The following is a 57,271-nucleotide window of genomic DNA, read 5'->3' as shown; positions in this document are numbered from 1 at the left end:
ACGGGCCAGGCGGGTCGCGTTGTGGGTGATCGTCTCGGCGTCACCGCCGTCGGTGCCACCGACCAGCAGCACCACGTCCGGTCGGGCCGCCCGCAACGCCGCCAGGTCCGCCGCGCCCAACCGACCGGCGGCCACGTGCACCACGTGCGCACCGGCGGACAACCCGACCCGCCGGCCCGCCTGCGCGGTGACCAGCGGCTCGTAGCCGATCACGGCCAGCCGCAACCCACCACCGGCCGACGAGCAGACGTACCACGGCACGTCGCGCACCCCGAGCCCGTCGGTGGCCGCCGCGACCGCGGCGTCCAGGCCGTGCAACACGTCGGTGCCCACGGTGGTCGGCGCCGCCGCCGCTCCCACCAGCACACCGGCGGCCAGGTCCACCACCGCCACCTTGGTGTACGTGGACCCGACGTCCGCGCAGACCGCCAGGGTCACGAGCCGGCGGGAACGACCACGGTGCCGGTCGCGGTGACCGCCACGATCGGCGGGTCGAGGACCTCGGCGGCGGACTCGGAGCGCTCCGGGCGGCCCCGGCACACCACCGCGCAGGACAGCTCCAGGGTGCGGCTGCGGGTGCCCACCCGCGACACCTGGGCGGTCACCTCGATCACGTCACCGGCGCGGATGGGAGCGGTGAACCGCACGTCGGTGTACCCGGCGAACAGACCCTCGTCGCCGTCGGTGCGGATGCACACCTCCGTGGCGACGTCACCGAACAACGCGAGGGCGTACGCCCCGTCGACGAGGTTGCCGGCGTAGTGGGCGTGCGAGTACGGCACGTACCGCCGGTGCGTCACGGTCAACCCGAGCCTTGCGTCGGTCATGCCATCGCCTTCCGTTGCGTGATCAGGGCGTGCACGAGGTAGCTGGCCACCTCGCCGGGAGTGGTGCCGCGACCGAAGATGCGGTCCACGCCCAACTCGTCGGTCATCGTCTCGTCGAAGCGGGGGCCGCCGACGATCAGCAGCGGCCGCCGCCCGGCGGGCATCGCCTCCCGGAACGCGGCGGACATCTCCCGGGTGTTGTGCAGGTGCGCGTCGCGTTGGGTGACCACCTGCGACACGAGCACCGCGTCGGCCTTCTCCGCCCGGGCGGTCTCCACCAGCTCCGGCACGCTGACCTGCGCGCCCATGTTGGTGACCTTCAACTCCCGGTAGTACTCCAGGCCCTTCTCCCCCGCGATGCCCTTGACGTTGAGGATCGCGTCGATGCCCACGGTGTGCGCGTCGGTGCCGATGCACGCCCCGACCACGGACAGCTTGCGCCGCAACCGTTGCTTGATCACCGTGTTGACGTCCTTCGCCGACAGCAGCGCGAAGTCGCGTTCCACGACCTGCACCGCGTTGAGGTCGACCAGGTGGTTGACCCGCCCGTAGACCACGAAGAACGTGAACTCGTCGCCCATCGGTTTGGCGTGCACGACCATCGCCGGGTCGATGCCCATCCGGTTGGCCAACTGCACCGCCGCGCCCTCGGCCCGCTTGTCGTGGCTCACCGGCAGCGTGAACGACACCTGCACCATCCCGTCGCCGGTGGTGTCCCCGTACGGCCGCACGATCTTCTTCGCGGCGTCGGCGGCGCTCATGCCGCGTCCCCTTCCAGGATGTCGGTGGCCGGGTTGCAGTAGTCCGCCTCGTGCGCGGCGACCCCGGCGAGGCCCTTGCCCCGGTCCGCGGGCCGCTTCATGATCCCGAAGGTGCCCTCGGCGATGGCCGTGAGCAGCGTCTGCTCCCCGATGCGCTCCAGCAGGTCCAGGGCCTCACCGAGGACCTGGTTGGCGCGGCGGCGGATGAACCCGCCGGGCGCCGGCACGAAGTCCTCGTGCAGCCCACCGGCCGCGCCCAACACGTACCGCACGTTCTGCAACGCGATGTCCCGGTCGGACAACCACGGCGTCACCACCGCCTCGGTCATCATCCCCACCAGCAGGATGCCCTGACCGGTCAGTGCGCCCGCCAGGTTGAAGAACCCGTCGAGCAGGTTGCCCCGGAACACGTCACCGGTCATGTGCTTCGTCGGCGGCATCCACTTCAGCGGCGCCTCGGGGAACAACTCCCGGGCCAGCAGGGCGTGCGCCAACTCCAGGCGGAACGACTCCGGAACCTCCGGGTTGATCTCGAACGCGTGCCCCAGCCCCAACTGCCAGTCCGCCAACCCCGCCTCGTGCGCGAAGAACTCGTTGAGCAGCTGCGACACCGTCACCGTGTGCGCCTCGTCCACGGCGTCCGCGGTGGTCAGGTAGTTGTCCTCACCGGTGTTGATGATGATCCCGGCGCGGGCGTGCACCTGCCGGGAGAACCGCTGGTCGACGAACGTGCGCACCGGGTTGATGTCGCGGAACAGGATCCCGTACATCGAGTCGTTGAGCATCATGTCGAGCCGTTCCAGGCCCGCCAGGGTCGCCATCTCCGGCATGCACAACCCGGACGCGTAGTTGGTCAACCGCACGTAGCGGCCCAACTCCTTCGACGACTCGTCCAACGCCGCGCGCATCAGCCGGAAGTTCTCCTGCGTGGCGTACGTGCCGGCGAAACCCTCCCGGGTCGCGCCCTCGGGCACGTAGTCCAGCAGCGACTGCCCGGTGGAGCGGATCACCGCGATCACGTCCGCGCCCGCCCGGGCGGCAGCCTGGGCCTGCGGGATGTCCTCGTAGATGTCGCCGGTCGCCACGATCAGGTAGATCCACGGCCGCTGCTTCGGGTCCCCGTGCCGCTTGATGAGGCGGTCCCGCTCGGCGCGCCGCCGGTCGATGCGCCGGATACCCGCCCCGACGGACCTGCGCGCCGCCGACCGTGCAGTCGTCGCGGCCCGCCCGGTGGGCAGCGCGAAGCGCACCGACCCGGCCGCGGCCTTCTGCGCCAGCAACGTCACATCGGTGATGCCCTCGCGGGCCAGGGCGTCGAACACCGGCACCGCCACCCCGTGACCCAACCCGACGTCCGCGACGACGGCGTCGACGAGCCGGTTCACCCACGGAATGCCGTCCGGGTCGGCGCCGCTCACCCCGGCCAGCCGCAGCACCGCCCGCTCCACCGACACCGTGGTGTGGCTGCGGGCAAGGTCCACCACCGGCTGCCCGGCCCGGCGCGCCAACTCGCGCGCCCGCGCCACCAGCACCGGATCAAGATCAAGCTTCCCGGTCATGATGACCCTTCCTCATAGATGACCTCACCGCGCAGCACCAGCCGCCGGCACACCGGCAACGGCGTCGGGTCGTCCGGACCCCGCTCCTCCGGGTCCTCGGCGAGCAGCACCGGCAGGCCCCGCTCCACCCCCGCGGGCGTCGACCACACCGTGAACGTCGCCGGCGCACCCAACGCGAGGACCCCCTCGACGTCCAGGTGCACCGCCCGCCACCCACCCCGGGTGTGCGCGGCGAACGCCGACCGCACACTCATCCGCTGCGCCGGGTTGTGGTGTGACACCGCCGCCCGCACCGAACCCCACGGGTCCAGCGGCGTCACCGGCGAGTCCGACCCGAACGCCATCGCCACACCCACCGAGTGCATCGCACCCATCGGGTTGGACTCCAACGACCGGTCCAACCCCAGCCGCGCCTCGTACATCCGGCCCGCGCCACCCCACAGCCGGTCGAACGCCGGCTGCATGCTCGCCACGACCCCGTACTCCACGAACCGCGCGATCAACCGCTTGTTCATGATCTCCGCGTGCTCGATGCGGTGCCGGGCCGCCCGCAGGCGCTCCACACCCAGCGACTCCGCTGCCGCCGCGAAACCGTCCAGGACGGTGCCGATCGCCGCGTCACCGATCGCGTGGAAACCGCCCTGCATGCCGTGCGCCGCGCAGTCCAGCAAGTGATCACGCACCTGCTCGGCCGTCAGGTACCCGTGCCCGCAGTCGTCACCGTCGCCGTACGGCTGCGACACGTGCGCCGTACGCGAACCCAACGCCCCGTCGGCGAACAGGTCACCTCCGGCGCCCACCGCACCCAACTCCCGGGCACGGGCGGCGCCACCCAGCTCACCCCAGTACCCGTACACCTCCGGCAACCCCGCACCGGAGATGCCCAGCAGCCCGGTGAAGTCCTCCTCGTCGGAGATGTCCGGACCGCCGCACTCGTGCACCGCCGCGATCCCCAACGACGCCGCGTGCGCGAGGGCGGCCCGTTGTGCGGCGACCCGCTGCGCCCGGCTCACCGACGCCTGCGCCGCCGCCCGCACCACGTGGTGCGCGTCGCGCCGCAACCACCCCGACGCGTCGTACCCCGCCGCGTCGGCCGCTTCGGGGCACGCCGCCAGCAACGCCGACGACACCAACGCCGAGTGGATCGACGCCTGCGACAGGTACACCCGCCGACCCCCGGCCGCCCGATCCAACGCCGCCGCGTCCGGCAACGTCGCATCCGACCAACCCGACTCGTCCCAGCCGTGGCCCAGCAGCACCGCGTCCGCCGGCAGGCCCGCCGCGAACCCGGCCACCGCGTCGAGCAACTGCGCCGCCGAGCGCACCCCGGACAACTCCAGCCCCGACAACGCCAACCCCGTGTCGGTGGCGTGCACGTGCGCGTCGACGAACGCCGGCGTCACCAACGCCCCATCCAGGTCCACCACCCGGTCGGCCGGCGGCGCGTCACCGTCGGTCCCCAACCAGGCAATCCGCCCACCGGACACCAGCAGCGCGGTGGCGCTCGGGTCGGCGGGGCAGTGCAGCACGCCGCCGCGGTACAACGTCGAGGGGTTCGTCATGACCTCAGTCTGCCGCGACCCGCGCCGTGAACAGCTGACGCACCCCCGGCTCGGCCCGCAACAGCCCCAACGCCAGCTCCGCGTGCCCCGGCACGTACCCGTTGCCCACCAGCATCGTCACGTCCGCCGCCAGCCCCTCCGCGCCCAACGCCGCCGCGGAGAAACTCGTCGCCATCGAGAAGAAGATCACCGTGCCGCCGTCCGCGGTGGCCAGCACCGCGCCGTGCTCACACCCCGGCACGTCCACGCACACCACTGTGACGTCCGCCGGAGCCCCCAGGGCGGTGGTCACCGCCGTGGACAACCCCACCGGGTCCCGCGCGTCGGCCAACGCCACCACCGAGGCCAGGCCGGCGGCCGTCAGCGCGTCGCGCTCGGCCGCCACCGGCACCACCCCGACGGTACGCGCAGCGCCCGCCCGCCGCGCCGCGGCGAGGGACAGCGACCCGCTCTTGCCCGCCCCGCCGATCACCGCGACCCGCACCGGCGTCGGATCACCGACGCGACGACGGTCCTCCACGTAGCGCGACACCACCCGCGCGGTCAGCGCGGGCGCCCCGCACACGTCCAGCACCGCCAGGGACAACTGCGGGTCCTCGTCGTCGGGCAGCACCGCGGCGATGGAACGGGCGAACAGGATCGCCCACCCGTCACAGGGCACCTGCTCGCTGCGCCCGTCCCACCGCGCCAGCCCGTCGGTCACCACCAGCGGGGTCAGCGTCAACGACACCAGGGTCGCGACCCGCTCCCCCACCTTGAGCCCGAGCGGGGAACGCCGACCGGCCTCCTCGACCGTGCCGATCAACATCCCGCCGGAACCGGTCACCGGGTTCTGCATCTTCCCCCGGGTGGAGATGATCTCCAGCACCTCGGCGCGCACCGCGTCGCCGTTGCCGCCGTGCTTCTCCGACAACTGCCGGAAGCTCGCCGCGTCCAGGTTCAGCCGTTGCACCCGGATCCGCACCTCGTTCGGCGCGATCGCCGCCGACGCGTCCAGGCGCCACGCCGCCTGCGGCAGCACCCCCGCCGGTTGCACGACGCGGTGCAGTCCCACCGGTGACGTCACGCCGACCTCCCCTGTCCAGCCGCTCGAAGCCCCGGTCAAGGCTCGCGTAACGGGAAAACTTACGGCAGACTAGTTTCTGTACCGAATATTTTCCAGTAGCCTTCGGGCTTCGATGATCAGCCGCAACACCGAGGAGGGGCCGTGACCCAGACCCAACCGGTTGAGACCATCCCTCAACCCCGTCACGCCCCGGTCGCCGTACCGACCGCCGGGCAGCCCTACGAATACCACCGCCGCCCCCTGGTCGAACCCGACTGGACCCGGTTCCCCGGCTGGCGCCACGTCACCCGCGACCAGTGGGAATCCGCCCAGTGGCAGCGCGTCAACTGCGTCAAGAACATCAAGCAGCTCCGCGCCGTCTTCGGCGACCTCATCGACGACACCTTCTACACCGACCTCGAGGCCGACCAGTTGGCCCTGGCCACCATGTCGATGCTGGTGCCACCACAAATGATCAACACGATGGTGCCGTTCGCGCCCCTCACCACCGAGGCGCTGCTCGCCGACCCCATCCGCCGCTACATGATCCCGGTCGCCTCCGACCGCCGCACCGACTGGCCGTCACACCCCTACGCCAGCCGCGACAGCCTGCACGAGCACGACATGTGGGTCGCCGAAGGCCTCACCCACCGCTACCCCACCAAGGTCCTCGCCGAGCTGCTCTCCACCTGCCCCCAGTACTGCGGGCACTGCACCCGGATGGACCTCGTCGGCAACTCCACCCCCGCCGTCGACAAACTCAAGCTCACCCTCAAGCCCGTCGACCGCTACGACGCCCACATCGCATACCTCAAGGCCCACCCCGGCGTCCGCGACGTCGTCGTCTCCGGCGGAGACGTCGCCAACGTCCCCTGGCGCAACCTCGAGTCGTACCTCATGCGACTGCTGGAACTGGAGACGGTCCGCGACATCCGGCTCGCCACCAAGGCCCTCATGGGCCTCCCCCAGCACTGGCTCCAGCCCGACGTCGTCCAGGGCCTCGAACGCGTCGCCCGCACCGCCGCCCGCCGAGGCGTCAACCTCGCCATCCACACCCACGTCAACCACGCCCAGTCGCTCACCCCACTGGTCGCCAAAGCCGCCCAGACCGCCCTCGACGTCGGCGTCCGCGACGTCCGCAACCAGGGCGTGCTCATGCGCGGCGTCAACGCCACCACCCCCGAGCTGCTCGACCTCTGCTTCGCGCTCCAGGGCGAAGCCGGGATCCTGCCGTACTACTTCTACATGTGCGACATGATCCCCAACGCCGAACACTGGCGGGTCCCCGTCTGGCACGCCCAGCAGCTCCAGCACGACATCATGGGCTACCTCCCCGGCTACGCCACCCCCCGGATCGTCTGCGACGTCCCCTTCGTCGGCAAGCGCTGGGTGCACATGCTCACCGACTACGACCGCGAACGCGGCATCTCCTACTGGACGAAGAACTACCGCACCTCCATCGAGTCCGCCGACCTGGAGGCGCTCAACAAGCGCTACGCCTACTACGACCCGATCGACACCCTGCCCGCCGACGGCCAGCAGTGGTGGAACGACCACCGCGACGACTGACCCACCGACGACGACACCCCCGGGGAAACCACCCCGGGGGTGTCGCGCACTCCGTGGTCAGGCGCAGCCCAGACCCTGCGAATAGCTGGCCCGCAACGTCCCGGCCGCGATCTCGTCGGCGTACTCCCAGAACACCTCCGGCCAGTCGCCGGCCTTGTCCATGTCCCGCAGCACCCGCCACCCGTGACTGCTCCGCAACGCGTCGGCGGCCCGCCGCACCCCGGCCTCGTCCCCGCTCGACCTCGCCCGCTGCCACTCAGCGATCCACCCGCAACCCACCCGGGACGTCACCCCCACGTTGAAATGGTACGGGTCGCTCACCCCGATCTCCTCCAGCGCAGCCATATCGAACCCCGGCGGCAGCGGCACGTCGGCGAGCACCTTCGCCGCCCGCTCCCGCACCGGCATGACCATCTCCGCCGGAAGAACGGCCAACCAGGTCCGCGCGTCCACCCGAACGATGTCCGCGAGAACCCGGTCCAGTTCCTTACGCGACCAGTTCCCGGTGGTCTTCATCTCCACGACCACGTTGTCGCGGGGACGCAACAACACAGTGAAGTCACCATCGAGGCCCTGGAACACATCAGCCGGCCAACCGTCCACCCGCACCGACTTCCCCGGCCCCGCATCGCGCTGACCGGCATACCGGTCCGTGTACACGTACGCCGGATACCAGTTCATCTCAAGTTCCCGCCCACCCCGGCGAAACCTGACCACGCCATAGTTCTCGGAGAACTCGGACAGGGCCACGACCGTCCAACCGGCCTGATCGATCAGCAACCGCGGGCTCCTCTCCGCCGCCTCCATCGCCAACGGCGAAAAGACGGCCCCGGCTCCCGCACCCGCGCTGACGATCGGAGAGACCCCGTCGTCCTCGCCCTGCCCCCGCAACGCCATGGACGCCGGCACGATGCTCAGGAGCACGGCCGCCGCCGTCATGACGCCCGCGAAGCGACGCACCCACAACCGCCGCGACGGCATCCCGACGCTTCGCCGGACCAACGACTCGGACATGATGTCCTCCAGGAGGGTGTCCTTCACCCCGCCGAGGTCCCCCATCATCCCGAGCCCACCCGGGTCGGAATCCCGAACCAGCTGGTCGACACGCTCCTCTGTGGTCATCAGTCCTCCTTGCGGGTGGATGTGGTCAGCACGTCGAGTACATGTCCGGGCGGCCCCGGATCGTCACCAACCAACCCCCGCAACCTCGTCCGCGCCCGCGCCAGCCGCGTCCGGACCGCCGCAGGAGACACCCCCAGCACTGAGGCGACCTCATGCGGTTGCAGCCCCTCCCACACGGTGAGCATCAGCACCTCCCGGTCCACCTCGGCCAGACCCGCCAACGCCGCCCGAACGGCAAGGCGCTCCGGCACCTCACTTCCCGGATCGGCCACCGACGCGGCAATCTGCTGGCGTAACCGCTCACCGAGGCGCTGCCGGCGAACGCCACCACGGTGATGATTGGCCAGCACACGCCGGGCGACCCCGTACAGCCACAGCCGGGTCGCACCGGCGATCGGAATGTCCTGCCGGCGACGCCATGCCACCAGGAAGGTCTCCGCGACCACGTCGGCCGCGTCTTCCGGATGTGCGACACGCCGCAATGCGTACGCCAGCAGCGACTCGAAATCGTCGGCGTACACCCGTCGGAAGCGGTCCTCGTCCTGTTCTATCCCGGAGCTCACATTCACTCCATGTCCGGTGGGACCCCAACCGTGACACCCCACCGGACGCGCGCCGTCGGAACCGACACGGACCGTGCCGTCTCAGGCGCCGCCCAGCACCTCGGACAACGGCGCCGGCACCAGCCCTCGCTCACGCAACCCGGCCAGGATGTGCGGCAACGCCTCATCGGTCATCGCGGCGTTCGCCTCGGTCACATGCATGATCACCACCGACCCCGGGCGAACGTGGTCCAGCACCGCCCGCACCAGCGGCTTCCACGCGGTCGCGAAGGGATCACCGCTGACCACATCCCCGTCGACGACCGTCACGCCCAGCGGCGCCAGAGCGTCCAGCGTCGCAGCGTCGTGGCAGAGCCCCGGAAAGCGGAAGTACCGGGTCTGCCGACCCCCGTACGGCTTGATCACCTCGAAGGTCTTCGCCACATCGCCGCGCAACTCGTTCACCGGTTGCGAGGGCAGGTCGTAGCAGTCGCCGGTGAACGCCGCGTGCCCGTAGGTGTGGTTGGCCAACTCGAATCGCGGATTGTCGGCGATCCGCCGGGTGACGTCCGGGTACCGCTGCACCCACTTGCCAGTCAGGAAGAACGTGGCCGGCACCTCGTCGCGCTCCAGCAGGTCGAGGATGCGCAGGTTGGCGTACGACTTCACCCGACCGGCACGCAGGTTGGCCAGCATCCCGTCGGTCATGTCCGCGTCGAAGGTCAACGCGACCTTGTTACCGGTCCGCGGCCCGTGGTCCACCACCGGCGCCCTGGTCCCAGTCGGCGTCGTGCCCGGCACCGAGGCAACCGCCGGCGGCGACGGGACACCGACGGACGGCGCGACGGAAGGCGTGGATGGGCTCGACGAGGCGGACGAGCCGACGAAGACCGGCTGGTCCGAGGGCGGCATCCGGGACGCTTCGCACCCGGCACTGCCGAGGATGGCCGCCACAACCAGTACGCCAAGAAACGGGCGAAGCCCAGCTCGGATCACGCCGGAGATCATCGCAGACGCGAATGCGTTTCACTGTCCCGCGCGTGCTGTCGTGAGGGCTCGTGGGCGCGTGTCCCAGGCCCGCCCCAGCGGTGCCGTTCCGGTCAGCGATATACCTCAGAGGCATAAATATGACTCTGAGGTATATCGCTTGCCAGAGAAACACCGCCCGCCCGCGAGGTCACCGACCGCCCGCAGCCACTGCGCGGGTCAGGCGGAACCCCCGCGCGGCGCGTACATGATGACCGCGACGCCGAGCAGGCAGAACGCCGCGCCGGTCAGGTCCCACCGGTCCGGGCGGAAGCCGTCCACCACCATCGCCCAGGCCAACGAACCGGCCACGAACACCCCACCGTACGCGGCCAGGATCCGGCCGAAGTTCGCATCCGGCTGGAACGTCGCCACGAACCCGTAACAGCCCAGCGCGACCACCCCGGCGGCGATCCACCACAGGCCACGATGCTCCCGCCAGCCCTGCCAGATCAGCCAGGCGCCACCGATCTCGGCCAGGGCGGCCAACGCGAACAACACCAGCGAACGGAGCACTGTCACCCGGCGAGACTAGCCGCCACACACAGCGGGTCCCCGGGCGACGATGCGCCCGGGGACCCGTGAACCGCTCAGGTCACTTGTTGAAGGAGTCCTTCACGTTGCGACCGGCGTCCTTGACGTTCTGACCGGCCTGCTTGGCGCGCGCGTCGCTCTGCTGGCTGGCGCCCTCGCCACGCATCCGCTCGTTGTCGGTCATGTCGCCCATGCGCTCCCGCGCGGCGCCCGCCATCTGCTCGACCTTGTTCTTTGCCTTCTCGGTGAAGCTCATCGCGCCTCCTCGGTCTGGCGATTGTCCCCGCACGCTTGCCCGCTCTCCCGGTGCCGAAACCGGCGGTGCCGGTCGGCACACCCGCTAAGGCATCCTAGGAAGATAGGTTGAGGGAGGGTCGCATGCCGGCACCGGCCACGGTGGTTAACTGGCCGCATGGGAGAGCTCCTGCTGATCCGGCACGGCGAAACCACCTGGAGCGCCAGCCTGCGGCACACCTCGTACACCGACCTGGAGCTGACCCCCGACGGCGAGCGACAGGCGCGCACCCTCGCCGCGTTCCTGGCCGGCCGGCGCTTCGTGACAGTGCTGTCCAGCCCCCGCTCCCGGGCGCTGCGCACCGCGCAGCTGGCCGGCCTCACCGTCGACGCCGTCGACGAGGACCTCAGCGAGTGGAACTACGGCGAGTACGAGGGCCGCACCACCGTCGACATCCACGCCGACCAGCCGCACTGGAACATCTGGACCGACGGCTGCCCCGGCGGCGAGTCACCCGCGCAGGTGGGCGAACGGCTCGACCGGGTGCTGGCCCGCGTCACGCCGCTGCTCGACCGCGGCACCGTCGCGCTGGTCGGTCACGCGCACAGTCTGCGGGTGCTCGGCGCCCGCTGGATCGGCCTGCCCCCGTCCGCCGGCGGACGACTCCGCCTGGAGACCGCCACGGTCAGCGCACTCGGTCACGAGCACGGCCGACAGGTCATCCTGCGGTGGAACCAGCCGGCTCCTCCGGCGCCCGGGACCGCGACCGACCCGGCACCGCGGCACTGATCTTCGGCGGCCGGTTCTCGTACGGGGTGGACAGCACCACAGTGGTCCGCGTCGTGACGTTCGCCGAGGTGCGGATCTCCTGCAACACCCGCTCCAGGTCGGCCGGACTGGCCACCCGCACCAGCAGCATGTAGAAGTCCTCCCCCGCCACCGAGTAGCAGGAGTCGATCTCGGGCAGGTGGGACAGCCGCTCCGGCGCGTCGTCCGGCTGCGACGGGTCGAACGGGCGGATCGCCACGAACGCGGTCAGCGGCAGGTCCAGCGCCTCGAACGAGACCCGGGCGGCGTACCCCTTGATCACCCCGCGCTGCTCCAGCCGGCGCACCCGCTGGTGCACCGCGGACACCGACAGGCCCACCTTCTCGGCCAGGTCGGTGTACGACAGACGGCCGTCGGCGGTCAGCGCGGCGACGATAGCGCGGTCGATCTCCTCCACGGCGTGCAACCTACCGGGAAAACCGCCCGACTGCGACGCAGCACCCGACGCGGCCACGCGGGCGGTGGGCCACGGCGAACCACCGCAGCCCCACCACCACGCGCCGTCCTCAGCCCTGAGCGAGCGCCCGGGAGATCACCAGACGCTGAATCTGGTTGGTGCCCTCCACGATCTGCAACACCTTGGCCTCACGCATGTACCGCTCCACCGGGTGATCGGCCACGTAACCCGCGCCGCCGAGCACCTGCACCGCGTCGGTGGTCACCCGCATCGCCATGTCGGTGGCGAAGAGCTTCGCCTTGGCCGCCTCGATCGCGTACGGGCGACCCGCGTCCCGCAACCGGGCCGCCGCGAGGGTCAGCGCACGGGCGGCGGAGATCTGGGTGGCCGCGTCGGCCAGGAGGAAGCCGAGGCCCTGGAAATCGATGATGGACCGACCGAACTGCTGCCGCTCCCGGGCGTAGGAGACCGCGTAGTCCAGGGCCGCCTGGGCCAGCCCGACCGCGCACGCCGCGATGCCCAACCGGCCGGAGTCCAGGGCGGACATGGCGATGGTGAAGCCCACACCCTCCCCGCCGATCAGCCGGTCGGCCGGCACCCGTGCCTCGTCGAAGGCGATCTGCGCCACCGGGGAGGAGCGCAGACCCATCGTCCGCTCGGCCGCCTGCGGGGCGATGCCGGGGGTGCCCGCGTCGGCGAGCAGGCAGGAGATCCCCTTCGGGCCGGGGCCCCCGGTGCGGCAGAAGACGTTGTAGAAGTCGGCGGTCCGCGCGTGCGTGATCCACGCCTTGGTGCCGGAGACCAGGTACGCGTCCCCGTCCCGGACAGCCCGGGTGCTCAGCGACGCCGCGTCGGAGCCGCCCTGCGGCTCGGAGAGGCAGTATGCGCCCAGCAACTCGCCACCGAGCATGTCCGGCAACAGCTTGCGCTGCTCGTCGCTGCCGAACGCCGCCACCGGGTAGCAGGACAGGGTGTGCACGCTGACCGCCTCGGCGACCGCGAGCCACCGGCTGGCCAGGATCTCCAGCACCTGCAGGTACACCTCGTACGGCTGGGCCGCGCCGCCGTACTCCTCGGGGTAGGGCAGCCCGAGCAGGCCCGCCCGGCCGAGGGTACGCAGCACTTCGCGGGGGAACTCGGCGCGCTCCTCGAAGGCGGCGGCCTTCGGCGCGAGCTCGCGGTCGGCGAGCTCGGTGGCGAGACCCAGCAGGTCGTGGGCCTCGTCGGTGGGGAGAATCCGGTCGACAGTCATAGCGCGATGAGCTCCGTGGGGGTGGTGTTGAGCCGTTGCACGCCGTCCGTTGTGCAGACGACGATGTCCTCGATACGGGCGCCGTGTCGGCCCGCCAGGTAGATCCCCGGTTCGATGGAGAACGCCATGCCGGCCTCCAGGGGCTGGTCGTTGCCGGCCACCAGGTAGGGCTCCTCGTGACCGTCGAGACCGATGCCGTGCCCGGTGCGGTGCAGGAACGCGGGGCCGTAGCCGGCGGCGGCGATCGGCTCCCGCGCCGCGGCGTCGGCCGCCGCGCCGGTGACCCCGGGCCGCACTGCCGCGACCGCCGCGCGCTGGGCGTCGCGCAGCACCGTGTAGTAGTCCAGGAAGTCGGCCGGCGCGGGCCCGCCCACCAGGTAGGTGCGGGTGCAGTCCGAGCGGTAGCCCGAGGGCATCGTGCCGCCGATGTCGACCACCACCGGCTCTCCGACGCCGATCGGCCGGTCCGAGGTGCCGTGGTGCGGGCTGGCCCCGTTCGGGCCGGCCGCCACGATGACGAAGTCGACGCTGACGTGCCCGGCGGCCCGGATCGCCGCGGCGATGTCCGTCGCGACCTCGGCCTCGGTGCGGCCGGGGCGCAGCCACTCGCCCATCCGCAGGTGCACCTCGTCGATGGCCGCACCGGCCTCGGCCAGCGCCGCCACCTCCGCGGAGGACTTGCGGATCCGCAGATCACGCAGCACCTCCCCGGCCAGCCGCTGCGTTGCGCCGGGAAGCGCGGCGCGCAGCGCGAGGACCTGCTCGGCCCACATCCGGTCGGCCAGCCCCACCGCCGCCGGCGGGCCGTCGAGGGCGGCGACCACCAGGGGGTACGGGTCGGTGCCGTCGACGTGGTCGACGATGCGGACCCCGGTGGCGGGCGCGGGGGACGCCTCCGCCGCCGGGCGTTCCAACCGGGGCACGATCAGGGTCGGCTCGCCCTCGGCGGGCAGCACCAGGCAGGTCAGCCGCTCCCCCGCGTGGGCGTCGTAGCCGGTCAGGTAGCGCAGGTCGGAGCCCGGGGTGAGCAGCAGGGCGTCCAGGCCGGCGGCGGCGGTGGCGCGCTGCGCGGCGATCAGCCGATCCGGCGGATACAGCTCGTCGATTCCCACCCCGTCAGCTTAACGGTCGTTTGGGCAAACCCCATATCGACACCGATCGTCGGAAAATCCATCGACGTTGATTGACGCGCACAGTTAACACTCTTTAAGATTTGGCTGCCTCGAGGCCCACCCGTCCCTGCGTCCCCCCGCACCTCCCGCCCGCGACAACCCTGCGCGGGTGGGCGTCGTCCCCCGCCCACGGGAAGGCCCCCGATGTCCTCACCACTGCGCCGCGCCCTCACCGCCGGCCTCCTCGCGCTGGCCACCGCCGGCGCCACCCTCGCCATCACCCCCACCGCCGCGCAGGCCGTGGTGCTGCCGAACAACTTCAAGAGCGTCGGCTACATGCCCTCCTGGGCCGGCAACGTCAACACCATCCAGTACAACAAGCTCACCCACATCAACTACGCGTTCGTGCTGCCCAACAACGACGGCAGCCTGCGTGCGGTCGAGAACCCGAGCAAGCTCTCCTCGCTGGTCTCCCTCGCGCACGCCAACAACGTCAAGGTGTCGATCGCCGTCGGCGGCTGGAACGACGGCAACGACTCGGCCTTCGAGGCCCTGGCCGCCAACTCCGGCAGCCGGAGCACCTTCGTCAACAACCTGGTCAACTTCGTCAACCAGTACAACCTGGACGGCGTCGACATGGACTGGGAATACCCCGACCCGGGCGCCTCGGCCAACAACTACACGGCGCTCATGACGCAGCTCGGCAGCGCGATGCACAGCCGCGGCAAGCTGCTCACCGCCGCCGTGGTCAGCGAGGGCTACTCCGTCGACGGCGTGCAGACGGCCGTGTTCAACCAGGTCGACTGGCTCAACATCATGGCGTACGACGGCGGCAGCCCGCACGCCAACTACGACTGGTCGATCAACAGCATCAACCTGTGGAAGGCCCGGGGCCTACCGGCCAGCAAGGCCGTGCTCGGCATCCCGTTCTACAGCCGCCCCGGCTACTTCACCTACTCGGCACTGGTCGCGCTGGACCCGGCCAACGCCAACCGGGACTGCACCACGGCCGGTGGCGCCCAGCAGTGCTACAACGGCATCCCGACGGTCAAGCGCAAGACGCAGTGGGCACTCGCCAACGCCGGCGGCGTGATGAACTGGGAGTTGTCGCAGGACACCACCGGTTCGACCTCGCTGGTCAGCGCGATGTACGACACGATCATGGGTGGCACCACCCCGCCGCCGACCGGCCGCACCGGGCGGATCACCGGCATCGGCGGCAAGTGCGTCGACGTGGCCTCGGCGAGCACCGCCAACGGCGCCCCCATCCAGCTGTGGGGCTGCAACGGCACCAACGCGCAGACCTGGACCGTCGCCAGCGACAGCACGCTGCGCGCCCTCGGCAAGTGCGCCGACATCACCAGCGGCTCGACCGCCAACGGCGCGAAGATCCAGCTCTGGGACTGCAACGGCAGCGGCGCGCAGGTCTGGCAGTCGCAGTCCAACGGCACGCTGCGCAACCCGCAGTCGAACAAGTGCCTGGACGCCAGCGACAACAGCTCCGCCGACGGCACCCGGCTGCAGATCTGGGACTGCTTCGCCGGCGCCAACCAGCGCTGGACGCTCCCGGCCTGACGGTTCGGACGCAACGATCCCCGGTCGACGCCCCCGCGTCAGCCGGGGATCGCTGCGTGCTCGCGAGCCAGGGTGAGCATCTCCTCCACCGAGCCGGCCGGGTCGGTGACCGGGAACTGCACGGCTCGCACCACCGCCTGCGGGTCGACCAGCAGCGTCAGCCGCTTGAACCGGGTCATCCCGCCGGCGCGGAAGACGGGCAGCAGCAGCCCTGCGGCCAGCCGGCCGTCCTGGTCGGACAGCAGCGGAAACGGCAGCCCGGCGTACGCGGAGAAGTCGGCGAGCTGGTCCGGTCGCTGCGTGCTGATCCCGTAGACCCGTACCCCGGCGGCCTGGAAGTCCGGGTGCCGCTTCGCGTAGGTGGTCGATTCGAGGGTGCAGCCCCGGGCACCGGGGATCTCCGACCAGGCCGGCGGATAGCCCTGCGTCCCCGGCGCGTACGCCCCGGGGAAGAGGTAGAGGACGCTCCACGCGCCCGTCGCGGCCACCGACACCGGCTGACCGTCGGCACCCGGCAGCACGGCCTCGGGCAACCGCCGCCCGATCAGGTCGTGTGCCCGGCGCGCCTCGGCAGACCCGGCGTCGGCCGTCGCGGTCAACTCTCCATCACCCATCAGGTGCCTCGTCCCCCAGTCCTGCAGGGCGATCAGCACCGGTAGGAGCCCCTCGCCCTTCGCGGTGAGCAGGTAGTCGTAGCGCGGGGGGTGTCGTGAGTACGGCTGGCGCTCCAACACACCGTGCTCGACCAACGCGCCGAGGCGCTCGGTCAGTGCCCGTCGGCTGACGCCCAGCTCGCGTTGCAACGCGTCGAAGCGGGTCGTCCCGCCGGCGACGTCGCGCACGATGAGGAACGTCCACCAGTCCCCCAGTACGCCGAGCGCCTGCGCGATGCCGCAGTCCGCATCGGCAAGATCCTCTCGCCGCACCCGCTACCTCCGTTGCTCCCGCTCCGACTATAGTCCGTTCCAGTTTGGAACGCGCTGGCTCGGCGAACGGGGGACGGCGACATGCACGTCGACGAACGGGCCGGGGTGTTCTGGCGCTGGTGGACCGCCGGCACGACCAGCATGGTCGGGTCGGCGGTCGGTGTCGGGGGTCGCTGACCGGGCGGCTGATCAGACGCTGCCGGCGATCCGGCGCACCCGGGCCGCGTCGGTGAGGACATCGACGCTGTGCACGTACTGGTCGACCGCGCCCACAAGCGGCCGGGTACGCAGCGCCGGGTCGGTCACGGCGGCACTCAGCGCGGCGGCGATCCGCTCGGCACGCAGCACCAGGAACGGGCGGCTGTGGAACGGCCGCGCCCGGGCGCGCACCGGCACCGCGAGACGCGTCTCGTCGGTCCATCGGGCCACCGTCTCCAGAGCCTCGACCAGCCCCGCCTGACGCCGCGACCAGTCGCCCGGGCCGAGCGCGTCGGCCAGCGCCACGACCACCGGCTCGGCATCGTCCAGCCGGCCGAAGACCGTGCCGAGCCACTTGTCGTACGGCGGCCAACGCTGGTGCAGCAGCAGACCGAGCCGCATGAGATCCCGGGCCAGCCCGGCGGTCACCACCCGGCTGCCCAGCTCGTCACCGACCTCGGCACACCGGCCGGGCAGGTGCTCCGCCTGGGCGATCCGGGTCCAGGCGGAGGCGAGCACGTGGCGCCACACGTCCGTCGGATACCAGCTGACCGCCGTACGCCGGGCCGTCAGCGCCCCACCGAGACCGTCATGGAAGACCGCGCCGCCGGTCACCTCCGCCAGCCGCTGGGTCGGGGTGGCGAGCCAGTCCGCCGTGGTGACCCCGGCGGCCGGGTCGAAGCCGAGCCGGTCGCGCCACCAGCCGGCCAGTTCGGCGACGTCGACCCCGTGCCGGCTGCCCGCCGGGTCGGAGACGCCCAGCCGCCCGTCCTCGCCGACGAAACGGGTCGGCCAACCCAGAAACTCCACCGGCAGCTCGGCGTCGAGCGCGGCGCGCAGCGCGGGGACCCGGGCCGCCTCGGCTGCCGGGACGAACAGCTGCACGCGTGGCCCCCAGTCGTGGTCGGTGGACCGCACGGTGTCCAGGCCGAGCAGCTCCGAGCCGCCGTCGAGCAGTCCGGCCGCGTACGGCAGGTCGGGACACCGGCGGCGCAGGATCGGCGCGACCACCTCGTCGTGGTAGCGACGGGCCAACGTCAGGCCGGGAAGAAACGCCATACCGGCAGTCTGCGCCGCGCGGCGACCAGCCCGCACGGTCGTTTTCCGGCCCGGCGCGTCCCCCGCGGCCCTAGCCTGGGATCGGGGTCCCGCGCGGGCGACCCCGACCGGGAGGACCGACGTGGCAGGGAACGAGGCGAACCGGGCGGCGACACGCCGTCGCCGCCAACTGTGGGCGGGAGTCCTCGCGCTCGTCGGCCTGGCTCTGCTGATCATCGGGCTCACCGTCGCCGACGGCGTCGCGGCCTGGGTCGAGGTGCTGGTGGCGATCCTGCTGCTGGTAACCAGTTACGTCGTGCAGCACCTGGCCCGGCGGGAGACCGTCTACCGGCACGACGACCAGCGCTGACAGCACCGGGCGGCCGGGGGTACCCCGGATCGTCGGACGGCTGTGCCAGGCTGTCCGGCGTGGCACACCGACCCCCGATCCTGCTGATCGACGCAGCGAGCCTCTACTTCCGGGCCTACTTCGGCATTCCGGAGTCCGCCGCCAAGGCCGAGGACGGCACCCCGGTCAACGCGGTGCGCGGTTTCCTCGACATGCTCGCCACCCTGATTCGCGTGCGGGGCGCCGACCGGATGGTCTGCGCCCTCGACTACGACTGGCGCCCGGCGTGGCGGGTCGACCTGCTGCCGTCGTACAAGGCGCACCGGGTGGCCCCGCAGGGCGGCGAGATCGTCCCGGACACGCTCTCCCCGCAGGTGCCGATGATCCTGGAGGTGCTGACCGCCGTGGGCATCACCGCGGTCGGCGCGACCGGCTACGAGGCCGACGACGTGCTCGGCACGCTCTCGGTGACCCAGCCCGGCCCGGTCGAGGTGGTCTCCGGCGACCGGGACCTGTTCCAGCTCATCGACGACACCCGGCCGGTCCGGCTGCTCTACGTGGGGCGCGGCGTCGCCAAGCTGGACGACTGCGACGACGCCGCGGTGCGGACACGCTACGGCGTCCCGGCCGACCGGTACGCCGACTTCGCCGCACTGCGGGGCGACCCCAGCGACGGGCTGCCCGGGGTCGCCGGCGTGGGTGAGAAGACCGCCGCCCGGCTCATCGAGCGGTACGGCAGCATCGCCGGCATCCTGGCCGCGCTGGACGACTCCGACTCGTCCTTCGCACCGGGCCTGCGCACCAAGCTGGCCGCGGCCCGCGACTACCTGGCCGTGGCGCCGACGGTGGTCCGGGTCGCCCTGGACGTGCCACTGCCGGAGCTGCCCACCGCGCTGCCGACCGCCCCGGTCGATCCGGAGCGGCTGCTCGACCTGGCCGGACGGTGGAACCTGGCCGGCTCGGCCCGCCGCCTGGTGGACGCCCTAGCCGCCCGAGCCGACGCCTGACCGACCACCGCGCGGCTGGCGCCCGACCGATCGCCGCGCGGCTGGCGCTTGATCATTCCCGGGGCGGCGGGCGGGCTCAGGCGCGCAGTCGTGCCGCGAGGTCGCCGACCGCCCCGATGGCGTACCGCTGCATGGCCGGCCCGAAGGTGATGCGCGTCGCGCCCCAGCGCGCCAACTCGGCCACGGACTCGCTGTCCGCGCCGGCGACCATGTTGATCGGGCCGGTGATGCCCTCGCGCAGCACCGGCAGCAGCTCCGGCGGCGCCAGGATGGGGTACACGCAGTCGGCGCCGGCGGCCGTGTAGAGGCGGGCTCGTGCCACCGCGTCGGCCGGGTCACCCGCGCCGACGAGGAACGTGTCGACGCGCGCGTTGATGACGAGCGCGTCGCCAGCCTCCGCGCGCACCTCGGCCAGCCAGTCCGCGTGCCGCTGCGGATCCTTCAGCGTGGCGCCTCCCTCGGAGTCCTCCAGGTTGCAGCCGACGGCGCCCGTCTCCAGGAGCCGCCCAACCAGCTCGCCGGGGGTGAGGCCGTACCCGCCCTCGACGTCGGCGGACACCGGGACGGCAACGGCCCGGACGATCCGCGTCACCGCGGCGAACATCTCGTCGGGCGGGGTCGCGCCGTCCTCGTAGCCGAGCGAGGCGGCGACCCCGGCGCTGGGGATGGCGAGCGCGGGATAGCCGGCCTCGGCAAAGGCCAGCGCGCTGGCCGCGTCCCAGGGACCGGGGAGGACGAGCGGGTCTCCGAGGGCGCGGCCGTGGTGCAGCGCCCGGAAGGTCTGAGCAGTCATCGTGCACGTCTCCCGACGGGATGAAGGGCGGAAGGGGCCGGCCTACTTGACCTTGCGGGTCGAGCGGACCACGATGCCCTCGTACTCCGGGTGCTTGACCAGCCAGTCGGCGAGGAACGGGCAGATCGGCACGACGGTCCGGCGCTTGGCGCGCGCGTCGTCCATCACGGCGCGAGCCAGCGTCGACCCGACGCCCCGGCCCTCGAACGCCGGGTCGACCTCGGTGTGGGTGTAGGCGATGATCGAGCCGGTCAGCTGATAGGTGACGAACCCGGCGACCACGCCCGCCTCGTCGCGCGCCTCGAAGCGCTCCCGCTCCGGCGCGTCTGTCACGGTGAACTGCACCCGACCATCCAACCACCCGCGCCGGTGACGCCTCCCAAGAGGCCAGCAGGAGAGCACCCGCCGCGCATTGTCCGGGCCGGAACGGGAAACGCAGCGCCGCAGCCGGCACGTGGGAAGGAGACACGCCACATGACGAACCCATCGACGGACGGCGGCTTCGCGGTCGTGGAGATGTTCACCTCACAGGGCTGCTCCAGTTGCCCTCCCGCCGAGGAGTTGCTGACCGAGATCGAGAGTGACGCCCGGGAACGGGGTCAACCTGTCTTCGGCCTCGGGTTTCACGTCGACTACTGGGACGATCTGGGCTGGCCCGACCAGTTCGCCGACGCTGCATACACCGCGCGGCAGGAGGCGTACGCCCGGGCCTTCGGCTCCGGACGTCTGTACACGCCGCAGATGGTCGTCAACGGCACCGTCGAGTTCGTCGGGTCCGATCGTCGACGGGCGGCCGGCGCGATCGCGTCCGCCCTGGCCACGACCGCCGCCACCACCCTCACGCTGTCCGCACCGGACGTCGGCGGGCCGCGGGTGGTGCTGGACTACCAGGTCGATCAGCCACCGGAGGGCGCGGTGCTGAACGTGGCGATCGTGCAACGCGGCCTGGACAGCGAGATCGCCCGGGGGGAGAACGCCGGGCGGACGCTACGGCAGGACAACGTCGTACGGGCCTTCACGTCGGTGGGAGCGGGCGCCGAGGGCGGACGGATGGAGCTGACGGTGCCGCCCGATCTCGATCCGCGCGGTGCCACGGTCGTCGGCTACGTGCAGGAGAGCGGCACCCGGGCCGTCATCGGGGCGACCGCGATCGGCCTGTCCACCGCGTAATCTCGGCACATGCGGACGGTACGTGGTGTGAGGGGTCCCGGTGGTTGACGCGGAGGACGTACGCCGGGTGGCGCTGGCCCTGCCGCACGTGGTGGAGATCGCCAGTGACGGCTTCGATTTCCGGGTGGCCGACAAGGGCTTCGTCTGGTCCTATCCGGAGCGGGTGCCGGGCCGGCCGCGGGTGATCCGGCTCGACATCGCCGTGCTGTTCGTCGGGGACGAGGCGGAGAAGCAGGCTCTCCTGCTCGGCGAACCGGACGTCTTCTTCACCGCGCCCGGTTACGACGGCCTGCCCCTGGTGCTGCTGCGCCTGGCGGAGATCGACCTCGAACGCCTGGACGAGCTGGTGACGGACGCGTGGCGGATGCGCGCGCCGGAGACGCTGCTGAGCGAGCGCGAGGGCGCCGGCAAATAGCGACATCAGTACGCAACAGGATGGACACATTGACGGGGATCTAGGTGCTCCACTACCGTGGCCGTGAGAGCGCTCTCTCACCCGACCTTCCCCCCAATTCAGACGCAACGCGTCGGAGCCGGCAAGGGCCGCACCCGACGCGCGATGGAGGCACCATGAAACCTCCCGTCCCCCACCGCCGATGGGTCCTGGCCGCCACCACCGCGCTGGCCCTGATCGTCGGCGGCCTCGCGATCCCCGTCACCCGCGCCGCCGAAGCCGCGCCCGTCGGCGCCGGCAGCTACACCACCACCCCCGTCGGTCCGCTGCCGAGCGGGTGCGGCGCGATGTCCAGCAACCCCCGGCAGTTCGCCACCGCCAACGCGCCCACCGGTCCGATACCCACAAACGACTGGTGGTCCTCCCTGCTGTGGAAGCGCACCGACTGCTCCTTCAGCGAACCGCTGCACGCCCACCCGATCTCGTACGACACCTTCGGTGACGGGCTCGGCTTCTCCGCCAACTCCACTCCCGCCATCAGCGGCACCGCCACCGGCGTCGGGGAGTTCCACTACCCGTACGTGCAGGACATCCGGGTCGGCGTGGCCGGGCTCGCCGCTCCCCTGGTGAAGGTCGACGGCTGGACGGACTGGACTGTCAGCCCGCACTGGAGCGACGGCACGCGCACCATGCGCGCCACCATCGGCCACGGTCTGCCCTTCGCGTACTTCCAGACCACCGGCGGGAACGCGCAGATCAGCACCGCCGGCACCCCCGACGTCTGGTCCAACAGCGGCGCCACCATCGGTTTCCGGGTCAACGGCCACGACTACGTCGGGTTCGCCCCCAGCGGCGCCAGCTGGACCGTGGCGTCGGGCCGGATCTCGTCCACCCTGGCCGGTCGCGGCTACTTCTCCGTCGCCCTGCTGCCGCCGACGTCCAGCGCGACCGAGCGCGCCGCGCTGGCCGCGACCTACGGTCAGTACGCGCACGCCCACGTGACCGGCACCCAGGTCTCGTACGCCTACAACCCCGCGACCAGCGGACTGACCACCACGTACGCGTTCACCACGACCCCTCGGGAGGGCACCGCCACGCAGACCGTGGTGAGCCTCTACCCGCACCAGTGGAAGTCGCTGAGCGGCTCCACCGCGATCACGCCGACCTACCCGTCGGCGCGCGGCCGGATGAAGGTGCTCACCGGCGTCAACCAGTTCCGCACCGCCATGAAGTTCCAGGGCATCCTGCCGGAGCTGCCGGCCGTCGGTGACGGCAGCGGTGGCGACCTGTCGACGCTCACCGGGCACCTGGCCGCCACCCGCGCCAACCCGATGGACCAGCGCGGCAACGACACCTACTGGACGGGCAAGGGCCTCGGCCGCGCCGCGCGGATCGCCGAGATCGCCGACCAGGTCAACGACACCACGACGCGCGACAGCGCGCTGAACGCGATCCGTAGCACGCTCACCGACTGGTTCACCGCGTCCAGCGGCAAGACCAGCAGGGTCTTCTACTACGACAACACCTGGGGCACCCTGATCGGCTACCCGGCGTCGTACGGGTCCGACCAGGAGCTCAACGACCACCACTTCCACTACGGCTACTACATCGCCGCCGCAGCGACCCTGGCGAAGTTCGACCCGACCTGGGCGGCTACCAGCCGTTACGGCGGCATGGTCGACCTGCTGATCCGGGACGCCAACAACTACCGTCGTGACGACACCCGCTTCCCGTACCTGCGGGACTTCGACATCTACGCCGGCCACGACTGGGCGTCCGGGCACGGCTCGTTCGGCTCCGGCAACAACCAGGAGTCCTCGTCGGAGGGGATGAACTTCGCGAGCGCCCTGATCCAGTGGGGGCAGACGACCGGCGACACCGCCGTCCGCGACGCGGGTGTCTTCCTCTACACCACGCAGGCCGCGGCGATCCAGGAATACTGGTTCGACGTCAGCGACCAGAACTTCCCCGCCGCGTTCGGGCACTCGACGGTCGGCATGGTCTGGGGTGACGGCGGCGCGTACGCCACCTGGTTCAGCGCCGAGCCGGAGATGATCCAGGGCATCAACCTGCTGCCGGTCACCGGCGGTCACCTCTACCTGGGCAACAACCCGGCGTACGTGCGGACCAACTACGCCGAGCTCGTCCGCAACAACGGCGGACAACCGACGGTGTGGCAGGACATCCTCTGGCAGTTCCAGGCTCTCGGCGACCCCGACGCGGCGCTGGCGAACCTCCGCGCGAACCCGGGCTACACCCCGGAGGAGGGCGAGAGCCGGGCGCACACCTTCCACTGGATCCGCAACCTGGCGGCCCTGGGCAATGTCGACACGACGGTGACCGGCAACCATCCGCTGTCGGCGGTCTTCTCGCGCAACGGTGCCCGCACCTACGTGGCATCGAACCCGACCGCCGCGCCGATCACGGTGACCTTCTCCAACGGCACCACGCTCACCGTGGGAGCCGGCAAGACGGCCACCACCGGGGCGTACACCTGGAGCGGCGGCAACGCGGCCGGCGGCGTTCCCCCGACGACGCCGACGGACCCCCCGCCGACGGACCCCCCGCCGACGACCACCCCGCCGCCGGCCACGGGCGGTCCGACGCGGTACCTGCTGCCCGGAGGCGGGTTGGGCGCCGCCGGTGGCGCGGCCACGACGACTGTCGCGGCGGCAAACGGCAACCACGACGGTACGCCCACCAACGCGCAGGTCTTCACGGCCACCGGCCTCAACCTCGCCTACACCGGCGGGCAGACCACGTTCGACCTGTTCGTGGACGCCGGGACGGCGGTCGGCAACGGCGTGCAGGTGCGGATCTCCTACGACCTCACGGGCAACGGCAGTTGGGAACGGGTGGAGACCCTGCGCTACTTCGCCACCGACCCGGTCCCCGGGTACGAGCACTACACCCAGAACGCCGGCCTGTCCTCGGCCACCGGCACGTTGGGCGCACTGAGCAACGGCACCGTCCGGGTGGAGGTCTGGTCGGCGATCGGCAACAACCCGAGCACCGTGGGCATCGGCAACCAGTCGGTGCTGCGGCTTCCGTACTCCTGATCGACCCGTACGGCGCGACCTGATGTCGGCCGGTGCGGAGGACCGTCGTGGTTCTCCGCACCGGCCGACGTCAGTCGGTCATCGTGTGCTCAGGAAGCGGTGCAGGTGGGCGTCAGGCCGGAGGCGCTGCCGTTGCCCTGGAAACCGAACTCGGTGACCTGGCCGGCACCCAGCCGACCGTTGTAGTCCACGTTGGTGAACCGGACCGTGCCGGTGGTGCCACTGGCCGTCGCACTCCAGGTGTTGGTGACACTCGCGCCACCGGGAAGCGCAACGCTGACGTTCCACCCGTTCGTCCCGGCGGAACCGGCGGTCACCTTCACGGTGGCCACGAACCCACCGGTCCACGAGTTGACCGACACCGACGCCGAGCAACCGTCCGGCGTCCCCGGCGGCGGGGTCGTGGGCGGCGGGTCGGTGGGCGGCGGGGTCGTCGGCGGCGGGTCCGTGGGGATGCCCGGGCCGGCGTTGAGGGCGTTCAGGACGGCCGTGTACGCGGCCTTCTTGTTGCCGTTGCAGTCGAAGAGCAGGGCGTTGTCCGAACCCCGCCACGAGTCGCAGTCGCGTACGCCCCAGGTGGTGATGCCGGTGCAGCGCGAGACGGCCAGGCAGGCGCGGGTGACCGAGCCGTAGATGTTGGCCTGGTTGCCGCCGGTCATCACGTCCAGCTCGGTGATCTGCACGTCCACGCCGAGGTCGGCGAAACGCTGCAGGTTGGCCTGGTAGTCACCGGCCAACGACGTGCCCAGGTGCGACTGGAAGCCCACACAGTCGATCGGCACACCACGGGACTTGAAGTCCCGCACCATGTTGTAGATGCCCGTCGACTTCGCGTTGATCCCATCGGTGTTGTAGTCGTTGTAACACAACTTCGCACCCGGATCCGCCGCCCGCGCCGCCCGGAACGCCGCCTCGATCCAGTCGTTACCGGTGCGCTGCAGATTCGAGTCACGACGCCCACCACTACCACCGTCGGCGAACGCCTCGTTCACCACATCCCACGAGTGGATCTTGCCCCGGAAATGCGTCGCCACCTGCGTCACATGGTTGATCGCCGCGTTCCGCAACGCGCTACCCGACATCCCCTGCGCCCAGCCCGGCTGCTGCTGATACCACAACAGCGCATGACCCCGCACACTCATGCCGTTGGCCTGCGCATGACTGACCAGACGATCACCACCGCCGTAGTTGAACTGACCCTGCTGCGGCTCGGTGGCGTCCCACTTCATCTCGTTCTCGGCCACGACACTGTTGAACTCACGGTTCAGGATGGTCGTGTACGCGCTGGTGGAGAGCTTGCCCGTCGCGACGGCCGCACCGAAATAGCGGCCCTTCTCCGCCGCCGCGGCCCGCAGGGTCGTGCCGGCGCTGGCCGCGGTGGTCATCGTCAGTGTCATTCCGGCTGCCAGGGCGCCGGCCACTGCGATGGTCACCGCCGCTCGCAGGGCTCGTTTGTGGTTCATGCGACTTCCTTCTCTGTGGTGGTTCAGCGATGGAGGTGCAGCGCCCGAATCTGCCCCCGCGAATGTCGGAGAGACCGGCGGCGGCGATGTCAGCGCCGACGCCAGTGCCGATTGCGGATTCGTCCCAACCACCGGCGGGACCGTGACGAGCGAGAGCCCGGTGGCCGTCACGGCGCCGTTGGTGGGAGCCCTGCCACGACGTCCGGCATGCCCTGGGCGGACGTCGTGTGCGGAGGTGCGACCGGCAGGCTCGCCCGGTGAGCCACAGGTGCGGCCGCCCTCACTCATCGACTGTGAGCGATAACATGCCGTTCGTCAAGCGTCGAGTGGTGCTCGCGCCGATCCCGCGCTGCGGCGGACTGCCGGAGCCGTACGGGCACGGCTCCGGCACCGCGCGTCACTGGAACGAGGCGTCGTCGACGAGGAGGCTGTCGGTGCCTGCCGCCGTCTCCACGTAGAACGTGGCCCCGGTCAGCGTGCCGCTCCAGGAGACGGTCGCCGTGCCGGTGAGCTGGGTCCAGCCGTTGACGTTCACGTCCGCCGTGGGCGTCAGCTGAAGGTAGTTCGTCGTGCCGTTGGCGGTCAGCGCGATGGTCGCCTTCGCGGACGGTGTGCCGCTCTGCGCGCGTACCCAGACGCTCGTGGTGTAGCTCTTGCCGTTGGTGAGCTTCGAGGTCACGTCCTGGCTGGGGCCGTTCCACGCCGAGGTGCGCCCGGTGATCGACAGCGATCCGCTGCCGCCGTGCACGACCGAGGTGTTGGTGGAGAGCGTGCCGCTGCCGTTCACGCCCCAACCCGTCGTGCCGCTCTCGACGTTGCCGTTGGTCAGGACGTTCCCGCTGCCGCCGGTGCCACCGAACTGCCACCAGTTGAGGTTGAACAGGTTGCCGGTGCCGCCGGCGAAGCGCAGGTACAGGTCACGCGTGCCGGTCGCGCCGCTCACCGCGCAGGTGGTGGTGGCCCAGGTCTGCCAGCCGCCGGTGCCACCCACGGTGCAGGTGCCGACGACCGGGCCGCTGGCGCTGTCGAGCCGCACCTCGATCCGGCCGCCGCTGGTCGCCGAGGCGACCCGGGCGGTGAACGAGGTCGCGCCGCCGCCGAAGGCGACCCCCTTGACCTTGACGTAGTCGCCGTTCTCGATCCAGCCGACGTTCATGCCGCCCTCGCTGGACGGTTCCGTCTCGATGCCGGAACCCCAGGCGATCGTCTCGGCCTCCTGCCGCCCGTACGGATTCAGCGTGCCCACCTGCGGCGCCCCGGCGGTGCTCATGGTGATCGTCGGGATGGTGCCGTTGGAGTTGTAGCTGAACTTCTCCACCGCCACCGAGCGCGTGTAACCGCCGCCGCCGGGCAACGCCCCGTTGTGGTAGAAGAAGTACGAGCCGCCGTTGAAGTCGATGACACCGGCGTGGTTGGTGAAGCTGCTGCCCTGCCGAGGCATGATCGTCCCCCGGTACGTCCACGGTCCGGTCGGGCCCGGCGCGGTGGAGTAGGCGATGAACTCCGAGCAGCACTCGGCCGCGAACACGTTGTAGTACAACCCGTTGCGCTTGAAGACCCATGGCCCCTCCTCGTAGAGGGTGGGCCGGCTCGCGTTGCCGGTCCGGGTGCCGAACCCCGCCGTGGTCAACGTGATCCGGGTCGCGCTGCCGGAGTAGGAGATCATGTCCGAGTTCAGCTTCACGTACCACAGGCCCGGGTTGCCCCAGTACAGGTACGCCTGCCCGTCGTCGTCGATGAACACCGACGGGTCGATCTCGTTGTTGCCGACCAGAGGTCGACCGATGGCGTCCCGGAACGGCCCGGTCGGGCTGTCCGCCACCCCCACTCCGATGACCATCTGCCCGTTCGAGCGCTGGCGCACCGGCACGTACCAGTAGAACTTGCCGTTGCGGGCGATGACCTGCCCGGCCCACGCGTTGGCGTCCGCCCAGGCGAAGGTCGACAGGCTCATCGGCGACCCGTGATCGGTCCAGTTGACCATGTCGGCGGACGACCAGACGCGCCACTCACGCATGGTGAAGTAGGTGGAGCCGTCCTCGTCGTGTCCGGTGTAGAGGTACACCCGGCCGTTGTGCACCAGGGGTGCCGGGTCGGCGGTGTAGATGTGCTGGACGATGGGGTTGTCGGCCCTGGCCGTGCCGGGCACCAGTGCCAGTACGCAGACGATGCTCGCCAGCCAGGCGACGGCGCGTCGGGCGCGGCTGCCGGCGCCGGTTCTGGTGCGATCTTTCACCTTCACGATTTCTCCTACCGAATGCGCGGTGCGCGATGTCTGACTCGGCGGACTGCCGCCACCCGGCTGCCGATCGAGCGGGCGTTCGTTGTCGCCAGACCCAGCAGCACAAACGGGCATCCTGTTAGCGCTAACAGGTGATCGCCAATACCCCCTTTCACTGCCTCTGACCTGGGTTTTTAAACTGGCGTGAGACGACCGGCGCAACCTCGCCGTAACGCTGACGTATCAGCGCTGACATCCACGTTTTACGATGCACGGTACTGAGGGGTGCGGCGGGCGTCAACGGAGGGCAGGTCATCATGATCCGCCACCCGCCGATTCGGCCCCTTCCGCCATAACCTCCATTTCGGACCACGTCGGAGCCCTCAGGCCGTCGCCGAGGTGGGACACGACGCGGCCAGTCGTCCGAGGCGCGAGTTCGGCACGACCGGATCGGACAGCAGGCGTCACGGGGGTTGCGGGCATGTTAACGACCAACTATGTTAGCGATCACATTGACGTGGAGCGATTACACCGGGCAGCACGTGGAAGTCCACAGCGGCAGCACCCCACCCGCGACGGCCGCCGCCGGCGCGCCCAGCCCCGCCCGCCGTTGCGGTCGTTCACCACCAGACCCGTCCCGCTGTCACAAGTCCCTTTGGAGGTTCCATGCCACCCCTCAGCCGCCGACACCTGCTCCAGGCCGCCGGAGCCACAGTGGTGCTCTCCGCGACCGGCACCACTGTCGCCGCCGGCAGCGCGGCTGCGGCCGTGGTGCCACCGGTCCGGCCGGACATCGGCGTCTCGGCGTACCCGTTCGACCTCGGCCAGGTGCGGCTGACCAGCGGCCGCTGGATGGACAACCAGACACGGACGCTCAACTACCTGCGGTTCGTCGACGTCGACCGCATGCTCTACAACTTCCGCGCCAACCACCGGCTGTCCACCAACGGTGCCGCCACCAACGGCGGCTGGGACGCGCCGAACTTCCCCTTCCGGACCCACATGCAGGGGCACTTCCTTACCGCCTGGGCGTACGCGTACGCGGTGCTGGGCGACACCACCTGCCGGGACAAGGCGAACTACATGGTGGCCGAGCTGGCCAAGTGCCAGGCGAACAACGGGGCTGCCGGTTTCGGCGCGGGTTACCTCTCCGGTTTCCCCGAGTCCGACTTCACCGCGCTGGAGGCGCGGACGTTGTCCAACGGCAACGTGCCCTACTACTGCATCCACAAGACCCTCGCCGGGCTGCTCGACGTCTGGCGCTACACCGGCAACACGCAGGCCCGTACGGTGTTGCTGTCCCTCGCGGGCTGGGTCGACACCCGCACGGCCCGGCTCAGCTCCAGCCAGATGCAGTCGATGCTGGGCACCGAGTTCGGCGGCATGAACGACGTGCTCACCGACATCTACCAGCAGACCGGCGACACCCGGTGGCTCACCGCCGCCCAGCGGTTCGACCACGCCGCCGTGTTCAACCCCCTGGCCTCCAATCAGGACCAGCTCTCCGGCCTGCACGCCAACACCCAGGTCCCCAAGTGGGTGGGCGCCGCCCGGGAGTTCAAGGCCACCGGGACCACCCGTTACCGGGACATCGCCAGCAACGCGTGGAACATCACCGTCGGCGCGCACTCCTACGTCATCGGCGGCAACAGCCAGGCCGAGCACTTCCGGGCGCCCAACGCGATCGCCGGATATCTCAACAACGACACCTGCGAGCAGTGCAACACCTACAACATGCTCAAGCTGACCCGGGAGCTGTGGCTGCTCGACCCGAACCGGGCGGACTACTTCGACTTCTACGAGCGCGCGACGACCAACCACCTGATCGGCGGACAGAACCCGGCGGACAGCCACGGCCACATCACCTACTTCACCCCGTTGCGGCCGGGCGGGCGTCGAGGCGTGGGGCCGGCGTGGGGCGGCGGCACCTGGAGCACGGACTACAACTCGTTCTGGTGCTGCCAGGGCACCGGCCTGGAGATCAACACGAGGTTGATGGACTCCATCTACTTCCACAACGGCACGACGCTCACCGTGAACCTGTTCACGCCGTCGGTGCTGACCTGGTCGCAACGCGGCATCACGGTCACGCAGAGCACCAACTACCCGGTCAGTGACACCAGCACGCTGACCCTGTCCGGGTCGATGAGCGGCTCGTGGAGCATCCGGGTGCGGATCCCGTCCTGGACCAACGGCGCCACGATCGCCGTGAACGGCACGGTGCAGAACGTCGCCACCACACCGGGCAGCTACGCCACGGTCACCCGCACCTGGGCCGCCGGCGACACCATCACCGTGCGCCTGCCGATGCAGGTCGTCGTGCGGGCCGCCAACGACAACGCCAACGTCGCCGCGGTCACGTACGGCCCGTCGGTGCTGGCCGGCAACTACGGCAACACCGCCCTGAGCACCCTGCCGGCACTCACCGTCTCGTCGATCTCCCGGACCAGCACCACGGCACTCGCGTTCACCGCGAACGCCAACGGGTCCACTGTCAACCTGGCCCCCTTCCAGGACGCCCACGGATACAACTACACCGTCTACTGGAGCACCAGCGGCGGCGGCAGCACCGGCGGCAGCAGCCGCCTGGTCAACGTCGGCACCGGGCTGGTCCTCGGCGTCCAGAACATGTCCACCGCCGACGGCGGGCTGGCCGTGCAGTGGGGCGACAGCGGCACCGCCGACCACAACTGGGTGATCGTGACCGACGGCAACGCGGTCCGGTTCCGCAACGTCAACAGCGGCAAGGTCCTCGGCGTGGAGAACATGTCCACAGCGGACAACGCCCGGGTCCTGCAGTGGTCGGACAACGGCACCGCCGACCACCGGTGGATCCTGGTGGACAACGGCGACGGCACCTACAAGATCCGCAACGTCAACAGCAACAAGCTGCTCGGGATCCTGAACGGGTCGACCGCCTGGGGCGCGCAGGCCGTACAGGACTCGGACAACGGCAGCGCGGACAACCGGTGGCGGCTCGTACGCAACCCCTGAGATCCGCAGTTCGACGCGTCACCGGCGCGGCTCCTGAGGGCCGCGCCGGTGACGTCGGGCGTCGCACGCCGGGCGGGCGGACGGCAGCGGTCGTACAGTGGATCGGGTCCTGGCCCCAGTAATCGTGGCGGATGGGTCGGCTCGCGCCGCCTCGCCGCCCGGAAGGAGCACAGTGAACCGACCCCTCAGGGCCGCCCTCGGCGGCGCCCTGACCGCCGCCCTCCTGACCTCGGTCGCCGTCGCGCCCGCGCAGGCGCACCCCGGAGTCCGGCCACCCACCGTCCTCGCCCTACCCGACGGGTTCCAGCCCGAAGGCATCGCCACCGCAGGCCGATACGCCTACTTCGGCTCCCGCGCGACGGGCGCCATCCAGCGCGTCGACCTGATCAGCGGCCGGGGCACGACGATCGGCGCGCCCACCGGCACACCGTCGCTCGGCCTCAAGGTCGACGCACGCGGCCGGCTGTTCGTCTCCGGCGGCACGGCCGGCGACGCCCGCGTGCTCGACACCCGCACCGGCGAGGTGCTGGCCCGCTACCAGTTCGCCACCGCCCCGACGTTCGTCAACGACGTCGTCCTGACCCGCCACGCCGCGTACTTCACCGACTCCAACCGCCCGGTGCTCTACCGGCTGCCGCTCGGCCGCGGTGGCGCGCTGCCGCCCGCCGACGGCTTCACCACGATCGCGCTGACCGGCGCGTACGAGCAGGTCGGCACCGGCGTCAACCTCAACGGCATCACCACCACACCGGACGGCAAGGCGTTGATCGTCGTCCAGTCGACGACCGGCACGCTGTTCCGGGTCGACCCGGCGACCGGCGTGAGCACCGTCGTGGACGTGCCCGGCCACACCTTCACCAACGGCGACGGGCTGCTGCTGCTCGGCCGCACCCTCTACGTCGTGCAGAACCGCCTCAACCAGATCGCGGTGGTCACGCTCAACCACGCCGGCACCGCCGGAACGCTCACCACCACCATCACGGCCCCGAACTTCGACGTCCCCACGACCGTCGCCAAGGCACTCGGCCGGCTCTACCTGCCCAACGCCCGCTTCACCACCCCACCGACCCCGACCACGCCGTACACGGTCGTCGCGGTCCGCGCGCGCTGACCAGCCCGATGGGGGTACGCGCACCGCGCGTGCCCCCATCGGCATCCCGCGCCGGGTGAGGCGGCGGCCGGCCGCGAGTACGATCACGGGCACCGCGGCGACGACTGTCGCCTCCCCCACCCGGAGTGCGCGTGGCCAATCGTCTGCACCGGTTCCCGCGCCGAGCCCTGGCCGTGGGCCTCCTGATCGTCGCCGCCGGGCTGCCGGCCGGGCCGACGGTGGCCAGCTCCACGGAGACCGGCAGACCCACGGTCCTGCGGATGCTCCAACTGAACCTCTGCAACAGTGGCCGCGCCGGCTGCTACACCGGCCGGTCCGTCGCCGTCGCCTCCGACGTGATCAGGGCCGAGGCCCCCGACCTGGTCACCCTGAACGAGATCTGCGACGACGACGTGCCCGCCCTACGGCGCGTGTTCGAGACCGTCCACCCGGGTCGCAGCGTCGTGGCCGCGTTCCAGGCCGCCGGCGACCGGCCCAGCGGCGCCGACACCAGGTGTCGCAACGGTCAGCCGTACGGCATCGGGCTGCTGGCCCACGTCCGGACGCCGGACACCTCGCGCGTCGTGTACAGCGGCATCCACCCGACGCAGGACCTCGCGGACCCGGAGGAACGGGCCTGGCTCTGCGTCGACGTCGACGGCGGCCTGCTCGCCTGCACCACGCACCTGGCCAACACCGGTTACCGCGTCGCGCTCGCCCAGTGCGGCCACCTGCTCGACACGATCCTGCCGACGATCCGCCGAGGCACCGGCTCCGGACCCGCCGTGCTCGGCGGTGACCTCAATCTGCGGGCCGACGCCGACCCCGACGTGCGCTCCTGTGCGCCGCCGGGCCACTCCCGGGTCGACGACGGCGCACGACAACACATCGTGGCGACAACCGGCATCACACTCTGTTGCCGCAGGTCGGTGACCATGCACGGGGCCACCGACCACCCCGGGCTGCTGGCCACCGTCGTCATCGACGGCAGCCGGCCCGGGCGCCCGCCGACGTGAGCCGCCGGTGACCTGTCCGCCCGCCGACGTGAGCCGCCGGCGACCTGTCCGCCCGTCGCGGGTCAGCGGGGCGGAGTGTCCCGACGGGACGGGAACGGGGTGCCGGGCTGGCCGAGGGTGGAGCGGGCGCGCAGACCGACCGGGTCCGGGGCGGCGACGGGCGTCGCCGCGGCCGGTTCCGCGACCCGACGCCCGTCCAGGTACGCCGCGGCGGCCCGGTCGTCGTCGGTCGGGGCGGCGAGCAGGGCGTAGAGCAGACCGACCACCCCGAAGATCACGGCCAGCATGATCGGCACCAGCAGGGTGCTCACCCCGGCGCCGGTCACCTCGCCCGCCCGTTCGTGGCGGTGCACCGACAGGGCGCTCATCCCGGTGAAGTGCATCCCGTTCACGGCGACCCCCATGACCAGCGCGGAGGCGAAGATCGCCAACCCGCGGCGGACGGTCATCGCGAGCCACAGCGCGACGGTGGACGCCACGACGGCGATGACCACGGAGAGCACGACCCGGACGGGGTCGTAGTCGAGGCTGCCGTTGAGCCGCATCGCCGCCATGCCCGTGTAGTGCATGGACGCCACACCGGCACCGGTGAAGATGCCGCCGGCGATCAGTCGCACCGCGTTCAACCGGCCGGTGCCCACGATGGCCAGGCCGATCCCGACCGCCACCACCGCGATCGCCGTACTGGCCACGGTCAGCGGCACGTCGTAGCGGATCCGGGTGTTCTCGACGGCGAACCCGAGCATGGCCATGAAGTGCATCGCCCAGATGGCGGTGCCGCCCAGTGCCCAGGCCGACAGCAGACCCCACCAGGCCCGCTGGCCGTTCGTCTGCGCCCTGCGGATTCGCCCGGCGCAGACCAGACCGAGGATCGAGCCGAGCACGGACAGCGCGTAGCTCAGCGCGGGCGTGATCCACCCGTACTCAAAGTGATTGATCTCCGCCACGGCGGTTTCTCCCCATTTGTTAGCGGCGCGTCAACAAGGCGCTCCGGCAATGATCAGGGGTGCCGTGATCAGGCGCAACAGCGCCCCCCGGGCTATCCGGGGGGTGCTGTCACGGTGACCGTCCGATGCGTCGATTCGACACCGATGGTGATCGAATGTGGTGATCAGGCCGAGGTGTGGTACGCCAGGACACCCCGGTTGATCGCCGCGATCGCCTGCCGTGCCGTGGAACGCAGCTCCGGGGAGGCGCCGCCGGAATCGGCGAGTTGACCGAGGAGGTCGACCACCTGTCGCGCCCACCGGACGAAATCACCGGCGGGCATCTCACCGTCGATCTCGTGACCGCTGCCGAGCACCTTGGCCAGCACCTCACCCCGGGCCCACCGGTAGACCGGCCAGGCGAAGCCGAGATCCGGCTCCCGGGTCGCGTTCAGCCCGCGCGCCGCCTCGTCGGCCTCGATCTCTCCCCACAGCTTCAACGTCTCGTCGACCGCGTCGGCCACCGGCCCGCGCGGCAGCGACGCCCGCTCGTCGACGTCGCGGCGCGCCTCGAAGACCACCACGGACACCGCGGCGGCCAATTCGGCCGGGGACAGGCCGTTCCACACTCCGCGGCGCAGGCACTCGGCGACCAGCAGGTCCGCCTCGGTCCAGATCCGGCCGAGCATCCGCCCCGCGTCGGTGACCGCGCCGTCGCGAGCGAGGTAGCCACGGTCGGTCAACAGCGCGACGATCCGGTCGAAGGTGCGGGCGAGGGACCCGGTACGCCCGGAGACGCGCTCGCGCAGTTCCTCGGTGTCGCGCTCCAGCCGCCGACGCCGTTCCGCCCAGCGGGCGTGGTCCTCCCGCTCCGGGCAGGCGTGGCAGGGGTGGTTACGCAGCTCGGTGCGGAGCTGGGTGATCTGGTGGTCCTCCCCGGACACCTGTCGGGAACGGCCACCCCGTCGGCCGCCGTGCCGGTCCAGACCGGTGCCGCTGACCTCTGCGGCGAGATCCCGCCGAGCACCCGGTGAACGGTGGTTGAAGTGCTTGGGCACCCGGATCCGGGCCAGCACCTCGGCGGGGGTGGTGAAGTCGCCGGGGCTGACCCGTCCGGCCCAGCGGTCCTGGGTGAGCACCAACGGCCGGGGCTCACCGAACCCACCGGTCGCCGGGTCCAGCACGACGGCAAGCCCGGCCCGACGGCCCGACGGCACCCGGATCACGTCGCCGACGCGCAGCCTCTCCAGCGACGCCACCGCGGCGGCCTTGCGCTGGGTCTGCCCCTGCCGGGCGATGGCCTTCTCCCGATCGGCGATCGCCACCCGCAGCGCGAAGTACTCGTCGAAGTCGCCGTGGTGGCAGGCGGCCTCCGCGCCGTACGCCTCGATCGTCTCGGTGTTGCGCTGCACCTGCCGGGCCAGACCCACCACCGACCGGTCCGCCTGGAACTGGGCGAACGAGGACTCCAGCAGCGCCCGGGCCGGCTCCGCGCCGACAGTGCCGACCAGGTTCACCGCCATGTTGTACGAGGGCCGGAAGCTGGAGCGCAGCGGGTAGGTGCGGGTGGACGCGAGCCCGGCCACCTGCCGTGGGTCGGTCTCCGGGGACCACACCACGACGGCGTGCCCCTCCACGTCGATGCCCCGGCGGCCGGCGCGCCCGGTGAGCTGCGTGTATTCCCCCGGGGTCAGGTCGACGTGCGCCTCGCCGTTGTACTTGACCAGCCGTTCCAGGACCACGCAGCGGGCCGGCATGTTGATGCCCAGCGCCAGCGTCTCGGTGGCGAAGACCGCCTTGACCAGGCCGCGGACGAACAACTCCTCGACGATCTCCTTGAACACCGGCAGCATGCCGGCGTGGTGGGCGGCGAGGCCGCGCTCCAGGCCGTCGAGCCACTCCCAGTAGCCCAGCACTGTCAGGTCCTCGCCGGGGATGGCGGTGACCCGGGACTCGACCACTCGGCGGATCTCGGCCCGCTCGTCCGGCGAGGTCAGCCGGAGCCCGGCGGCGAGGCACTGCTGCACCGCGGCGGCGCAGCCGGCCCGACTGAAGATGAACAGGATCGCCGGCAGCAGGCCCTCCCGGTCCAGTCGGTCGACGATGTCCGGGCGCATCGGGCCACGCCAGCGCGGGCCGCGCCGACCCGCGCCGGGCCCCGCGCTGCGTCCCTCGCCCAACTCCAGCCGCCGCACGGTCTCCCGGGTGTAGCGCAGCAACTCGGGGTGCACGTCGTGCTTGCGGGCGGCGTCGGCGTCGTGGAACAGGTCGAACATCCGCTTGCCGACCAGCATGTGCTGCCACAACGGCACCGGTCGGTGCTCGCTGACCACCACCGCGGTCTCGCCGCGCACGGTGACCAGCCAGTCGGCGAACTCCTCGGCGTTGGAGACCGTCGCCGACAACGAGACCAGGGTGACCGAGGCGGGAAGGTGGATGATCACCTCTTCCCACACCCCGCCACGGAACCGGTCGGCCAGGTAGTGCACCTCGTCCATCACCACGTACGCCAGCCCCTGCAGCGTGCTGGAGCCCGCGTAGAGCATGTTGCGCAGCACCTCGGTGGTCATCACCACCACAGGCGCGTCGCCGTTGATCGCGTTGTCACCGGTCAGCAGACCGACCTGCTCGGCGCCGTACCGGGCGACCATGTCGTGGTACTTCTGGTTGGACAGCGCCTTGATCGGCGTGGTGTAGAAGCACTTGCGCCGGGGCGGCGGGGTCGCCGTGTCGTCGGCGGTCACGGGGTCGTCGGGCCGCCCGCGCAACGCAAGGTGGACGGCGAACTCGCCGACCACCGTCTTGCCGGCGCCGGTGGGTGCGCAGACCAGCACACCGCTGCCCCGCTCCAGCGACTGACACGCCTCACGCTGAAAGTCGTCGAGGTCGAACCCCAGGTCAAGGGCGAACTCGTCCAGCGCGGGAAACTGTGAGGCCTGCGCGGCCCGGCGGCGCGCCGCTGCGTAACGCTCGGCGGGACTCGACATGACACCAAGATTAGTGCGTGCCGGGACACGACACCCCACAAGGCCGTCCGGAGGTGCCGTCGGCGGCGGTCGGTAGGGTGCACGGCGTGCCGGACCATGCCGAACCGACCCAGACCCCTTCGCCGGGCAACGAGGCCGCCGCCCCCCGGGCGTCCCGACGGCCCGTGAAGGCGGTGCTCTTCGACTTCCACGGCACCCTGGCCCAGGTGGAGGAGCCCCGGCAGTGGGTGCTGGAGGCCGCGGCGGCGTGCGGGGTCACCCTGGATCGGGTCCGGGCCACCTCACTGGCCGACCGGCTCCTCACCGCCGGGCGTGCCGGAGGGCCCCTGCCGGCGCGGGTGCCACCACGGTTGGCCGAGCTGTGGGCCGATCGGGACCTCTACCAACACGCCCACCGGGGCGCGTACACCGGGCTGGCCGAGACGGTCGACGCGGGCATCGAGGGTTTCGCCGACGCGCTCTACGAGCGGCTGCTGACCGCCGAGGGCTGGCTGCCGTACGCGGACACCGCGCCCACGCTGACCGCGTTGCGCGACGCCGGGGTGCCGGTCGCCGTGGTCAGCAACATCGGCTTCGACCTGCGGCCGCACTTCGACACGTGGGGTTTGACCGACCTGGTCGGCGCGTTCGTGCTCTCGTACGAGGTGGGGCGCTGCAAGCCCGACCCGGCGATCTTCTGGCGCGCCTGCGGGATGCTCGGTGTCGACCCGGAACAGACGCTGATGGTCGGTGACACACCAGCCGACGCGGGCGCGGTGACCGCCGGCTGCGCGGCGCTGGTGCTCCCGGCCGCCGAACCCGGTCGGGAGAACGGGCTGGGCGCCGTCCTCGATCTCGCCCTGCCGGCCTGACCTGCGGTTTCCGTGCCGTCAGCCGGGAATGTGGATCACTGGTAGCTCGCCGTCACCGTACCGGTCCTCAGCGGTCAGGATCGAGGCGTCGTGTTCGAGGACGGCCAGCGCTGTGGTGGCCAGATCGGCACGGCCCGTCACCGTGCGCCAGAAGCTGAGTTCGTGCCAGGAGCGCCCCTCGGTGGAGAGCACCTCACAAGCGTCCAGGTTCAGCAGGCGGTGCAGGGTCGCTCGTTCCTTCGGGTCGGTGACGATCGCCAGGGCCTCCGCCGCGGTCACGGCGGTGACGCCGAACCTGTTGCGGTCCTGGATGACCTCGTGCAGCGGCTCCCCGACATGCACCGACCCCGCCAGGTACGCCAGCAGTGCCGACCGGTCCAGCACGAGCCGGACCGGGCGGTCGTCCTCGGGGCTCACGCGGCCGGTTGTTCGGGCGTTCCGGCGGCGGCGTCCAGCGCGTGCTGGCGGACCCGCTCGCGAAGGGCGCTGCGGCGCTCCGGGGACCAGTCGGCCTCCACGGCGGCCCGGCGGGCGCGCGCCTCGGCCACGCCCTGCTCGGTGATCGGGATGCCCTGGTGGGCCAGCTCCGCGTCCAGGGCGTCCAGCCGCATCCGGTCACGGACGGCCTGGGTGATGTACGCGCTCGCGTTGGTTTCGCGCTCCAGCCGCTCAGCCACGTCGGGTGGCACGGAGATGGACAGTTTCCTCATCGCGCTGGTCATACCAGCGACCGTACGCCGGTAGCACCACGTTGGCGACCGCTTACGGCCGTGTCGGCCCAGCTTCGGCAGTAGTCGAGTGACGGGCTCGCCCTTGTCGGCCGGTGGACCCGCCGAAGGATGGCCGTAAGGGGCCGCCTACCGTCGTGCCCGTGACCGAGATCCTGCTGCCCACGCCACCACCGGCCGACGCACCACCGGCCCGGCGCGGTGGCGCTGCCGCCGTGGGCCTGGTGCTCGGCGGGGCCCTCTCGGTGCAGTTCGGCTCCGCCGTGGCCGCGCTGCTCTTCCCGCGCACCGGGGTGGCCGGCGCCGTGACCCTGCGGTTGACGATCTCAGCGGTGTTGCTGCTCATCGTGTGCCGGCCCCGGCTGCGCGGCCACGACCGTTCGGCCTGGCTCGCGGCGGGCGCGTTCGGGTTGGCGCTGGCCGGCATGAACTCGCTCTTCTACCAGGCCATCGAACGCATCCCGCTGGGTCCGGCGGTGACGCTGGAGGTGCTCGGCCCGTTGGCGCTGTCGGTGTTCAGCGCCCGACGACTGGCCAGCTGGGGCTGGGCGGGGCTCGCGCTGGCCGGGGTGGCGCTGCTCGGCCAGGGCGGCTTCGACCGACTGGACCCGGTCGGCGTGGCCTTCGCGTTCGGCGCCGGCGCCATGTGGGCCGCTTACATCGTGCTGAGCGCGCGCGTCGGCAGCCGGTTCCCGGGCGCGGACGGGCTGGCCCTGGCACTGACCCTCGCCGCGCTGGTCACCCTGCCGCTGGGCATCGTCGACGGCGGCGCGGTGCTGCTCGACCCGCCGGTGCTGGCGCTGGGCACCGCCCTCGCGGTGCTCGCCTCCGGCCTGCCCTACACGCTGGAGCTGCTGGCGCTGCGGCGGATGCCCACCGCCACCTTCGCCGTGCTGATGAGCCTCGGGCCGGCCATCGCCACGCTCGCCGGGTGGTTGGTGCTGCGACAGGCCCTGACAGTGCTGGAGTGCGCCGCCATCGTGCTGGTCATCGCGGCCAGCATCGGTGCGGTACGGGTCAACGCAACAGTCGCAGGGCGCCCGGGACGGCGCTGATCGTCACCGGCAGGCCCAACGAACGTTCCCCGTCGGCGTACGTGGTGATGCCCTCGGCGCTCAACTCCACCGTGCGGGCGCGGAAGCTGCGCACGAGCGGGTGGCTGACGTGGGTGCCCTGGTAGATGCGCGGCTTCACCCGGATCAGGGTCCGCCGGTTGACCCGGCCCGCCACCACCACGTCGAGCAGCCCGTCGGTCGGGTCGGCGTCGGGACAGATTCGCATCCCGCCGCCGTACGTCGGGCAGTTACCCACCGCCACCAGCACCGCGTCCAACTCGTGCGGCACCCCGTCGAGGCGCAGCGTGTAGCGGCGGGGGCGCAGCCGGGCCAGCTCGACCAGGATCGCCAGATCGTAGCGGCGAGGGCCACGCGGCCAGCGCATCCGGTTGGCCCGCTCGTTGACGATCGCGTCGAACCCGGCCGCGAGGACCGCCCCGTACCAGCGCTCGCTGCTGCCGTCGCCGCCGGTCATCCGGGCCAGGTCCACGGCGCGGCTGCGGCCGTCGCGCAACGCCGACGCGATCACCTCCGCCGCTGCGAGGGGGTCAGCCGGAAAACCCGTGTCCAGGGCGAAGTCGTTGCCGGTGCCGGCCGGGATCGGGCCGAACGGCACATCCGTGCCGGCGACCGTCTGCAACGCCCGGTGCACGGTTCCGTCCCCGCCGATCGCAACCAGCGCGCCCGCACCGTCGGCGACCGCAGCCCGGCACGCCGCCTCCGCCTCGGCCGGACCGGTCGCCGTCAGCAGCCGGATTGGTCGCCCGGCGGCAGCCAGACCGTCCAACAGCCGTGGCAGCAGAGCGCTGTAACGGCCTCGCCCAGCGGTCGAGTTGGCGAGCACGGCGATGGGGCCGTTCAGGTGATCTTCTGCGGTCACGGGCAGCACCGTAGCGGTCGGACGACGGCCGGCCAAGCCGCATTCAGACGGCCCTGCACGGCGGAACGGCATTCACACCTGCCGTAAACCGAACAGGCCGAGGAAAGCGAACAACGCGCCCACTGCCAGCGGCAGACCGACCGTCACCAGGTGGTGCCTGAACGAGGCCAGTCTCGGGTCGTTCGGACACCCCGGCGGGTAGATCACCGGAACCTCCTGCCCGACGCGGTGGACACGCCCGCTGGATCGTATGGCGACCGTGAACTGGCGCTTGCGGCCGTTCTCGTCGACGAAGGCGATCACCGGTGCGTAGAGCGCGCCGTCGTCGACGGTCCTCTCGTGGCCTATCACTGTGCCGACAGATGCCACGCCGGTTCGGCGCAGCTTCCGGATCCCCCATGCCTGCACCACGCCGACGCACGCCAGGGACACACCTATGAGAATGGTGATGATGGCACCGGAGTTCATGGATGCATGATGCCGTTCGCCGCAACGGTCGCGCGACCCGGGCGTCTGCCCACAGGACCGACAACGCCGTCCCCGCCAGGCGGGGACGGCGTTGGTGGACCCAGCACGCCGAGGCGTCAGGTCATGTCGTCGTAGCGACGCTCGATCGGTGCCGGCCTGGCGATCGGCTCGGGTACGCCGATCGGCGCTGTCGAGTCGACCCGCTGCCCGGCCACGACCGGGTCCTTGTCGAACTCCAACGGCGACACCTCGTCGTCGTCGATGCCGGCGTAGACCTCCTTGCCCCGCCCACGCCGCCGGTCGTTGATGAACGCGACCCCGACCGCACCGAAGTAGAGGGCGGAGAGGCAGAGCGCCAACGCGGTCATCCCGAACGGGTCCGGGGTGGGGGTGACCACGGCGGAGAAGGCGAAGAACACGAAGATCGCCACCCGCCACCAGCTGAGCAGCCGCTTCGCGCTGGCGATGCCGACGAAGTTGAGCATCAGCACGATCAACGGGAACTCGAACGCCACCCCGAACAGCAGGATCAGATTGGTGACGAAGGAGATGTACCGAGTGACTTCCAGGGTGGTCGAGATGTCATCGCCGGACACGTTCATCAGGAACTCGAGGCCCTTGGCGGTGACGAAGTACGCCAGCACCGCACCGGCCGCGAAGAGCGGCGCCGCCAGGGCCGTGAAGGCATAGGCGTAGCGCCGCTCGTGCCGGTGCAGGCCGGGCGCGATGAACGCCCAGAGCTGGTAGAGCCAGATCGGCGCCGCGATGATCAGGCCCACCCACAGGCCGATCTTGAGGTTCAGCAGGAACAGGTCCGCAGGACCGAGCTGAACGAACAGGCACTTGTCGGTGACCGGGTCGACCGACCCGGGCAGGTCGCAGTACGGCTTCGACAGCAACAACCGGACCGGCTCGGCCAGCCAGATACCGAAGCCGAAGCCGATCATGATCGCCAGCGACGCGCGGAACAGCCGGTTACGCAGTTCGCGGACGTGCTCGATGAGCGTCATCGAGCCGTCGGCGGCCCGCTCGAACGCCTTTGGGCCGCGTTTACGCAGTGCGAAGGCCACGATGGTGGGGCCCTTCGGTCAGTTGTCGCGGACGCGGTGCACCGGGTCGACGACCGGCTGCTGCGTCGGCGCCTGCTGGTAGGGCGCCTGCTGCGGCTGCCCGGTGTACGGCGCCTGCTGCCCGGCGTGCGGCGGCAGCGGCTGGTAGCCGGACTGCGCGTCGGCCTTCTCGGCGAGGTCGCGGTCGTCGTCCTGCAGGCTCTTGGTCTCGGCCTTGATGATCCGCAGCGACCGACCCAGCGAACGGGCAGCGTCGGGGAGCCGCTTCGCACCGAAGAGCAGGATCAGCACAACCACGAGAACAGCGATGTGCCACGGCTTGAGGGCACCCATGAGAAGCTCCAGTCGGTCTGTGTCCGAGGGGTGGTACGCAGCCCATCGTACGTGCGGATCGGCCGCCCGCCACCCGCCGGGTGGTGATGGTCTGGCCCGGAGGGTGAAGTCTTGACCAACCCGGGATGATCCGTCAACAACCCGAACGACCGGTTGGTCAGCCGCGCTTGGCCTTGATCAGCGCGAGCCGCTGAGACGTGGTGTCGAGTTGGCGTTGCACACCCTCGGCGCGCTGCTGCAACGACTCGGCCGTCTCCCGTAGCGCCTCGGCCTCGGCGGCCCGCCGCTGCAACGCCACGGCGGCGCGCCGCAGCCCAGGCAGCCGGGTCAGCACCGGGCGCACGGCCAACGCGAGCGCCACGAGGGGAAGCAGCACCACCGCGAGCACGATCCAGATCAGCACGGCGGTCAGCCTACTGGGTGCGCCCGACCACCGCCGGGTCGCCCGACGAGGCGATCTCCGGGTCGGCCTCGGGCTGCCGGGGCGCGGCGGTCGGAGTGGGCACGGCGTACGCGTCCAGAGCGGCGGCCGCCGTCGCCCGCACCTGCTCGGCCAGCTCGACCGGGGCGACCACGGTGGCCTCCGGGCCGAGGCCCAGCACGAACCGGCGAGCCCACCCCAGGTCGGTGACCCGCAGCGACACGAGCCACTGGTCGCCGTCGCCGGCCTCGACGCGCTCACACGGGTAGTACTCGGTGATCCACCGCTCGCTGCGGCCGATGCGCAGCGTGATCAGCGGCAGGTCGGGCGAGGGGCGGAAGACCCCCTCGGTGAGGTCGTGCGGAACGGCCTGCGGCGGCACGGTGGCCGGCTCGGCCAGCTCGGTGATCGCGTCGATCCGGTCGGCCCGGAACAGGCGGACCGCCTCCGCGCGCCGACACCACGCCTCCACGTACGCCCGGCCGCCGACCATCAGCATCCGCAGCGGGTCGATGACGCGGTCGGTGGTCTCGTCCCGGGCAGCGGTGTAGTAGGTGATCCGCAGTGCCTTGCCGCCCTCGACGGCGGCGCGCAGCGCCTCGACCCGCGGGGTGTCGCCGGGCAGTCGGACCGCCACCGGCGCGCCCACCAGGTCCCCCGCGTCCTCGATCTTCGCCAGGGCCCGTTCGACGGCCTCCCGGTTGGCCACCCCGGGCGTCTCGGCGAGCATCCGCAACGCCACGACCAACGCGAGGGCCTCATCCGGGGTGAGCCGCAGCGGCCGGTCGATGCCGGCGTCGTAGGTGATGGTCACCCGATCGCCGTCGAACGCCATGTCGATCAGGTCACCCGGGCCGTAACCGGGCAGCCCGCACACCCAGAGCAGCTCCAGGTCCTCCCGGAGCTGCCGCTCGGTGACGCCGAGGTCACCAGCCGCCTCGGCGATCTCGATGCCCGGCCGGGCCAGCAGGTAGGGCACCAGGTTGAGCAGGCGGGCCAGCCGGTCGGCGGACGCGCGGGAGCCGCCCCGGGCGGCCGGGCGGGTCACCGGGCACCCCCGCTGGCGGCCAGCTCGTCGTGTCGGACGGCGATCTCCTTCAGTCGTTGGATGACGGCCTCGCGGACCTCCGGCGGGTCGAGCACCCGCACGTCCGGGCCGTAGCCGACGAGGTGGCCGGCCAGCCCGTCCGGGTCCGCGTACGGCAGGACGAGCCGGTCACCATCCGGCCCGGCGGTCACCTCCACCGCCCAGCGGCGCAGCCCGGCGGCACGGCCCGGGGCGGCCAGCACGGTGGCCCGGCCGGTGCGCTCCACCGGACCCGACCAACGGGCCACGTGGCTGATCAGGTCGACGTTGGCCGGTGGCTCGTACGCGCCGGGCGCGCCGGTCACCCGGACCGTGCCGACGACGCGGGACAGCCGGAAGCAGCGGGTCGCCGCCCGGTCCAGGTCGTGGCCGACCACATACCACCGGCCGCGCCAGCAGACCACGCCCCACGGTTGCAGTCGACGCCGGCTGGGCGCGTCCCGGTCGGGCACCCGGTAGTCGAACCCGACCTCGCGGCGGTCCCGGGCGGCGGCGGTCAGCGGCGCGAACGCCGGGTCGACAGTGACCATCGGCTCCAGGCCGAGGGTGGCCTGCGGGTCCACGTCCACCCCGGCGGCACGCAGCTTGGCCAGCCCGGACGACGCGGCGGCGGCCAACCCGGCGTGCTGCCACAGCCGTGCGGCGATGCCGACAGCGGCGGCCTCGTCCGGCTCCAGGAGGATGTCGGGCAGCGCGTATTCGCGGTGGGCGATCCGGTAGCCGGGCTCGGCGTCGAAGGCGCTCGCCGTGCCGGTCTCCAGTGGCACACCCAGTTCGCGCAGCTCGGCCTTGTCGCGCTCGAACTTGCGTTGGAACGCTTCGTGGTCGCGCGCGTCATCGGGATCATGCTCGTAGCCGGGCACGGTCGCGGCGATCTGCGCGGCGGTCAGGAACCGTCGCGTGGACAGCAGGCAGATCACCAGGTTGACCAGGCGTTCGGTGCGGGTCCGCGACACGCGGTAGACGCTAGCAGTCGACACGCCCACGACGTGCACCCGCGCGGGCGTGCCGCACACTTGTTCGGATCGGGCCTCCCCCGGCGCGTTGCCGTCTCCGGTCATAGGGTGAGGCTCATGTCGCAAGCGGACGCCAGGCCCGAGAGCGAGAGCGTCGGCACGGTGATCGTCGCGGGTGTCGCCAACCTCGCCATCGCGATCGCCAAGCTGATCGCCGGGGTGATCTCCGGCTCGGCCGCCATGCTGTCCGAGGCGGCGCACTCGGTCGCGGACACCACCACCGAGGTGCTCCTCTACCAGGCGCTGCGCCGCGGTGCCCGGCCGGCGGACCAGCGGCGCCCCTTCGGGTACGGCAAGGAAAGCTACGTCTGGGCGTTCTTCGCGGCGATGTTCACCTTCGTCGCCGGCGCCGGCTTCGCCGTCACCCACGGTGTCACCACGATCCTGGTGCACGAGCACAGCGGCGACTACCTGGTCTCGTACATCGTCCTCGCGGTGTCGTTCGTCATCGAGTCGATCTCCCTCGCCCGGGCCGTGCGGCAGGTCCGCAGCGAGTCCCGGCGCTGGCAGACCACTCCCCGACGCTTCCTGCGACTGACCGCCGACACCACCGTCAAGGCGGTCTTCCTGGAGGACAGCGCGGCCCTGATCGGTCTGCTGCTGGCCGGTGCCGGCGTCGGCCTGTCCCACGCCACCGGCGACGAGGTGTGGGACGGCGTCGCGTCGATCCTGATCGGGCTCCTGCTGCTGACGGTCGCCGGCATCCTCGCCGCCAACAACCTGTCGCTGCTGGTCGGTCGGGCCGTCCCGGAGCGGCTGCGTCACGAGATCGAGCAGGAGTTGACCGGGCTACCCGAGGTGGAGCGGATCGACACCCTGATGACCATGCAGCTCGGCCCGGACGACATCCTGGTCGCCGCCAAGGTCGACTTCAGCGACAAGGCCACCGGCGCGGCCATCGAGGCCGCCGCCGACGAGGCCGAACGGCGGCTCACCGGGCTGTACCCGGAGATCCGTTACGTGTTCCTCGACCCCACCCGCTCGTTGCCCGGCGCCACCGGCCGGGCCCGGCACACCCAGGCCGCGCCGGACCCGCGGGCCGACGACGGACCCGATCGCCCCTGAACGAACCGCACGGCAGCACCCGGGCGCGGGCCGCCGGGCCCGCGCGGCTAGCGTTGCCCGTCATGGTGCGATGGCGTACGGGGACGGTGGCGACGCTGCGACGGCAGTGGACCGGGGCGGTGGAGCTGGACGTCGACCTGCCTGACGGCACGCGCATGCGGGCGCTGGCCTACCCCGAGTTGGTCGGCACGCCGGAGCCCGGCGACCGGGTGCTGCTCAACGCCGGCGCGCTGCTGATGGGGTTGGGCACCGGCGGGTACGCCCTGGTGGTGGCCCTGCCGGACCGGCTGCCGCCGGACCCGCCGGAGGTCGGCGACACCCGCGACGCCGGTCACCTGGTCAAGGCCCGCTACACGCCGTTGCAGCCGATCCTGCTCGGCGTGGACGAGGAGGCGTCCCCGCACCGTGACGTGCTGGCCGACGCGGACGACCTGGGCGGCCTGCCGGTGGTCACCGCCGACCTGCACTCGGCGCTGCCGGCGATCCTGGCCGGCATCCGGGCCGACGCGCCGCAGGCGCGGGTGGCGTACCTGCTCACCGACGGTGGGGCGCTGCCGGCGTGGTTCTCCCGCACCCTCGCCGGGCTGCGGACCGAACTGGCCGGCACGATCACCGTCGGGCAGGCCTTCGGCGGTGACCTGGAGGCCACCACCCTGCACGTCGGCCTGCTCGCCGCCCGGTACGTGCTGGGCGCCGATGTGGCCATCGTTGCCCAGGGGCCCGGCAATCTGGGCACAGGCACCCGCTGGGGGTTCTCCGGCGTCGCCGTCGGTGAGGCGGTCAACGCGATCGCCACGCTGGGCGGCCGGCCGGTCGGCTCGTTGCGCATCTCCGACGCCGACGCCCGCCCCCGACACCGGGGCGTGTCGCACCACAGCCTCACCGCGTACGGCCGGGTGGCTCTCGCCCCGGCGGAGCTGGTGGTGCCCGACGACCTGGCCCCGGCGCTGCTCGCGGAGGTGAACGCGTCGCTGGCCCCCCTGGCGGCCCGGCACCGGATCGTCCGGGTGCCCACCACCGGTCTCGACGCCGCGTTGCGGGCCAGCGCCGTGCCGCTGTCCACCATGGGCCGTGGCCTCGACGCCGATCACGCGTACTTCCTGGCCGCCGCTGCCGCCGGCCGGCACGCCGTCACCCTGCTGCCCTGACGAGCCGGGCGACGCTCAGGCGAGGAAGATCAGCGCGAGCCAGCCGCCCACGATGAGCACCAGCGCCAGGGCCAGCACCCACGTCGGGACGGTGTATTCACCGCGCCGGTTTCGGTCGACCTCGGCGCGGATCTTCTCGCGTCGGCGTTCGACCCAGTTCTGCCGCTCGGTGCCGCGCTCGGAGCGGTCGGAAGGTCCAGAAGTCGTCATGGCGGACCCAGCTTAGCGGGCCCCCGCGCCGACAGCGCCGCGGAGCCCGCCCGGTAGGCCAACCCCGCCGGCGCACACCACCGCCGGGGTCGGCACACCGGTCACATGCTGGCGATCAGCCGCTCCACCCGCTCGTCGTACGCCCGGAACGGGTCCTTGCAGAGGACGGTGCGCTGCGCCTGGTCGTTGAGCTTCAGGTGCACCCAGTCGACGGTGAAGTCGCGCCGCTTCTCCTGGGCGTGCCGGATGAACTCGCCGCGCAGCCGGGCCCGCGTGGTCTGCGGCGGGGTTTCCTTCGCCTCGAAGATCTCCGGGTCGGTGGTCACCCGGTCGACCTCGCCGCGGCGCTCCAGGAGCCCGTAGAGGCCCCGACCGCGACGCACGTCGTGGTAGGCCAGGTCCATCTGCGCCACCCGGGGGTGCGAAAGGGGCAGGTCGTGCTTGCGCTGGTAGCGCTCGATCAGTCGCAGTTTGCTGACCCAGTCGATCTCCCGGGAAACCGGCTCCAGGTCGCCGGTCTCCACCGCGTTGAGCACCCGGCCCCACAGCTCGACGACCCGCTTGGCGGCCTGGTCGCCGCCGCGCCGCTCGACGAACTCGGTGGCCTTGGCCAGGTATTCCTGCTGGATGTCCAGGGCGCTGACCTCCTTGCCGTTGGCCAGCCGCACCTTGCGCCGGCCGGTGATGTCGTGCGACACCTCCCGGATCGCCCGGATCGGGTTCTCCAGGGACAGGTCGCGCATCACCACCCCGGCCTCGATCATCCGCAGCACGATGTCGGCGGTGCCGACCTTGAGCAGCGTGGTGACCTCGTTCATGTTGGAGTCACCGACGATCACGTGCAGCCGCCGGTAGCGCTCGGCGTCGGCGTGCGGTTCGTCGCGGGTGTTGATGATCGGACGGCTGCGGGTGGTCGCCGAGGAGACGCCCTCCCAGATGTGCTCGGCCCGCTGCGACAGGCAGTAGACCGCGCCGCGCGGGGTTTGCAGAACCTTGCCAGCCCCGCAGATCAACTGCCGGGTGACCAGGAACGGGATGAGTACGTCGGCGAGCCGGCCGAACTCGCCGTGCCGGGAGACCAGGTAGTTCTCGTGGCAGCCGTACGAGTTGCCGGCCGAGTCGGTGTTGTTCTTGAACAGGTAGATCTCACCCGCGATGCCCTCGTCGTGCAGTCGCTTCTCCGCGTCGACCAGCAGGCCCTCCAGGATCCGCTCGCCAGCCCGGTCGTGGGCGACAAGATCGGTCACCGAGTCGCACTCCGGAGTCGCGTACTCCGGATGCGACCCGACGTCCAGGTAGAGCCGGGCCCCATTACGCAGGAAGACGTTGCTCGACCGACCCCAGGACACCACGCGACGGAACAGATACCGCGCGACCTCGTCCGGGGACAGCCGCCGCTGCCCGCGATAGGTGCAGGTGACGCCGTACTCGGTCTCGAGGCCGAAGATTCGCCGCTCCATGGTGTGACATTAGCCGCCCGGAGGCCCCGTTCGTCACTGTCACACCACAGGTCGTACTCCGGGCGTGGTCACATACCGGTTGAGTGCGACATTCCGTCCGGCCCGAGGCTCGCCACGAACCGCTGGCAGGCGTCGTACTCCGGCAGCAGACCCCGCTCGCGGGCCTGGGCGAGGGTCGGCGCCGCGTCGTCGCGGGCGGACAGCAGTGGGACGTCGGCAGGCCACTCGATGCCCAGCTCCTCGTCCAGCGGGTGCACCGCGTGCTCACCGGTCGGGTTGTAGGTGGTCGAGCAGAGGTAGCTCAGCGTCGCGTCGTCGGTCAGCGCGCAGAAACCGTGCCCCAGCCCTTCGCTGAGGTAGACCGCCCGACGGTCGGTGTCGTCCAGCCGGACGCCCTCCCAGCGGCCGAAGGTCGGCGAACCCACCCGCAGATCCACGATCACGTCGAGGACCACGCCACGCACACAGGTGACGTACTTGGCCTGCCCGGGCGGGACGTCGGCGAAGTGGATGCCGCGGACCACGCCACGCGCGGAGACCGACAGGTTGGCCTGGGCCAGCCGCATCGGGTGGCCGACCGCCTCGGCGAGCTCGTCGAAGCGGTACCACTCCATGAACATGCCGCGCGGGTCGCCGTGCTGCTGGGGGGTGATCTCCCAGGCGCCCTCGATGCTCAACTCACGGATCTTCACCACCCCACCCCGTGCTGGCCGTCCTGCTCGGCCAGCAGGCCGAGCAGGTAGTCGCCGTAACCACTCTTGGTCAACGGCGTGGCGAGCGCGCGCAGCTGGTCGTCGTCGATGAGGCCGGCCCGCCAGGCCACCTCCTCGACACAACCGATCTTCAGGCCCTGCCGCTCCTCGACCACCCGCACGAACTCGGCTGCCTGCATCATCGAGGTGAACGTGCCCGTGTCCAGCCAGGCGGTGCCCCGATCCAGCACGGTCACCGACAGCTCGCCGGTCTCCCGGTACGCCTCGTTGACCGCCGTGATCTCCAGCTCGCCGCGGGCGCTAGGGGTGAGCTTGCGGGCGATGTCCACCACCCGGTTGTCGTAGAAGTACAGGCCGGGCACCGCGTACCGGGACTTCGGCCGGGCGGGCTTCTCCTCGATCGAGAGGACCCGGCCCGCGTCGTCGAAGTCGACCACGCCGTACTCCTGCGGGTTGGCCACCTGGTAGGCGAAGACCCGCCCGCCGACCAGGTCACCGTGCTCGGCGAGCTGCCGGCCCAGACCGACGCCGTGGAAGATGTTGTCGCCGAGGACCAGCGCCACCGACTCGTCGCCGATGAAGTCCGCACCGAGGATGAACGCCTGCGCGATGCCCTCCGGGCGTTCCTGGCTGACGTACTCCAGTCGCAGCCCCAACTGGCTGCCGTCGCCGAGCAGCCGACGGAACTGGTCCTGGTCGTCCGGCGTGGTGATCACCAGGATCTCCCGGACCCCGGACATCACCAGGGTCGAGAGCGGGTAATAGACCATCGGCTTGTCGAAGACCGGCATCAGCTGCTTCGAGACCGCCCGGGTGATCGGCCAGAGTCGCGATCCGGTGCCACCAGCAAGGAGGATTCCACGCACCGGCGAAGCCTACCGACACGAATGCGGAACGCGCGCTGGGGCCGTATGGCCCCTCCTGCGCACACTTTGGCGTACACTCCCGGACCCGTGAGGATCCTCGTCACCGGCGGAGCCGGATTCATCGGGTCGGAGTACGTTCGCCTGCTGCTGGGCAAGCCCCTTGGCAGCGCCGAGGGCGTGCCGCCGCTCGAGCCGGCGGTCGTGACCGTGCTCGACAAGCTGACCTACTCGGGCAACATGGCCAACCTCGACCCCGTCCGCGACGACCCGCGGCTACGGTTCGTCCAAGGCGACATCTGCGACCCGGTCGTGGTCGACCAGGTCGTCGCCGACCACGACGTCATCGTGCACTTCGCCGCCGAGTCACACGTCGACCGTTCCATCGCCGGCGCCGCGCCGTTCGTCACCACCAACGTGCTGGGCACCCAGACCCTGCTCGACGCCGCCCTGCGCCACCAAACCGGCCGCTTCGTGCACGTCTCCACCGACGAGGTCTACGGCTCCATCGACGAAGGCTCCTGGACCGAAACCTGGCCCCTCGCGCCGAACTCCCCCTACTCGGCGTCCAAGGCCGGCTCCGACCTGCTCGCCCTGTCCTACCACCGCACCCACGGCATGGACGTCGTCGTCACCCGCTGCTCCAACAACTACGGCCCCTACCAGTTCCCCGAGAAGGTCATCCCGCTGTTCGTCAGCAACCTGCTCGACGGCGGCACCGTCCCCCTCTACGGCGACGGCGCCAACATCCGCGACTGGCTGCACGTCCACGACCACTGCCGCGGCATCGCCATGGTCCAGCAGAAGGGCCGCGCCGGCGAGGTCTACAACATCGGCGGCGGCACCGAACTGACCAACAAGGAACTCACCGGCCTGCTCCTGGACGCCTGCGGCGCCGGCTGGGACCGCGTCGTCCCCGTCACCGACCGCAAGGGCCACGACCGCCGCTACTCCCTCGACATCAGCAAGATCAGCGAAGAACTGGGCTACACCCCCAGCATCACCCTCGACCAGGGCCTCGCCGACACCGTCCGCTGGTACCAGGACAACCGCACCTGGTGGGAACCCCTCAAGACCACCTCCACCGCATGACCCGGCTACTCGTCACCGGCGCCGGCGGGATGCTCGGCCGGGACCTGGTCACCGTGCTGCGCACCCGGGCCGACCTCAAGGTGACCGCCGCCACCCGCGCCGAACTCGACGTCACCGACCCCATCGCCGTCCGGGGCGCGGTTGCCGACCACGACATCGTGATCAACACGGCAGCGTGGACCAACGTCGACGGCGCCGAGGCTGACGAGGCGGCAGCCACCGCCGTCAACGGCACGGGGGTGGCGAACCTCGCGGCGGCGTGTGCCGCCACGGGTGCTCGACTCATCCAGGTCTCCACCGACTACGTCCTCGCCGGTGACGCGCAAACCCCCTACCCCGAGGACGCGCCCACCGCACCGGTCAACGCGTACGGCCGCGGCAAGCTGGTCGGCGAGCACGCCGTCGCCCGGCTGCTACCCGACGCCGGGTACGTGGTCCGCACCGCCTGGCTGTACGGCGCACACGGAACGAACTTCGTGGCCACCATGCTCCGGCTCGCCACCCAGCGGGAGCACCTCGATGTGGTCGACGACCAGCACGGCCAGCCCACCTGGTCCTTCACCCTCGCCGAGCGGCTGGTCACGCTCGCCGACGCGGCGTTGGACGGTCAGGCGGCTCCCGGCGTCTACCACGGCACCTGCTCCGGCCAGACCACCTGGTACGGGCTGGCCCGCGCCGCGTTCATGCTGGCCGGCCTGGACCCCGACCGCATCCGGCCCACCACCAGCGACCGGTATCCGCGTCCCGCCCCCCGGCCTGCGTACAGCGTGCTGGGGCACAGCCGCTGGGCAACCGCGGGTCTGCCGCCGCTTCCGGATTGGCACGGCGCCCTGGTTGACGCGTTCGACTCCCCCGATCCACCCGCCCCGTGGAAGGTCGCACGAAGCTCACCCTCGTCACCGGCCTGATCGGTCTGCTGCTGCTCGCCACCATCGTCGAGTTGCACACCAGCGCCGGGAACCGCGAAGGCGGTCCCCGGCGCTGTGCGTCACACGATCAGAGGTCCGCCTGACCCGGCCGATCCTCCAGGTCCGCGGAGCCCGCGGAGCTGGTCGGCTTACCGGCCTCACCGGTCGGCACGATCGGCGTGTCCCGCTCGTCGCTGGCCGGCGCCGCAGCCTCACCGTTCAACAGCGCCGTCAGCGGTGCACCGGTGATCCGGCGGAACGTCCGGCCGACCCGCTGACGGTCCAGCACCGCAACCTCAAGCTGGTTGGCGGCGATCGTCCGGGCAGCGCCGCCCTCCCCACCAACAGTGCTCAGCGCCTGAACCGCGACCTTCACCGCCTCAGAGAGCGACATGTCCGCCCGGTGGTTGGACTTCAGCACGCCGGTGATCGCCTCGGCCTGGCCGCCCATGGCCATCCGCCCCGGCTCGTCATTGACCGAGCCGTCGTACGTCAGCCGGTAGAGCTCGTCGTCGTCCGCAGTGGCACCGACCTCCGCCACGCAGATCTCCACCTCGAACGGCTTCGACTGCTCGGTGAAGATCGCACCGAGCGTCTGCGCGAACGCGTTGGCCAGTGCCCGGCCGGTGACATCGCGCCGGTCGTAGCTCAGCCCGTTCAGGTCGGCCATCCGCACACCGGCCCGGCGCAGATTCTCGAACTCGTTGTAGCGGCCGACAGCGGCGAAGCCGATCCGGTCGTAGATCTCGCTTACCTTGTGCAGGGCGCTGGAGAGGTTCTCCGCGACGAAGAGCACCCCGCCGGAGTAGCTGAGGACCACCGCGCTGCGACCCCGAGCGATGCCCTTGCGGGCCAACTCGGAGCGGTCGCGCATGATCTGTTCGGGCGAAGCGTAGAACTGCATGGCCACGGCGGCGGTTCTCCTTACGGCGCTGTGCTGACGACTGCTGGCAGGTGGGCGTGGACGAGACTCAGCCGCCCGGGTTCTCCATCCGGCCGGCGACAACGCCCTCGGCGATCGTCGCCGTCTCGGCGTCGGTGAGCCGGTGAGTGCCCTCGGCGGTAGCGGTCATCACCACCGGATAGATCCGGCGGGTCAGATCCGGGCCGCCGGTCGCGGTGTCGTCGTCGGCCGCGTCGTAGAGCGCCTCCACCGCGAGCCTGGTCGCGTCCTCGACCGACACACCAGCCCGGAAGCGCTTCTTCAGCGCCGACTTGGCGAAGAGCGAGCCGGAGCCGATCGCGTCGTAACCGGTCTCCTCGTACGGGCCTCCGGTCACGTCGAAGCTGAAGATCCGGCCGGCCCTCGACGGGTCGGCGGCGGCCAGGTCGAAGCCGGCGAAGAGCGGCACCACGGCGAGCCCCTGCATGGCCGCACCCAGGTTGCCCCGGATCATCGAGGCCAACCGGTTGGCCTTGCCGTCGAGCGAGAGCATCGCGCCCTCGATCTTCTCGTAGTGCTCCAACTCCACCTGGAACAGTCGCATCAGCTCGATCCCGATGCCCGCGGTGCCCGCGATGCCGACCAGCGAGTACGCGTCGGCGGGGTGCACCTTCTCGATGTCACGCTGGGCGATCAGGTTGCCCATGGTCGCCCGTCGGTCGCCGGCCATCACCACGCCCTCCGCAGCCGCGATGGCCACGATGGTCGTCGCGTGTGGTGCCAGGTCGGCGGCCATGCCCGGCGGCAGCGGTCGCCGGCCGGGCAGCATCTCGGGGGCCACCCGGCTCAGGAACGTGGTGAAGGAGGACGTCCCCGCGTTGGTGAACACATCTGGTAGACGCCCGGATGGATCAAAGCCCGCTGCCACGTGGTTCCTCTCAGGTACGTGATCGCCCTGGCCAGCCTCATGGGACTGTCACGGAACTGGCCAAGACCACCGTTGCAGTTGAAGCAGAGTATCCCGCGCACCCATCCGGTGCGATGATCGTGGTCCAGATGTTGTGGGTCGGCAGCGCCACAGATCGCGCAGACCCCGCCCTGCTCGGCCAGTAGCTCGGGAAACTCCTTCTCCCCCGCCGCCGCCGGTGGTACTCGCGGAACCCGCCATGCAGTCGGAGCTTGCTCTCCCTGCCCATCTTGTGGTGGCAAGGCTTGCAGTATCGGCCGTAACCCCCACGACCGGAGCGGTTCCGCGGAAAGTCGGCAAGGGGCTTGGTGGCATCACAGTCCGGGCGTCGCCGGCGGCCATCCGGTGCCGCGTCCGGCCGCGTGCTGGTGGCGCAGAACTGATCGAGGGGCAGCCACTCGCCGCAGTCGCGGCAACGGCGGTGGCCATCTCGGTTATCGAGAGGACAAGCATGCCCGATTTATCCAGACATGCTCTATTCGCCCCCTTTTTGCACGTATCCCCTCACGAACTCCTCTGCGTTTTCTTCGAGGACGGAGTCGATCTCGTCGAGGAGGTCGTCGACGTCCTCGGTGATCTCGGCGTGCCGCTCGGCCACCTCGGGGTTGGCCTCGGTGGTGACGTCCTCGATTTCCTCGCCCTGACGGGACTTGCCGGACTGCGACTGGCCGCCGCTGTCATGAGTGGCCACTGCTGCCTCCTCCACGATCGTCTGCGATGAACTTACCTCGCGCGGGCGACGAAAAGCCCGCCGCGCGCCGGCTTGCGGCACACGACGGGCATCCGGACGCGTGTTCAGCCCCCGGTCAACGTCTCCAGCAGGTCCTTGGCGCTAGCGCAGCGGTCGAACAAGGCGCCGACGTGCGCGCGAGTGCCCCGCTCCGGCTCCATCATCGGGACCCGGACCAGCGACTCCCGGCCCACGTCGAAGATCACCGAGTCCCAGCTCGCGGCGACCACCTCGGAGGCGTACTGGGCCAGGCAGCGGCCACGGAAGTAGGCCCGGGTGTCCTCCGGCGGCTCCGTCATCGCGGAGCGGGTCTCGTCGTCGGTGAGCAGCGTCTTCATCGCCCCCCGGCTGACCAGGCGGTGGTAGAGCCCCTTCTCCGGCCGGACGTCGGAGTATTGAAGGTCGACCAGCTGGAGCTTGTGTGAGCCCCAGGCGAGCTTCTCCCGCTCCCGGTAACCCTCCAGCAGCCGCAGCTTGGCCACCCAGTCCAACTCGTCGGCGCAGAGCATCGGATCCCGGCCCAGCCGGTCCAAGACGCTCTCCCAGCGGTCGAGTACGTCGACGGTCTGCTCGTCGGCATCGGTGCCGTACCGGTCGTCGACAAAGGACCGGACCCGCTCCAGGTAGGCCCATTGCAGGTCCAGGGCGGTGAGCCGGCGGCCGTCGCGCAGCCGCATGCGGTGCGTCAGGGTGGGGTCGTGGCTGACGGCGCGCAGCTCGCTGACCGGGTCGGCGATGCCGAGATCGGCCCCGAGCGCCTTCTCCTCGATCATGGTGAGGATCAGCGCGGTGGTGCCGACCTTGAGGTAGGTGGAGATCTCGGAGAGGTTGGCGTCGCCGATGATGACGTGCAGCCGGCGGTATTTGTCGGCGTCGGCGTGCGGCTCGTCGCGGGTGTTGATGATCGGCCGCTTGAGCGTCGTCTCCAGGCCTACCTCGACCTCGAAGAAGTCAGCGCGCTGGGAGATCTGGAAGCCGTTCTGCCCGCCGTCCTGGCCGATGCCGACCCGGCCGGCGCCGCAGACGATCTGGCGGGTGACGAAGAACGGCGTCAGGTAAGCCACGATGTCGGCGAACGGGGTCTGCCGACGCATCAGGTAGTTCTCGTGGGCGCCGTAGCTGGCGCCCTTGTTGTCGGTGTTGTTCTTGTAGAGGTGGATCGGCTGGCTGCCCGGGATGGTGGCGGCCCGGCGGGACGCCTCGGCCATCACCCGCTCGCCGGCCTTGTCCCAGCGCACCACGTCCCGAGGGGTGGTGACCTCCGGAGTGGAGTATTCCGGGTGGGCGTGGTCGACGTAGAGCCGTGCACCATTGGTGAGTATCACGTTGGCGAGGCCAAGGTCCTCGTCGGCCAACGCCTCAGCCGGGTCGTAGGCGGCTCCGGAGTAGGTGAAGCCGCGGGCGTCGCGCAGCGGCGACTCTTCCTCGTAGTCCCAGCGGGCTCGCCCGCCCCGGTTGAGTTCTGGACGTGCGCCATAAGCATTGACCACCTGCGATGAGGTGACCATCGGGTTGGCTCCGGCCTGCCCGGGCACGGAGATGCCGTACTCGATTTCGGTGCCCATGATCCGACGTACCGTCATGCGACCACTCGCTTCGCTCGCCCACGGAGCCGGCGTGCCCGCCGCTCACACCATCGAGACTAGTCTGCGCGGTGGCCTACCGCCCGTCGCTGTCGGTCGGCGCGGCGTGACTACCGGGCTTTGGCGGGTTTGAGTGGCACCACGGTCAGGCCCGCCCGGAGGC

General features: G+C 71.1%; 57 protein-coding genes (1 of these 57 running past the window's edge). 17 read left to right on the top strand and 40 right to left on the bottom strand.

Annotated elements, in window-relative coordinates:
* The 6 genes in view from GA0070619_RS12120 to kdd are tightly spaced (at most 4 nt apart) and all read right to left on the bottom strand, a layout consistent with a single transcriptional unit that may run on beyond the window.
* Positions 1-438: the 5' portion of a glutamate mutase L gene (locus GA0070619_RS12120; protein WP_088948161.1), read on the bottom strand. It extends 900 nt beyond the left edge of the window; only the first 438 of its 1,338 coding nucleotides appear in the window; its start codon is at positions 436-438; its stop codon lies beyond the left edge, outside the window.
* Positions 435-827 (bottom strand): 3-aminobutyryl-CoA ammonia lyase, encoded by a 393-nt coding sequence (gene kal, locus GA0070619_RS12115; RefSeq protein WP_088948160.1) that lies wholly within the window; start codon positions 825-827, stop codon positions 435-437. The genes GA0070619_RS12120 and kal overlap by 4 nt, the downstream gene beginning before the upstream one ends.
* Positions 824-1,588: a lysine 5,6-aminomutase subunit beta gene (gene kamE / locus GA0070619_RS12110; protein ID WP_088948159.1), complete on the bottom strand. Its 765-nt coding sequence runs from the start codon at positions 1,586-1,588 to the stop codon at positions 824-826. The genes kal and kamE overlap by 4 nt, the downstream gene beginning before the upstream one ends.
* The gene (gene kamD, locus GA0070619_RS12105; protein ID WP_088948158.1) at positions 1,585-3,147 is read right to left on the bottom strand and encodes a lysine 5,6-aminomutase subunit alpha; all 1,563 of its coding nucleotides are present in this window, start codon (positions 3,145-3,147) and stop codon (positions 1,585-1,587) included. The genes kamE and kamD overlap by 4 nt, the downstream gene beginning before the upstream one ends.
* Positions 3,144-4,709, bottom strand: coding sequence for an amidohydrolase (locus tag GA0070619_RS12100; protein WP_088948157.1), 1,566 nt, complete (start codon positions 4,707-4,709; stop codon positions 3,144-3,146). The genes kamD and GA0070619_RS12100 overlap by 4 nt, the downstream gene beginning before the upstream one ends.
* A gap of 4 nt (positions 4,710-4,713) precedes the next feature.
* Entirely contained in the window at positions 4,714-5,775 is a 1,062-nt protein-coding gene (gene kdd / locus GA0070619_RS12095; protein WP_088948156.1) for an L-erythro-3,5-diaminohexanoate dehydrogenase, read from the bottom strand.
* A 141-nt stretch (positions 5,776-5,916) separates the two neighbouring features.
* Between kdd and GA0070619_RS12090 the strand changes: the two genes are divergently transcribed.
* Positions 5,917-7,323: a KamA family radical SAM protein gene (locus GA0070619_RS12090; RefSeq protein ID WP_088948155.1), complete on the top strand. Its 1,407-nt coding sequence runs from the start codon at positions 5,917-5,919 to the stop codon at positions 7,321-7,323.
* Between the two features lie 57 nt (positions 7,324-7,380).
* Here the strand turns inward: GA0070619_RS12090 and GA0070619_RS12085 are convergent, their stop codons facing one another.
* From GA0070619_RS12085 to GA0070619_RS12065, 5 genes are all read right to left on the bottom strand, one after another.
* On the bottom strand, positions 7,381-8,445 hold the full coding sequence (locus tag GA0070619_RS12085; RefSeq protein ID WP_088948154.1) for a hypothetical protein: 1,065 nt from the start codon (positions 8,443-8,445) through the stop codon (positions 7,381-7,383).
* Positions 8,445-9,008, bottom strand: a complete 564-nt coding sequence (locus tag GA0070619_RS12080) for an RNA polymerase sigma factor (protein ID WP_088948153.1) — start codon at positions 9,006-9,008, stop codon at positions 8,445-8,447. Before GA0070619_RS12080 ends, GA0070619_RS12085 begins: the two co-directional genes overlap by 1 nt.
* A gap of 81 nt (positions 9,009-9,089) precedes the next feature.
* Complete coding sequence (locus GA0070619_RS12075; RefSeq protein WP_231927387.1) at positions 9,090-9,749, bottom strand: polysaccharide deacetylase family protein; 660 nt, start codon at positions 9,747-9,749, stop codon at positions 9,090-9,092.
* Positions 9,750-10,193: 444 nt separating this feature from the next.
* Complete coding sequence (locus GA0070619_RS12070) at positions 10,194-10,535, bottom strand: YnfA family protein (protein ID WP_088948151.1); 342 nt, start codon at positions 10,533-10,535, stop codon at positions 10,194-10,196.
* A 73-nt stretch (positions 10,536-10,608) separates the two neighbouring features.
* A complete protein-coding gene (locus GA0070619_RS12065; protein ID WP_088948150.1) occupies positions 10,609-10,803 on the bottom strand; it encodes a CsbD family protein in 195 nt (64 codons plus the stop codon).
* A 156-nt stretch (positions 10,804-10,959) separates the two neighbouring features.
* On the opposite strand from GA0070619_RS12065, the gene GA0070619_RS12060 reads away from it, so the two are divergent.
* Positions 10,960-11,571 carry a histidine phosphatase family protein gene (locus GA0070619_RS12060; protein ID WP_088948149.1) on the top strand — a complete coding sequence of 204 codons (612 nt, stop codon included), beginning with the start codon at positions 10,960-10,962 and terminating at the stop codon, positions 11,569-11,571.
* Here the strand turns inward: GA0070619_RS12060 and GA0070619_RS12055 are convergent.
* From GA0070619_RS12055 to GA0070619_RS12045, 3 genes are all read right to left on the bottom strand, one after another.
* A complete protein-coding gene (locus GA0070619_RS12055) occupies positions 11,501-12,007 on the bottom strand; it encodes an Lrp/AsnC family transcriptional regulator (RefSeq protein ID WP_088948148.1) in 507 nt (168 codons plus the stop codon). The genes GA0070619_RS12060 and GA0070619_RS12055 overlap by 71 nt on opposite strands.
* A gap of 109 nt (positions 12,008-12,116) precedes the next feature.
* Positions 12,117-13,259 carry an acyl-CoA dehydrogenase family protein gene (locus GA0070619_RS12050; RefSeq protein WP_088948147.1) on the bottom strand — a complete coding sequence of 381 codons (1,143 nt, stop codon included), beginning with the start codon at positions 13,257-13,259 and terminating at the stop codon, positions 12,117-12,119.
* On the bottom strand, positions 13,256-14,371 hold the full coding sequence (locus GA0070619_RS12045; RefSeq protein ID WP_088948146.1) for a M24 family metallopeptidase: 1,116 nt from the start codon (positions 14,369-14,371) through the stop codon (positions 13,256-13,258). Before GA0070619_RS12045 ends, GA0070619_RS12050 begins: the two co-directional genes overlap by 4 nt.
* Before the next feature lie 204 nt (positions 14,372-14,575).
* Between GA0070619_RS12045 and GA0070619_RS12040 the strand changes: the two genes are divergently transcribed.
* The gene (locus tag GA0070619_RS12040; RefSeq protein ID WP_088948145.1) at positions 14,576-15,946 is read left to right on the top strand and encodes a glycosyl hydrolase family 18 protein; all 1,371 of its coding nucleotides are present in this window, start codon (positions 14,576-14,578) and stop codon (positions 15,944-15,946) included.
* Between the two features lie 38 nt (positions 15,947-15,984).
* On the opposite strand, the gene GA0070619_RS12035 is transcribed toward GA0070619_RS12040, so the two are convergent.
* Together GA0070619_RS12035 and GA0070619_RS12030 are read right to left on the bottom strand one after the other, a co-directional pair.
* Positions 15,985-16,872, bottom strand: coding sequence for a winged helix-turn-helix transcriptional regulator (locus GA0070619_RS12035; protein WP_088948144.1), 888 nt, complete (start codon positions 16,870-16,872; stop codon positions 15,985-15,987).
* Between the two features lie 189 nt (positions 16,873-17,061).
* Entirely contained in the window at positions 17,062-18,129 is a 1,068-nt protein-coding gene (locus GA0070619_RS12030) for a DUF4037 domain-containing protein (protein WP_088948143.1), read from the bottom strand.
* 121 nt (positions 18,130-18,250) lie between these two features.
* Here GA0070619_RS12030 and GA0070619_RS12025 point away from each other — a divergent pair, with 121 nt between their 5' ends.
* Together GA0070619_RS12025 and GA0070619_RS12020 are read left to right on the top strand one after the other, a co-directional pair.
* Positions 18,251-18,478 (top strand): hypothetical protein, encoded by a 228-nt coding sequence (locus tag GA0070619_RS12025; RefSeq protein ID WP_088948142.1) that lies wholly within the window; start codon positions 18,251-18,253, stop codon positions 18,476-18,478.
* A gap of 59 nt (positions 18,479-18,537) precedes the next feature.
* Entirely contained in the window at positions 18,538-19,464 is a 927-nt protein-coding gene (locus GA0070619_RS12020) for a 5'-3' exonuclease (protein ID WP_088948141.1), read from the top strand.
* 76 nt (positions 19,465-19,540) lie between these two features.
* Here GA0070619_RS12020 and GA0070619_RS12015 read toward each other — a convergent pair whose 3' ends face one another.
* Both GA0070619_RS12015 and GA0070619_RS12010 read right to left on the bottom strand, forming a co-directional pair.
* Positions 19,541-20,257 (bottom strand): isocitrate lyase/PEP mutase family protein, encoded by a 717-nt coding sequence (locus tag GA0070619_RS12015; RefSeq protein ID WP_088948140.1) that lies wholly within the window; start codon positions 20,255-20,257, stop codon positions 19,541-19,543.
* A gap of 42 nt (positions 20,258-20,299) precedes the next feature.
* Complete coding sequence (locus GA0070619_RS12010) at positions 20,300-20,602, bottom strand: GNAT family N-acetyltransferase (protein ID WP_088948139.1); 303 nt, start codon at positions 20,600-20,602, stop codon at positions 20,300-20,302.
* A gap of 129 nt (positions 20,603-20,731) precedes the next feature.
* On the opposite strand from GA0070619_RS12010, the gene GA0070619_RS12005 reads away from it, so the two are divergent.
* The 3 genes from GA0070619_RS12005 to GA0070619_RS11995 all read left to right on the top strand — a co-directional run bounded on the left by GA0070619_RS12005 (position 20,732) and on the right by GA0070619_RS11995 (position 24,880).
* Positions 20,732-21,427 carry a DUF1223 domain-containing protein gene (locus GA0070619_RS12005; protein ID WP_088948138.1) on the top strand — a complete coding sequence of 232 codons (696 nt, stop codon included), beginning with the start codon at positions 20,732-20,734 and terminating at the stop codon, positions 21,425-21,427.
* Between the two features lie 40 nt (positions 21,428-21,467).
* Positions 21,468-21,842, top strand: a complete 375-nt coding sequence (locus GA0070619_RS12000; RefSeq protein ID WP_088948137.1) for an MmcQ/YjbR family DNA-binding protein — start codon at positions 21,468-21,470, stop codon at positions 21,840-21,842.
* 155 nt (positions 21,843-21,997) lie between these two features.
* A complete protein-coding gene (locus GA0070619_RS11995) occupies positions 21,998-24,880 on the top strand; it encodes a glycosyl hydrolase (RefSeq protein ID WP_088948136.1) in 2,883 nt (960 codons plus the stop codon).
* An 89-nt stretch (positions 24,881-24,969) separates the two neighbouring features.
* Here the strand turns inward: GA0070619_RS11995 and GA0070619_RS11990 are convergent, their stop codons facing one another.
* Both GA0070619_RS11990 and GA0070619_RS11985 read right to left on the bottom strand, forming a co-directional pair.
* Complete coding sequence (locus GA0070619_RS11990) at positions 24,970-26,343, bottom strand: endo-1,4-beta-xylanase (RefSeq protein ID WP_088948135.1); 1,374 nt, start codon at positions 26,341-26,343, stop codon at positions 24,970-24,972.
* Positions 26,344-26,740: 397 nt separating this feature from the next.
* Positions 26,741-28,492, bottom strand: coding sequence for a family 43 glycosylhydrolase (locus tag GA0070619_RS11985; RefSeq protein WP_197699672.1), 1,752 nt, complete (start codon positions 28,490-28,492; stop codon positions 26,741-26,743).
* 738 nt (positions 28,493-29,230) lie between these two features.
* On the opposite strand from GA0070619_RS11985, the gene GA0070619_RS11980 reads away from it, so the two are divergent.
* The 3 genes from GA0070619_RS11980 (at position 29,231) to GA0070619_RS11970 (ending at position 33,664) form a co-directional block, all read left to right on the top strand.
* On the top strand, positions 29,231-31,558 hold the full coding sequence (locus GA0070619_RS11980) for a beta-L-arabinofuranosidase domain-containing protein (protein WP_088948133.1): 2,328 nt from the start codon (positions 29,231-29,233) through the stop codon (positions 31,556-31,558).
* Positions 31,559-31,730: 172 nt separating this feature from the next.
* Positions 31,731-32,669 (top strand): NHL repeat-containing protein, encoded by a 939-nt coding sequence (locus GA0070619_RS11975; RefSeq protein ID WP_088948132.1) that lies wholly within the window; start codon positions 31,731-31,733, stop codon positions 32,667-32,669.
* 131 nt (positions 32,670-32,800) lie between these two features.
* The gene (locus GA0070619_RS11970) at positions 32,801-33,664 is read left to right on the top strand and encodes an endonuclease/exonuclease/phosphatase family protein (protein WP_231927386.1); all 864 of its coding nucleotides are present in this window, start codon (positions 32,801-32,803) and stop codon (positions 33,662-33,664) included.
* 62 nt (positions 33,665-33,726) lie between these two features.
* Here GA0070619_RS11970 and GA0070619_RS11965 read toward each other — a convergent pair whose 3' ends face one another.
* Both GA0070619_RS11965 and GA0070619_RS11960 read right to left on the bottom strand, forming a co-directional pair.
* A complete protein-coding gene (locus GA0070619_RS11965) occupies positions 33,727-34,611 on the bottom strand; it encodes an MHYT domain-containing protein (protein ID WP_088948131.1) in 885 nt (294 codons plus the stop codon).
* A gap of 164 nt (positions 34,612-34,775) precedes the next feature.
* Positions 34,776-37,577, bottom strand: a complete 2,802-nt coding sequence (locus tag GA0070619_RS11960) for a DEAD/DEAH box helicase (protein ID WP_088948130.1) — start codon at positions 37,575-37,577, stop codon at positions 34,776-34,778.
* 86 nt (positions 37,578-37,663) lie between these two features.
* Between GA0070619_RS11960 and GA0070619_RS11955 the strand changes: the two genes are divergently transcribed.
* Positions 37,664-38,428 (top strand): HAD family hydrolase, encoded by a 765-nt coding sequence (locus GA0070619_RS11955; RefSeq protein WP_088951735.1) that lies wholly within the window; start codon positions 37,664-37,666, stop codon positions 38,426-38,428.
* A gap of 18 nt (positions 38,429-38,446) precedes the next feature.
* Here the strand turns inward: GA0070619_RS11955 and GA0070619_RS11950 are convergent, their stop codons facing one another.
* A complete protein-coding gene (locus GA0070619_RS11950; RefSeq protein ID WP_088948129.1) occupies positions 38,447-38,845 on the bottom strand; it encodes a hypothetical protein in 399 nt (132 codons plus the stop codon).
* The gene (locus tag GA0070619_RS11945; protein WP_088948128.1) at positions 38,842-39,150 is read right to left on the bottom strand and encodes a hypothetical protein; all 309 of its coding nucleotides are present in this window, start codon (positions 39,148-39,150) and stop codon (positions 38,842-38,844) included. Before GA0070619_RS11945 ends, GA0070619_RS11950 begins: the two co-directional genes overlap by 4 nt.
* A gap of 143 nt (positions 39,151-39,293) precedes the next feature.
* On the opposite strand from GA0070619_RS11945, the gene GA0070619_RS11940 reads away from it, so the two are divergent.
* Complete coding sequence (locus GA0070619_RS11940) at positions 39,294-40,211, top strand: EamA family transporter (protein ID WP_088948127.1); 918 nt, start codon at positions 39,294-39,296, stop codon at positions 40,209-40,211.
* Here the strand turns inward: GA0070619_RS11940 and GA0070619_RS11935 are convergent.
* From GA0070619_RS11935 to GA0070619_RS11905, 7 genes are all read right to left on the bottom strand, one after another.
* Positions 40,174-41,100, bottom strand: a complete 927-nt coding sequence (locus GA0070619_RS11935; protein WP_231927385.1) for a diacylglycerol kinase — start codon at positions 41,098-41,100, stop codon at positions 40,174-40,176. The two genes, GA0070619_RS11940 and GA0070619_RS11935, sit on opposite strands and share 38 nt — an antisense overlap.
* Positions 41,101-41,163: 63 nt before the next feature.
* Positions 41,164-41,559 carry a DUF3592 domain-containing protein gene (locus GA0070619_RS11930; protein WP_088948125.1) on the bottom strand — a complete coding sequence of 132 codons (396 nt, stop codon included), beginning with the start codon at positions 41,557-41,559 and terminating at the stop codon, positions 41,164-41,166.
* A gap of 116 nt (positions 41,560-41,675) precedes the next feature.
* A complete protein-coding gene (gene tatC / locus GA0070619_RS11925) occupies positions 41,676-42,629 on the bottom strand; it encodes a twin-arginine translocase subunit TatC (RefSeq protein WP_088948124.1) in 954 nt (317 codons plus the stop codon).
* Between the two features lie 18 nt (positions 42,630-42,647).
* On the bottom strand, positions 42,648-42,962 hold the full coding sequence (tatA, locus tag GA0070619_RS11920) for a Sec-independent protein translocase subunit TatA (protein WP_088948123.1): 315 nt from the start codon (positions 42,960-42,962) through the stop codon (positions 42,648-42,650).
* Positions 42,963-43,119: 157 nt separating this feature from the next.
* Entirely contained in the window at positions 43,120-43,365 is a 246-nt protein-coding gene (locus GA0070619_RS11915) for a hypothetical protein (RefSeq protein ID WP_088948122.1), read from the bottom strand.
* Between the two features lie 10 nt (positions 43,366-43,375).
* Positions 43,376-44,431 carry a helix-turn-helix transcriptional regulator gene (locus GA0070619_RS11910; protein ID WP_231927384.1) on the bottom strand — a complete coding sequence of 352 codons (1,056 nt, stop codon included), beginning with the start codon at positions 44,429-44,431 and terminating at the stop codon, positions 43,376-43,378.
* Positions 44,428-45,426, bottom strand: coding sequence for a helix-turn-helix transcriptional regulator (locus GA0070619_RS11905; RefSeq protein WP_088948121.1), 999 nt, complete (start codon positions 45,424-45,426; stop codon positions 44,428-44,430). Before GA0070619_RS11905 ends, GA0070619_RS11910 begins: the two co-directional genes overlap by 4 nt.
* Positions 45,427-45,543: 117 nt before the next feature.
* Here GA0070619_RS11905 and GA0070619_RS11900 point away from each other — a divergent pair, with 117 nt between their 5' ends.
* On the top strand, positions 45,544-46,551 hold the full coding sequence (locus GA0070619_RS11900) for a cation diffusion facilitator family transporter (RefSeq protein ID WP_088948120.1): 1,008 nt from the start codon (positions 45,544-45,546) through the stop codon (positions 46,549-46,551).
* A gap of 62 nt (positions 46,552-46,613) precedes the next feature.
* On the top strand, positions 46,614-47,699 hold the full coding sequence (locus tag GA0070619_RS11895; RefSeq protein WP_088948119.1) for a DUF3866 family protein: 1,086 nt from the start codon (positions 46,614-46,616) through the stop codon (positions 47,697-47,699).
* Between the two features lie 15 nt (positions 47,700-47,714).
* Here the strand turns inward: GA0070619_RS11895 and GA0070619_RS11890 are convergent, their stop codons facing one another.
* The 4 genes from GA0070619_RS11890 to rfbA all read right to left on the bottom strand — a co-directional run bounded on the left by GA0070619_RS11890 (position 47,715) and on the right by rfbA (position 50,948).
* On the bottom strand, positions 47,715-47,909 hold the full coding sequence (locus GA0070619_RS11890) for a hypothetical protein (RefSeq protein ID WP_088948118.1): 195 nt from the start codon (positions 47,907-47,909) through the stop codon (positions 47,715-47,717).
* A 101-nt stretch (positions 47,910-48,010) separates the two neighbouring features.
* The gene (gene pafA, locus GA0070619_RS11885; RefSeq protein ID WP_088948117.1) at positions 48,011-49,369 is read right to left on the bottom strand and encodes a Pup--protein ligase; all 1,359 of its coding nucleotides are present in this window, start codon (positions 49,367-49,369) and stop codon (positions 48,011-48,013) included.
* 68 nt (positions 49,370-49,437) lie between these two features.
* Positions 49,438-50,061, bottom strand: a complete 624-nt coding sequence (rfbC, locus tag GA0070619_RS11880; RefSeq protein ID WP_088951734.1) for a dTDP-4-dehydrorhamnose 3,5-epimerase — start codon at positions 50,059-50,061, stop codon at positions 49,438-49,440.
* On the bottom strand, positions 50,058-50,948 hold the full coding sequence (rfbA, locus tag GA0070619_RS11875; RefSeq protein ID WP_088948116.1) for a glucose-1-phosphate thymidylyltransferase RfbA: 891 nt from the start codon (positions 50,946-50,948) through the stop codon (positions 50,058-50,060). Before rfbA ends, rfbC begins: the two co-directional genes overlap by 4 nt.
* Before the next feature lie 87 nt (positions 50,949-51,035).
* Between rfbA and rfbB the strand changes: the two genes are divergently transcribed.
* Both rfbB and rfbD read left to right on the top strand, forming a co-directional pair.
* The gene (gene rfbB, locus GA0070619_RS11870) at positions 51,036-52,037 is read left to right on the top strand and encodes a dTDP-glucose 4,6-dehydratase (RefSeq protein ID WP_088948115.1); all 1,002 of its coding nucleotides are present in this window, start codon (positions 51,036-51,038) and stop codon (positions 52,035-52,037) included.
* The gene (gene rfbD / locus GA0070619_RS11865; protein ID WP_088948114.1) at positions 52,034-52,945 is read left to right on the top strand and encodes a dTDP-4-dehydrorhamnose reductase; all 912 of its coding nucleotides are present in this window, start codon (positions 52,034-52,036) and stop codon (positions 52,943-52,945) included. The genes rfbB and rfbD overlap by 4 nt, the downstream gene beginning before the upstream one ends.
* Before the next feature lie 88 nt (positions 52,946-53,033).
* Here rfbD and prcA read toward each other — a convergent pair whose 3' ends face one another.
* From prcA to dop, 5 genes are all read right to left on the bottom strand, one after another.
* Positions 53,034-53,855, bottom strand: a complete 822-nt coding sequence (gene prcA / locus GA0070619_RS11860) for a proteasome subunit alpha (protein WP_088948113.1) — start codon at positions 53,853-53,855, stop codon at positions 53,034-53,036.
* 61 nt (positions 53,856-53,916) lie between these two features.
* Positions 53,917-54,756 carry a proteasome subunit beta gene (gene prcB / locus GA0070619_RS11855; RefSeq protein WP_172862032.1) on the bottom strand — a complete coding sequence of 280 codons (840 nt, stop codon included), beginning with the start codon at positions 54,754-54,756 and terminating at the stop codon, positions 53,917-53,919.
* On the bottom strand, positions 54,675-55,037 hold the full coding sequence (locus GA0070619_RS33420; RefSeq protein ID WP_231927383.1) for an endonuclease VII domain-containing protein: 363 nt from the start codon (positions 55,035-55,037) through the stop codon (positions 54,675-54,677). The genes prcB and GA0070619_RS33420 overlap by 82 nt, the downstream gene beginning before the upstream one ends.
* Positions 55,038-55,270: 233 nt before the next feature.
* Entirely contained in the window at positions 55,271-55,486 is a 216-nt protein-coding gene (locus tag GA0070619_RS11845) for a ubiquitin-like protein Pup (RefSeq protein WP_088948111.1), read from the bottom strand.
* A gap of 104 nt (positions 55,487-55,590) precedes the next feature.
* Positions 55,591-57,108: a depupylase/deamidase Dop gene (gene dop, locus GA0070619_RS11840; RefSeq protein ID WP_088948110.1), complete on the bottom strand. Its 1,518-nt coding sequence runs from the start codon at positions 57,106-57,108 to the stop codon at positions 55,591-55,593.
* Positions 57,109-57,271: the final 163 nt, after the last annotated feature.

It is taken from the genome of Micromonospora zamorensis (assembly GCF_900090275.1).
Taxonomy (GTDB): domain Bacteria; phylum Actinomycetota; class Actinomycetes; order Mycobacteriales; family Micromonosporaceae; genus Micromonospora; species Micromonospora zamorensis.
The sequence above is the reverse complement of the archived record's forward strand: the minus strand, read 5'-3'. Positions and strand labels throughout refer to the sequence as shown.

Excerpts from the sequence above, each read along its gene's own strand:
- kal (WP_088948160.1), bottom strand. The coding sequence starts at position 827 with ATGACCGACGCAAGGCTCGGGTTGACCGTGACGCACCGGCGGTACGTG.
- kamE (WP_088948159.1), bottom strand. The coding sequence starts at position 1,588 with ATGAGCGCCGCCGACGCCGCGAAGAAGATCGTGCGGCCGTACGGGGAC.
- kamD (WP_088948158.1), bottom strand. The coding sequence starts at position 3,147 with ATGACCGGGAAGCTTGATCTTGATCCGGTGCTGGTGGCGCGGGCGCGC.
- GA0070619_RS12100 (WP_088948157.1), bottom strand. The coding sequence starts at position 4,709 with ATGACGAACCCCTCGACGTTGTACCGCGGCGGCGTGCTGCACTGCCCC.
- GA0070619_RS12085 (WP_088948154.1), bottom strand. The coding sequence starts at position 8,445 with ATGACCACAGAGGAGCGTGTCGACCAGCTGGTTCGGGATTCCGACCCG.
- GA0070619_RS12065 (WP_088948150.1), bottom strand. The coding sequence starts at position 10,803 with ATGAGCTTCACCGAGAAGGCAAAGAACAAGGTCGAGCAGATGGCGGGC.
- GA0070619_RS12060 (WP_088948149.1), top strand. The coding sequence starts at position 10,960 with ATGGGAGAGCTCCTGCTGATCCGGCACGGCGAAACCACCTGGAGCGCC.
- GA0070619_RS12050 (WP_088948147.1), bottom strand. The coding sequence starts at position 13,259 with ATGACTGTCGACCGGATTCTCCCCACCGACGAGGCCCACGACCTGCTG.
- GA0070619_RS12040 (WP_088948145.1), top strand. The coding sequence starts at position 14,576 with ATGTCCTCACCACTGCGCCGCGCCCTCACCGCCGGCCTCCTCGCGCTG.
- GA0070619_RS12030 (WP_088948143.1), bottom strand. The coding sequence starts at position 18,129 with ATGGCGTTTCTTCCCGGCCTGACGTTGGCCCGTCGCTACCACGACGAG.
- GA0070619_RS12015 (WP_088948140.1), bottom strand. The coding sequence starts at position 20,257 with ATGACTGCTCAGACCTTCCGGGCGCTGCACCACGGCCGCGCCCTCGGA.
- GA0070619_RS12005 (WP_088948138.1), top strand. The coding sequence starts at position 20,732 with ATGACGAACCCATCGACGGACGGCGGCTTCGCGGTCGTGGAGATGTTC.
- GA0070619_RS11995 (WP_088948136.1), top strand. The coding sequence starts at position 21,998 with ATGAAACCTCCCGTCCCCCACCGCCGATGGGTCCTGGCCGCCACCACC.
- GA0070619_RS11990 (WP_088948135.1), bottom strand. The coding sequence starts at position 26,343 with ATGAACCACAAACGAGCCCTGCGAGCGGCGGTGACCATCGCAGTGGCC.
- GA0070619_RS11980 (WP_088948133.1), top strand. The coding sequence starts at position 29,231 with ATGCCACCCCTCAGCCGCCGACACCTGCTCCAGGCCGCCGGAGCCACA.
- GA0070619_RS11960 (WP_088948130.1), bottom strand. The coding sequence starts at position 37,577 with ATGTCGAGTCCCGCCGAGCGTTACGCAGCGGCGCGCCGCCGGGCCGCG.
- GA0070619_RS11945 (WP_088948128.1), bottom strand. The coding sequence starts at position 39,150 with ATGACCAGCGCGATGAGGAAACTGTCCATCTCCGTGCCACCCGACGTG.
- GA0070619_RS11930 (WP_088948125.1), bottom strand. The coding sequence starts at position 41,559 with ATGAACTCCGGTGCCATCATCACCATTCTCATAGGTGTGTCCCTGGCG.
- tatA (WP_088948123.1), bottom strand. The coding sequence starts at position 42,962 with ATGGGTGCCCTCAAGCCGTGGCACATCGCTGTTCTCGTGGTTGTGCTG.
- GA0070619_RS11900 (WP_088948120.1), top strand. The coding sequence starts at position 45,544 with ATGTCGCAAGCGGACGCCAGGCCCGAGAGCGAGAGCGTCGGCACGGTG.
- GA0070619_RS11895 (WP_088948119.1), top strand. The coding sequence starts at position 46,614 with ATGGTGCGATGGCGTACGGGGACGGTGGCGACGCTGCGACGGCAGTGG.
- GA0070619_RS11890 (WP_088948118.1), bottom strand. The coding sequence starts at position 47,909 with ATGACGACTTCTGGACCTTCCGACCGCTCCGAGCGCGGCACCGAGCGG.
- pafA (WP_088948117.1), bottom strand. The coding sequence starts at position 49,369 with ATGGAGCGGCGAATCTTCGGCCTCGAGACCGAGTACGGCGTCACCTGC.
- rfbD (WP_088948114.1), top strand. The coding sequence starts at position 52,034 with ATGACCCGGCTACTCGTCACCGGCGCCGGCGGGATGCTCGGCCGGGAC.
- dop (WP_088948110.1), bottom strand. The coding sequence starts at position 57,108 with ATGACGGTACGTCGGATCATGGGCACCGAAATCGAGTACGGCATCTCC.